The organism is Murinocardiopsis flavida, from assembly GCF_003014485.1.
GTDB classification, from domain to species: domain Bacteria; phylum Actinomycetota; class Actinomycetes; order Streptosporangiales; family Streptosporangiaceae; genus Murinocardiopsis; species Murinocardiopsis flavida.
In genome coordinates this window covers 1-57457 of record NZ_PYGA01000021.1, presented here as the reverse complement: position 1 = coordinate 57457, position 57457 = coordinate 1, and the positions used below count along the sequence as shown (strand labels likewise).

At 71.9% G+C, this 57457-nt stretch carries 51 protein-coding genes and 1 pseudogene (1 of these 52 cut by a window edge); 37 read left to right on the top strand and 15 right to left on the bottom strand.

Annotation, left to right across the window (positions count from 1 at the left end):
* The 4 genes from CLV63_RS25265 to CLV63_RS25250 form a co-directional block, all read right to left on the bottom strand.
* Positions 1-1221, bottom strand: partial view of a replication initiator gene (locus tag CLV63_RS25265; protein WP_106585707.1) — the 5' portion only. The gene continues 429 nt to the left of window position 1, outside the view; 1221 of the gene's 1650 nt are visible here — the first part of the coding sequence; the start codon lies at positions 1219-1221; its stop codon lies beyond the left edge, outside the window.
* Positions 1221-1460 carry a hypothetical protein gene (locus CLV63_RS25260; RefSeq protein ID WP_106585706.1) on the bottom strand — a complete coding sequence of 80 codons (240 nt, stop codon included), beginning with the start codon at positions 1458-1460 and terminating at the stop codon, positions 1221-1223. Before CLV63_RS25260 ends, CLV63_RS25265 begins: the two co-directional genes overlap by 1 nt.
* Positions 1461-1566: 106 nt before the next feature.
* Positions 1567-1968 (bottom strand): plasmid replication, integration and excision activator, encoded by a 402-nt coding sequence (locus CLV63_RS25255; protein WP_106585705.1) that lies wholly within the window; start codon positions 1966-1968, stop codon positions 1567-1569.
* Between the two features lie 107 nt (positions 1969-2075).
* Complete coding sequence (locus CLV63_RS25250; protein WP_106585704.1) at positions 2076-2813, bottom strand: GntR family transcriptional regulator; 738 nt, start codon at positions 2811-2813, stop codon at positions 2076-2078.
* Positions 2814-3011: 198 nt separating this feature from the next.
* On the opposite strand from CLV63_RS25250, the gene CLV63_RS25245 reads away from it, so the two are divergent.
* The 4 genes from CLV63_RS25245 to CLV63_RS25230 all read left to right on the top strand — a co-directional run bounded on the left by CLV63_RS25245 (position 3012) and on the right by CLV63_RS25230 (position 6945).
* On the top strand, positions 3012-3830 hold the full coding sequence (locus CLV63_RS25245) for a helix-turn-helix domain-containing protein (RefSeq protein ID WP_146165657.1): 819 nt from the start codon (positions 3012-3014) through the stop codon (positions 3828-3830).
* Complete coding sequence (locus CLV63_RS25240; protein ID WP_106585702.1) at positions 3820-4002, top strand: DUF397 domain-containing protein; 183 nt, start codon at positions 3820-3822, stop codon at positions 4000-4002. Before CLV63_RS25245 ends, CLV63_RS25240 begins: the two co-directional genes overlap by 11 nt.
* Before the next feature lie 930 nt (positions 4003-4932).
* Positions 4933-5883, top strand: coding sequence for a phosphotransferase (locus CLV63_RS25235; protein ID WP_106585701.1), 951 nt, complete (start codon positions 4933-4935; stop codon positions 5881-5883).
* Between the two features lie 294 nt (positions 5884-6177).
* Positions 6178-6945, top strand: coding sequence for a peptidoglycan recognition protein family protein (locus CLV63_RS25230; RefSeq protein WP_106585700.1), 768 nt, complete (start codon positions 6178-6180; stop codon positions 6943-6945).
* 64 nt (positions 6946-7009) lie between these two features.
* Here CLV63_RS25230 and CLV63_RS25225 read toward each other — a convergent pair whose 3' ends face one another.
* Both CLV63_RS25225 and CLV63_RS25220 read right to left on the bottom strand, forming a co-directional pair.
* A complete protein-coding gene (locus tag CLV63_RS25225; protein WP_106585699.1) occupies positions 7010-7360 on the bottom strand; it encodes a hypothetical protein in 351 nt (116 codons plus the stop codon).
* A 175-nt stretch (positions 7361-7535) separates the two neighbouring features.
* Entirely contained in the window at positions 7536-8972 is a 1437-nt protein-coding gene (locus CLV63_RS25220; RefSeq protein WP_245929046.1) for a 6-phospho-beta-glucosidase, read from the bottom strand.
* Positions 8973-9221: 249 nt separating this feature from the next.
* Between CLV63_RS25220 and CLV63_RS25215 the strand changes: the two genes are divergently transcribed.
* Entirely contained in the window at positions 9222-10424 is a 1203-nt protein-coding gene (locus CLV63_RS25215) for a carbohydrate kinase family protein (RefSeq protein ID WP_106585698.1), read from the top strand.
* A gap of 49 nt (positions 10425-10473) precedes the next feature.
* Here the strand turns inward: CLV63_RS25215 and CLV63_RS33290 are convergent, their stop codons facing one another.
* From CLV63_RS33290 to CLV63_RS25205, 3 genes are all read right to left on the bottom strand, one after another.
* A complete protein-coding gene (locus CLV63_RS33290) occupies positions 10474-10623 on the bottom strand; it encodes a DUF4175 domain-containing protein (protein ID WP_146165656.1) in 150 nt (49 codons plus the stop codon).
* A gap of 185 nt (positions 10624-10808) precedes the next feature.
* Complete coding sequence (locus CLV63_RS25210; RefSeq protein ID WP_106585697.1) at positions 10809-12602, bottom strand: BCCT family transporter; 1794 nt, start codon at positions 12600-12602, stop codon at positions 10809-10811.
* Positions 12603-12856: 254 nt separating this feature from the next.
* Complete coding sequence (locus CLV63_RS25205) at positions 12857-13717, bottom strand: exonuclease domain-containing protein (RefSeq protein WP_106585696.1); 861 nt, start codon at positions 13715-13717, stop codon at positions 12857-12859.
* Positions 13718-13970: 253 nt separating this feature from the next.
* Between CLV63_RS25205 and CLV63_RS25200 the strand changes: the two genes are divergently transcribed.
* On the top strand, positions 13971-14210 hold the full coding sequence (locus CLV63_RS25200; RefSeq protein ID WP_106585695.1) for a hypothetical protein: 240 nt from the start codon (positions 13971-13973) through the stop codon (positions 14208-14210).
* Positions 14211-14314: 104 nt separating this feature from the next.
* A complete protein-coding gene (locus CLV63_RS25195) occupies positions 14315-14716 on the top strand; it encodes a hypothetical protein (RefSeq protein WP_106585694.1) in 402 nt (133 codons plus the stop codon).
* 19 nt (positions 14717-14735) lie between these two features.
* Here the strand turns inward: CLV63_RS25195 and CLV63_RS25190 are convergent, their stop codons facing one another.
* Entirely contained in the window at positions 14736-15338 is a 603-nt protein-coding gene (locus CLV63_RS25190; protein ID WP_245929045.1) for a hypothetical protein, read from the bottom strand.
* Positions 15339-16071: 733 nt separating this feature from the next.
* Between CLV63_RS25190 and CLV63_RS25185 the strand changes: the two genes are divergently transcribed.
* Together CLV63_RS25185 and CLV63_RS25180 are read left to right on the top strand one after the other, a co-directional pair.
* Positions 16072-16731 (top strand): hypothetical protein, encoded by a 660-nt coding sequence (locus tag CLV63_RS25185; RefSeq protein WP_245929044.1) that lies wholly within the window; start codon positions 16072-16074, stop codon positions 16729-16731.
* A 579-nt stretch (positions 16732-17310) separates the two neighbouring features.
* Positions 17311-17901 (top strand): sigma-70 family RNA polymerase sigma factor, encoded by a 591-nt coding sequence (locus tag CLV63_RS25180; protein WP_211301458.1) that lies wholly within the window; start codon positions 17311-17313, stop codon positions 17899-17901.
* Positions 17902-17921: 20 nt separating this feature from the next.
* On the opposite strand, the gene CLV63_RS25175 is transcribed toward CLV63_RS25180, so the two are convergent.
* Positions 17922-18440 carry an inorganic diphosphatase gene (locus CLV63_RS25175; RefSeq protein ID WP_211301466.1) on the bottom strand — a complete coding sequence of 173 codons (519 nt, stop codon included), beginning with the start codon at positions 18438-18440 and terminating at the stop codon, positions 17922-17924.
* Positions 18441-18587: 147 nt separating this feature from the next.
* Here CLV63_RS25175 and dacB point away from each other — a divergent pair, with 147 nt between their 5' ends.
* From dacB to CLV63_RS25065, 22 genes and pseudogenes are all read left to right on the top strand, one after another.
* On the top strand, positions 18588-19892 hold the full coding sequence (gene dacB, locus CLV63_RS25170; protein WP_342751438.1) for a D-alanyl-D-alanine carboxypeptidase/D-alanyl-D-alanine endopeptidase: 1305 nt from the start codon (positions 18588-18590) through the stop codon (positions 19890-19892).
* Positions 19893-19986: 94 nt separating this feature from the next.
* Positions 19987-21054: pseudogene (locus CLV63_RS25165) on the top strand (zinc-dependent metalloprotease); the annotation flags it as partial.
* Between the two features lie 362 nt (positions 21055-21416).
* Positions 21417-22388, top strand: coding sequence for a tRNA lysidine(34) synthetase TilS (tilS, locus tag CLV63_RS25160; protein WP_106585691.1), 972 nt, complete (start codon positions 21417-21419; stop codon positions 22386-22388).
* A 113-nt stretch (positions 22389-22501) separates the two neighbouring features.
* Entirely contained in the window at positions 22502-23056 is a 555-nt protein-coding gene (gene hpt / locus CLV63_RS25155; protein ID WP_106585690.1) for a hypoxanthine phosphoribosyltransferase, read from the top strand.
* Between the two features lie 371 nt (positions 23057-23427).
* Positions 23428-25497, top strand: a complete 2070-nt coding sequence (gene ftsH, locus CLV63_RS25150; protein WP_106585689.1) for an ATP-dependent zinc metalloprotease FtsH — start codon at positions 23428-23430, stop codon at positions 25495-25497.
* Positions 25494-26090, top strand: coding sequence for a GTP cyclohydrolase I FolE (folE, locus tag CLV63_RS25145; RefSeq protein ID WP_106585688.1), 597 nt, complete (start codon positions 25494-25496; stop codon positions 26088-26090). The genes ftsH and folE overlap by 4 nt, the downstream gene beginning before the upstream one ends.
* Before the next feature lie 91 nt (positions 26091-26181).
* On the top strand, positions 26182-27108 hold the full coding sequence (folP, locus tag CLV63_RS25140; RefSeq protein ID WP_449288806.1) for a dihydropteroate synthase: 927 nt from the start codon (positions 26182-26184) through the stop codon (positions 27106-27108).
* A complete protein-coding gene (locus CLV63_RS25135; RefSeq protein WP_106585686.1) occupies positions 27105-27560 on the top strand; it encodes a nuclear transport factor 2 family protein in 456 nt (151 codons plus the stop codon). The genes folP and CLV63_RS25135 overlap by 4 nt, the downstream gene beginning before the upstream one ends.
* The gene (folB, locus tag CLV63_RS25130) at positions 27557-27943 is read left to right on the top strand and encodes a dihydroneopterin aldolase (RefSeq protein ID WP_106585685.1); all 387 of its coding nucleotides are present in this window, start codon (positions 27557-27559) and stop codon (positions 27941-27943) included. Before CLV63_RS25135 ends, folB begins: the two co-directional genes overlap by 4 nt.
* A complete protein-coding gene (folK, locus tag CLV63_RS25125; protein ID WP_106585684.1) occupies positions 27943-28464 on the top strand; it encodes a 2-amino-4-hydroxy-6-hydroxymethyldihydropteridine diphosphokinase in 522 nt (173 codons plus the stop codon). Before folB ends, folK begins: the two co-directional genes overlap by 1 nt.
* A gap of 83 nt (positions 28465-28547) precedes the next feature.
* The gene (locus tag CLV63_RS25120; protein WP_106585683.1) at positions 28548-29036 is read left to right on the top strand and encodes a DUF3180 domain-containing protein; all 489 of its coding nucleotides are present in this window, start codon (positions 28548-28550) and stop codon (positions 29034-29036) included.
* 107 nt (positions 29037-29143) lie between these two features.
* Positions 29144-29794 (top strand): PH domain-containing protein, encoded by a 651-nt coding sequence (locus tag CLV63_RS25115; RefSeq protein ID WP_342751437.1) that lies wholly within the window; start codon positions 29144-29146, stop codon positions 29792-29794.
* Positions 29795-29797: 3 nt separating this feature from the next.
* On the top strand, positions 29798-32695 hold the full coding sequence (locus CLV63_RS25110) for a PH domain-containing protein (RefSeq protein ID WP_245929043.1): 2898 nt from the start codon (positions 29798-29800) through the stop codon (positions 32693-32695).
* 284 nt (positions 32696-32979) lie between these two features.
* Positions 32980-33228 (top strand): chaplin family protein, encoded by a 249-nt coding sequence (locus CLV63_RS25105; RefSeq protein WP_106585682.1) that lies wholly within the window; start codon positions 32980-32982, stop codon positions 33226-33228.
* 177 nt (positions 33229-33405) lie between these two features.
* Positions 33406-33648 carry a chaplin family protein gene (locus CLV63_RS25100; protein ID WP_106585681.1) on the top strand — a complete coding sequence of 81 codons (243 nt, stop codon included), beginning with the start codon at positions 33406-33408 and terminating at the stop codon, positions 33646-33648.
* A 220-nt stretch (positions 33649-33868) separates the two neighbouring features.
* Positions 33869-34762, top strand: a complete 894-nt coding sequence (locus CLV63_RS25095) for a Rossmann-like and DUF2520 domain-containing protein (protein WP_106585680.1) — start codon at positions 33869-33871, stop codon at positions 34760-34762.
* Positions 34763-34791: 29 nt separating this feature from the next.
* A complete protein-coding gene (gene panC / locus CLV63_RS25090) occupies positions 34792-35697 on the top strand; it encodes a pantoate--beta-alanine ligase (RefSeq protein WP_106585679.1) in 906 nt (301 codons plus the stop codon).
* A gap of 43 nt (positions 35698-35740) precedes the next feature.
* Complete coding sequence (locus tag CLV63_RS25085; RefSeq protein WP_106585678.1) at positions 35741-38317, top strand: L-aspartate oxidase; 2577 nt, start codon at positions 35741-35743, stop codon at positions 38315-38317.
* A 74-nt stretch (positions 38318-38391) separates the two neighbouring features.
* Entirely contained in the window at positions 38392-39171 is a 780-nt protein-coding gene (locus CLV63_RS25080; protein ID WP_106585677.1) for a type III pantothenate kinase, read from the top strand.
* A gap of 50 nt (positions 39172-39221) precedes the next feature.
* Positions 39222-40778, top strand: a complete 1557-nt coding sequence (gene lysX / locus CLV63_RS25075; RefSeq protein WP_281260761.1) for a bifunctional lysylphosphatidylglycerol synthetase/lysine--tRNA ligase LysX — start codon at positions 39222-39224, stop codon at positions 40776-40778.
* 710 nt (positions 40779-41488) lie between these two features.
* Entirely contained in the window at positions 41489-41752 is a 264-nt protein-coding gene (locus CLV63_RS25070; protein WP_394339808.1) for a LuxR family transcriptional regulator, read from the top strand.
* Positions 41753-41874: 122 nt separating this feature from the next.
* Positions 41875-42513, top strand: a complete 639-nt coding sequence (locus tag CLV63_RS25065) for an amino-acid N-acetyltransferase (RefSeq protein ID WP_106585675.1) — start codon at positions 41875-41877, stop codon at positions 42511-42513.
* 19 nt (positions 42514-42532) lie between these two features.
* Here the strand turns inward: CLV63_RS25065 and CLV63_RS25060 are convergent, their stop codons facing one another.
* On the bottom strand, positions 42533-45931 hold the full coding sequence (locus CLV63_RS25060) for a UvrD-helicase domain-containing protein (protein ID WP_106585674.1): 3399 nt from the start codon (positions 45929-45931) through the stop codon (positions 42533-42535).
* 668 nt (positions 45932-46599) lie between these two features.
* Here CLV63_RS25060 and CLV63_RS25055 point away from each other — a divergent pair.
* The 3 genes from CLV63_RS25055 (at position 46600) to CLV63_RS25045 (ending at position 50308) form a co-directional block, all read left to right on the top strand.
* Complete coding sequence (locus CLV63_RS25055; protein WP_245929049.1) at positions 46600-46872, top strand: hypothetical protein; 273 nt, start codon at positions 46600-46602, stop codon at positions 46870-46872.
* A gap of 213 nt (positions 46873-47085) precedes the next feature.
* Positions 47086-47421 carry a histone-like nucleoid-structuring protein Lsr2 gene (locus CLV63_RS25050; RefSeq protein ID WP_106585672.1) on the top strand — a complete coding sequence of 112 codons (336 nt, stop codon included), beginning with the start codon at positions 47086-47088 and terminating at the stop codon, positions 47419-47421.
* A gap of 373 nt (positions 47422-47794) precedes the next feature.
* Positions 47795-50308 (top strand): ATP-dependent Clp protease ATP-binding subunit, encoded by a 2514-nt coding sequence (locus CLV63_RS25045; protein WP_106585671.1) that lies wholly within the window; start codon positions 47795-47797, stop codon positions 50306-50308.
* 78 nt (positions 50309-50386) lie between these two features.
* On the opposite strand, the gene CLV63_RS25040 is transcribed toward CLV63_RS25045, so the two are convergent.
* Entirely contained in the window at positions 50387-51262 is an 876-nt protein-coding gene (locus CLV63_RS25040) for an A/G-specific adenine glycosylase (protein WP_106585670.1), read from the bottom strand.
* A 65-nt stretch (positions 51263-51327) separates the two neighbouring features.
* On the opposite strand from CLV63_RS25040, the gene CLV63_RS25035 reads away from it, so the two are divergent.
* Positions 51328-52095 carry a hypothetical protein gene (locus CLV63_RS25035; protein ID WP_106585669.1) on the top strand — a complete coding sequence of 256 codons (768 nt, stop codon included), beginning with the start codon at positions 51328-51330 and terminating at the stop codon, positions 52093-52095.
* Positions 52096-52152: 57 nt separating this feature from the next.
* Here the strand turns inward: CLV63_RS25035 and radA are convergent, their stop codons facing one another.
* Entirely contained in the window at positions 52153-53511 is a 1359-nt protein-coding gene (gene radA, locus CLV63_RS25030) for a DNA repair protein RadA (RefSeq protein ID WP_106585668.1), read from the bottom strand.
* 312 nt (positions 53512-53823) lie between these two features.
* On the opposite strand from radA, the gene CLV63_RS25025 reads away from it, so the two are divergent.
* Entirely contained in the window at positions 53824-54729 is a 906-nt protein-coding gene (locus CLV63_RS25025; RefSeq protein WP_245929041.1) for an SGNH/GDSL hydrolase family protein, read from the top strand.
* A 172-nt stretch (positions 54730-54901) separates the two neighbouring features.
* On the opposite strand, the gene CLV63_RS25020 is transcribed toward CLV63_RS25025, so the two are convergent.
* The gene (locus CLV63_RS25020) at positions 54902-55600 is read right to left on the bottom strand and encodes a class I SAM-dependent methyltransferase (protein ID WP_106585667.1); all 699 of its coding nucleotides are present in this window, start codon (positions 55598-55600) and stop codon (positions 54902-54904) included.
* Between the two features lie 146 nt (positions 55601-55746).
* On the opposite strand from CLV63_RS25020, the gene CLV63_RS25015 reads away from it, so the two are divergent.
* Entirely contained in the window at positions 55747-56838 is a 1092-nt protein-coding gene (locus CLV63_RS25015) for a sugar phosphate isomerase/epimerase family protein (RefSeq protein WP_106585666.1), read from the top strand.
* The last annotated feature ends 619 nt before the right edge of the window (positions 56839-57457 follow it).

The window sequence follows — 57457 nt, the reverse complement described above, 5'->3', positions numbered from 1 at the left end:
CTCCACGAGCCGTTCCACGTGCCGACCCTGCGCGGTGCTCTCGACCGCGTGGCATTCGTGGATCTCCTTGGTCAGGTACTTCGCCAGGTAGCGCACGCACCGGTCCGCGTCGGCCGAACCCGCGACGACGCCCTTGGCGTCCACTTGGGGACCGAAGCGGCACACGTGCATGGGTTCGGCGTCCGTGTCGGCGTCGAGTGCGTCCAGGGCCGCATCCCAGGTCGGCAGGATTTCGCCCGTGGCCGGGTCGAAGTAGGTTCCCGTTCCGTCGTCCCACGCGGGCACGTGCGCGCCCTCGAACCGCACCACGTCCGCCTTGGGCCACCACACCTGGTGGTAGGTCGCCGCCGCGATCTGCCGCAGCTCGGCGCGCGGGACGGTGCCCCGTGTGGCCATGTGCAGATGCGGAGCCAGCCGCCGTTGCGGTTCCACGGTCGCGAAGTACTGGACGTCGAAGCCGACCACGCGGCGCAGGTTCTGAACGAACCGGTCGACCAGCTTGGAGAAGTGCAACGCGTCGCGCGCCGCCCGCCGGTAGTCGTAGGACGCCGGGTCCACCGGGGTCCCATCGGAGCGCACTCGCCCGTAGGTGTCGCAGGTCAGCGTAAGGAACAGCGACGGGCGGAACTCCCTGCCGTCGGTCGGATCGGTGTAGGTCCGGCCGACCGTGCGCCGGACCATCGGGCGCTTGGGCAGATCTGGCGCGTCCTGGCGGCGACGCGTCGAGCGCACGCGGCGTGGTCTTGCTTCGGTTCCAGGAGCAGGGGCGACCCTGCCGCGCAGGCCCGACGCGGTAATGCCCTGGTCGAGGTCTGCCAGCACCGCGTCCAGTTCGGCCAGCTCCCCGTCATCCACCGTGCCCGAGGAGGCAGCGGCGTCGCGCTCAGCAGTCACAACGGCGCGCCACTCGACCCACCACGACTGGAGATCGCTGGGAGAGTCGGGGACAACAGTGGGTTCCTCGGTGAGGTGCCAGCCCTCTTCGCACTGCGAGCGGCGTAGCGACCGCTTGCGCTTCGCACACGGCGGGCAACGGGATTCCAGGGTGGACCCGCAGGGGACGTCCACGATGTCGGAGCGCCCCGTCTCCTGATCCGTACGCCGCAGCGGGACCGGACGGACGCACACCCCGTTGTCGGCCGCGACCTGCTCGGCCACTTCACGAGCCAAGGGGTGCGCCATGCGTTCGGCACGCGTGGTCTTGCCGGTCGGAGTCGGCATCAGGCACCACCGGCCTTGGCGCGAGCGTCGTCGAGCTGGCGGCGCGCGTTCTCGGCCACGGCGCGCGCTTCCTCGTCATCCGGGGTACTGGCCGCGATCCGGGCGAACAACGCCGCTTTGCGTTCGAAGAACGCCACGTCAGTGGTTGGAGAGGCCGCATTGGCGGCCCGGTCGCGAACCTCGGTCAGGAACGCGCTCACGTCGCGGGCACTCACGCGGCCCGTCTCACTGGTCGTCATAGGATGGACGCACCTCTTCTGTCGTTCATCAGTCGCCAAGCTGGGGAAACGGGGAGAGTCAAGGGGCGGCCGGATGCGCCAACATCGGGCCGCCCCGCTTCAGGTGTCAGGCGGAGTCTTTAGCCGCAGCACGCCGACCGGCACCGCCCGGAGCCTTGACCCCGTGCGCGCGCAGCGAGTAGGCGACCCGAGGGCGCCGACCGGAGTCGTCCACGTAGGCGACGACCGCCATGCCGTCGAACTCGACCGGCCGGAAGGGCAGATCGGGCACCTCGTCCGGAAGGGTCGGGCAGTTCTGGGCGGCCACCTTGACGCGGACCGACTTCGCCTTTCCCCTCGCTTCGGGATCGGCGTCGATCACGTCCACAGCCCACAGCGGCAGCCCGGACACCTTGTCCGTCTGTGGACGCTTGGTCTCGAAATCCGTGATCGGTTCCACGGTCAGCGCGTATGCGCCGTGCGGGAAAACCGCACCGAACGCGACCGGCAAGGGACCTCGAATAGCCATCACAAATCGTCCTTTCAGATAGTCACTCAATCGCTTGACCGATCAAGTGGTCCGAATGTACTCGGCCGCACCGATCCGGACAAGTGGCGTCCGACCAGTGCGGCCGTTCAGCTCAGGTCGGTGTACTCGAAAACGGGTTCCGCCAGAGGCGAGACGACGACCTCGGCCACCACAACGCCCCTGTCCGAGGTGTCGTACAGCACCGCAAAGGCGTGGAGTACCGGCGACCCGTCGTCCAGTTTCAGCGCCTGCGCCTGTTCCGCCGTCGCGAACCGCGCAGCAAGGCGCTCCACGACGCGATCCGTCCGAATCGCCCGCTCGGAACTCAGATGTTGGCGGACGCTCACACGCAGCAGCCTTGAATGCGCGAGCTGCGTCTCCTCGGCGACCTCCACGGGGAACCAGAGTGACACGACCGCCTTGGGCGCTCCGTCGTCGTGAACGAACTTGCGCCGCAGGAGGAGCGGCGTCCCCTCAGGGACACCGAGAGCGAGGCAGACGGGTGAGGGTGCCTCGCGTGTCTCTGCCGATACGAACTCGGCCCCGGCGGTGTCCTCTGGTTGGACGAACTCCGTTTCACCGATTCCCCGCCGCGTCTCAGGGTTCCGAGGGACGGCCTTGACGAAGGACCCGCGTCCGTGCTCTCGGTCGATCCACCCCTCGGCGCGAAGGATCTGTAAGGCCCGCACCACGGTCGTGCGCCCCGCCCCGTACTCACGCACCAAGGCGCTCTCCGAGGGCAGTTGCTCACCGCGCCCGAACTCGCCGTGCCTTATCCGATCTTTCACCCCGGCTGCCACAGCCAGATACTTCGGCGGCTCGAACTCCACCGACACCACGATCACCTGTCCGCTCTATCACTTGACCACTCGACCACTCTAGTGCGCGGGTCCAGCGGAAGGAAGCGAGGAATCAGCGTCGTTCCATTCCCTGGCTCACCGTAATGAGTTACAAATTAGAGGAAGTAAGTTAACCCATTTGAACTGTGGTTTTAAGTAATGGGCAGTGTAAGTCTGTAAATATTCTGTAGTGAGGTGTTGGACTTGGGAAACGGTCAGCGTCCACAGTGGGTGCCCTACGGCGTGGAGGTCAGGCGTTTGCGCGTCAACATGGGCCTCTCACAAGCGAATATGGCCAAACAGCTACACATCTCCAGCCCAGCGGTAAGCAGCTTCGAGAACGCTACGCGCGTCCCCAGGCGCCAGACGGCCGAGGCGCTGGACTCCGTACTCAGTGCCGATGGATCACTCATGCGCCTATGGGTGGAGACCAGCAACGTCGAGGCGTATCCAAGCTGGATGGCCGACCTTGTTGAAGCCGAACCCGTGGCTACATTCATCCGCGAACATCAGTTGGCGCTGATCCCTGGCCTGATCCAAACCGAGGACTACGCCCGTGCGATCTATGAGGCGGGTAACCCCCTGAGCTCTACCGAGGAGATCGAACGCCTGGTAGAGATGCGAATGAAGCGGCAAGCAGTCCTCACACAGTCCGCCCCACCCACGCTGTGGTACGTGCTCGACTACGCGGCCGTGGCCCGCCCGGTCGGCGGACCGACCGTCATGGCCGAACAGCTCGCACGCCTCATCGAACTGGCCGAGCAGCGCCGCGCACACTTCCAGGTCATACCGTTGGACTATCCGAGGCACCCGGACCTGACGAGTTCGTTCAAGATCCTAAGCTTCAAGGACAAACCCGACGTGATGTACACCGAGTCCCGCTCGCAGGGAACGATGTCGCACGACTCCAAGGAGGTCTCGGAGATGAGCGTCATCTTCGGAAGCCTCCAGAGCGCGGCGCTCACCGAGCCTGCCACTCTCGACCTACTTCACCAGATCAGGAGGGACTTCAATGGAACTTGACTGGCACAAGTCCAGCTACAGCGGAAGCAACGGCGGCGACTGCCTGGAAGTCGCCGAGGCCCCGAGCGCCGTCTACGTGCGTGACACGCAGAACCGGGAACTCGGGCACCTGGCGTTCGACCCCGAAGCGTTCGCCGCGTTCGTCCAGGAAGTGAAGGCCGGTCGCCTGTAGTCGAGGTTCGGCAGGCGAGACCCGCTATGCCACGGCTTCGAGTATCCGCCGGCTCCACCTCCGCGCGATCGCCCCGACGTACGATGACACGCTGATAGGCGTTGGCTGCCGAATTGCGCCATATGAGATCAAGACGCCCGGCCGCGCTGCGCGCGTCCGGGCGTAGGTCGTGGGTGACGGCGGGACGGTCGCGCTTGCGGACACACCCGCTGCGCGCCCGACTCCGTCGGGTGCTCGCGTGCGGCCCGCAGCGCTCCCGCCCCGCCTCACGCCCGCTCGCACCGTCCCAGGCGAGCAGTGCCGTCAGCTCTCTCCCCATGGCTCAACACGGCCCCGCACATCAGCACACCGTGCGCTGTGCGAAGCCCTTGGGGAACCGGCGTGCTCGGGTCCCGTGGCACTCGATCGCGCGATACCGACTGTCTGTGGCTCAGGCCCCAGCGCGATCGAGCACCACGGCCCGAGAACCGTGCGCACCCGCCGCTGTGGTTTCTGAGTGTGCCGCTTGAGGTAGCGGGAAACCTGACGTTCTCGGCACCAGACCGCCAGCCCGACCGTCGCGTGACAGGAGTGGGCGGGAAGCTGCGAAAGCGCGCCGAATTCTGCTAACACCGTTGCTAACAACGACCACGGACACGCTTGGACGAGGTGAGGCGGCGACCCCAACCGGCCCCAGTCCAAGAGACTGCGGCGGATGACCATAGACAGTGGTGATCTGCCTCGTAATGCGTAGGTCATCGGTTCGATTCCGATAGGCGGCTCCAGCAAAGCCCCAGGTCACCCCGCAACAGCGGAGCGACCTGGGGCTTTCTCCGTGTCCGGCGTGGGCCACCGCGTGGAATCCGTGCCGCCCGGGTCGCTTGTCGAGAATGGGGCCGCGGCGCGGTCGCGGGGGCGCCGGACCGTGGGGCGGCGTGGAACGATCGGGTGATGATCGGCTTCATGGCGCCGCAGGACATCGCCGACCGCACGACCGCCGCGGTCGACGCCGCTGTCGGGGCGGGGCGCGACCTTGGTCTCGACGTGACCGACGCCGCGGTGCTCCACGACGTGTTCTCCGTCGTCGTGCACCTCGCGCCCGCGCCGGTCGTGGCCCGGATCCCCACCGTGCTGCCCCACTATGCGGACCCGGACTCCGTGGCGCGCCGGCAGCGGGCGGAACTGGACGTGACACGGTGGCTCGCCGACCAGGGCACACCCGTGATCCCGCCCAGCGCCCTCGTGCCGCGGGAACCCGTTCGACGCGGCGGGTTCTCGATGACGTTCTGGGAGTTCGTCGCCGACGACCGCGGCAGGGAGCCCGACTATGAGGCGAACTCCGAATCGGTCGCCGACCTGCACGCCGCGATGCGCGCGTACCCGGGCCGCCTGTCGTTCCTGGACGCCGCCGAACCGCGGTTCGTCACCGAGGGTCTCGCCCTGCTCGACAAGCGCCCCGACCTCCTGGACCCGGACGATCTGGACCGCGCGCGGCGCGAATGGCAGGTCCTGGAGCCGTACGTGCAGACGCGCGCGGCATTCGAAGCGGCGTTCCCGGGGATCGACCTCCAGCCCATCCACGGCGACTCCCCGCCAGCGAACATCTTCGCCGGGGTCGACGGGGACCGCTACTCCGACTTCGAGCTGGTCACGCTGGGCCCCGTCGAGTGGGACCTGGCCGCTCTCGGGCCCGACCTCGAAGCCGCCTACAACCGCGGCGCGCGCCGCAACGGCCAACGTCAGCTGGACGAGAGGGTCCTGGCGTTCGTGAACGGCGTCGGGATGCTCCGCGCCATCGCGTCCCTCGCGCTCGCGCCGCAACTGCCCGCGTTGGTGGACTACATCGGGCCGGCCGTGGACGGCTGGCGGACCATGCCGTTCGCCGGCGGCATGGCCGACTGAAACCGGCGGCAGCGCGCCCGACCCCGGACGATGGCCCCGCGCGCATCCGCCCCCGGAACGGCGTTGCCGCCGCGCGGCCACCGCGCGGCCGCCCCTAGGACGTCGACCCGCCGCGCGTCCGCCGCACGCGCGTGACGACGCGCGGGGGACCCTCCCGCCGCCGCTGCTGCCCACGGGGTGCGGGCGGCGGGTGGGGGCTGTGGGAGCGGGCCGGGTTCGGACAAATGCGGACGATCGGCGAAACACGCTTCTCGTGGGGCCGTGCCGGGTTATCTTCCACTAAAAGGAGGCGCCGTGCCGAAACCACCACGCTACGTTTCACGGTCCGACCTCGGGTGGGGCAAGTCCCCCGCCGCCGGAGCCAACCCCCGGTCCGGCCTCGTCATCCACTACGACAGCATCGACCAGGGCCTCGCGGGCAAGGCCCATTCCGCGTGCATCACCTACTGGAAGGCCACCCGGGAGTTCCACACCGGCCCCTCACGCGGCTGGGCCGACATCGGCTACTCGTTCCTGTGTTGTAGTCACGGCCACGTCATCGAGGGGCGGGGGTTGCGGAAGGTGCAGGCGGCGCAGCCGGGTGGGAACTCCACCTACTACTCGGCGACCCTGGCGACCGGGCCGCGCGACGAGATCACCGAGGCGCAGATCGACGCCGTGCGCGCGCTCCGCCAATGGCTAATGGAGCCCGACACCTCCATCGCCGGGACGGTGAAGGGCCACCGCGACTTCATCTCGACGAGCTGCCCGGGCGACAAGGCGTACGCCCTGGTCAGGAACGGCACATTCAAGCAGCCCCCCGGATCAGGGGGAGGGAGTGAGGACGACATGGTCGGACTGCGCAAGGGCGACAGCGGCGAGCGTGTCAAGTACCTCCAGGTCGTCCTGGCCGACGCGGGCTTCTCCCCGGGCGAGGTCGACGGCGACTACGGCGCCTCGACCGCCGCGGCGGTCCTCGCCGCGCGCAAGTCGCGCGGCAGTAAGGAGACCTCCGGCGACAAGATCACCGGGTGGGCCGCCGCCCAGATCATGGCGGCCCACGCCGTCAAGCTCGGCGGCTGACCTCCCGTCGTATAGCGGGTAGCGGGGCCCTGGTCTGCGGGACAGCGGGGCCCCGCTCGGGTGTTCAGGTGCGGTGCAGGCTCAGGCGGACCCATGCCGCGCTCGCCGGGACCGAGATCAGGCCGCACAGCACCGCGTAGCGCATCTGCACGAGGGCGTCGCCGCTGCACGTCGCCCCGCCGTACTCGGGCCAGCTCGGCGTGCTCAGTGCCTCGTACATGCCGTCCGAACAGGTGCGGCCCGGGTCGCGGGGGTCTTCATCGCCGCCACCCCAGGCGAAGACCGGGCCGAGCAGCAGCACCGCCGCCGCGAGCAGCGCGGCGGCGGCGACCAGGCCGCTGAGGTACGTCAGCCCTTCGCGCAGGTTGCCCTGCCGGCCGGGGCCCTGAGCGTCCCCGCGCGGTTCCTCACTCATGCCGGTGCCCGTTCCACTCCGCGTCCATCGCACCGCGTATCCAATCAGCCACCGGCCCCGCCCCGAAACCGACTCCTCGCGAGCGCGGCGGCCGCCCGATGTCTCCGGCCGCCCACCGGCTCCCCGCAACAGCGGCGGCCGCCCGGTGGCTCCGGCCGCCGGCGGCGCGCGGGGATCAGGGGTGGGGGAGGGTGGTGCGGAGGTCGGGGAATGCGGCGAGGTAGCCGTCCAGGAGGGTGCGGGCCGTCGTCACGGAGTCGACCAGGGGGTGGTTGGCGAACGCCCGCAGCGCCAGCGTGCGCGAACCCGAGTGCACCGCCTTGATGACGTCGCGCTCCACCGACTTGACCGCGTGGACCAGCGACAGCTGGTGCCCCGCCAGCGGGGCGACCGCCAGCGGGCGGGCGCCGTCCGCGTCGACCAGGCAGGGGACCTCGACCACGGCGTCGTCGTCCAGGCCGGGCAGCGCGCCCCGGTTGCGCACGTTGACGATGAGCCGCCCGGGCTCGTCGCGGGTGATCGCGCGCATCACCGCCAGCGCCACCTCCTCGTAGCCGCCGCCGTCGAGGTCGGCGGCCTCGCGCTCGATCCCGCCCGCCGCGCGGCGGTTGTCGGCCATGTAGGACGATTCGCGCTCCAGCCGGGTGCGGTCCCACAGGGTGAACGCGTCGCCGGGGGTGGCGGCGGCCTCGTCGTAGAAGGTGTCCTGCTGGGCGACGATCTGCTCGCCCCGGGTCGCCCCGCCGCCGCCGACGGTCGCGGCGATCGCCGCGTGCGCCTCCCGCGCCATGTAGTAGTAGTGCAGGTACTCGTTCGGCAGCGCGCCGATCGCCCGGAGCCACTCGGCGCCGAACAACTGGCCCTCCTCGAAGGAGCCGAGCGCCGCCTCGTCGGCGAGCAGGTCGGGCAGCACGTCGCGGCTGCCGACGCGGAGCCCGCGCAGCCAGCCGAGGTGGTTCAGCCCCGCGTAGTCGAAGCGCGTCCGCGCGGGGTCGAGGCCCAGGGCGCGCGCCGCGCGCCGGCCCAGCCCCACAGGGGAGTCGCAGATCCCGACGACGCGGTCGCCCAGCACCGCCGACATCGCCTCGGTCACCAGCCCGGCGGGGTTGGTGAAGTTCACGACCCACGCCTCGGGGGCGTGCTCGGCGATGGCGCGCGCGATCGTCCTCGCGACGGGCAGTGTGCGCAGGCCGTAGCTGATCCCGCCGGCGCCCACGGTCTCCTGCCCCAGCACGCCGGCGTCGAGGGCGACGCGCTCGTCGAGCACACGCCCCGCGGCGCCGCCCACCCGGATGGCGGAGAAAACCAGGTCGCAGCCGCGCACCGCGGCTTCGAGGTCGGTTTCGGCGCGCACGGTGAGCTTCGGTTCGCCGTGCGCTTCGCGGTGGGCGTCGCGCTGCCGGTCGAGTACGGCGCCGATGGCGCGCAGCCGCCGCGGGTCGGTGTCGAACAGGACGACCTCGTCCACCACCGCGTCCGCGCGCGCCGAGTCGGCGAGGAGCGCGCGGTGTACCAGCGGCACCCGGAATCCGCCCCCGCCGAGGATCGCCAACCGCATCTCCGCCGCCCCCTTGTCCGCGCCTGCGTCCGTGCCCGCGTTGGTGCCCGCCATCGGCGGCGGGCCCAGCCGCCGGTGCCGCGCGCGGCACCGCCGCGCGCGTCCTCACCGTAGCGGTCGGCACCGCACCGGGGCGGACCCCGGGGTGCCCGTACCGCGCCGCGGCCGGGCGGCGCCCGGAGCGGGCCGGACACACGGTGTGACTACGGGGAACACGATGGAGCAAGCGGAGAGACGGGCACCGCTCGCGCGGCTAGGCTGCATTTCTAATCACCTGATCCGCGACGACTGCTGGGAGGCGCTATGGCGACGAAGGGACGACCGGGCGGCAATGAGGCCGCGAGGCGATCCGCCGCCGCCCGTGACAAAGACGGGGCGAGCGGCCCCGAAAGCGAGTACGACAAACTCGAATCGACCCCCCTGGTCGGCGAACCCCAGGACGTGCTCGCGGGCGCGCGCGAACCCGACAGCCCGGCCGTCGACCTCGCGCTCAGCGGCACGGTCTTCTTCGACATCGTGCTGACCGGGCTGGCGGCGCCCCCGTCGAGCGGCACCGAGGTCGACGCCGACGGCATGGGCTCCTGCCCCGGCGGCATCGCGAACCTCGCGGTCGCCGCGTCGCGGCTGGGGCTGCGCACGGCGGTGGCCGCGGCGTTCGGCGAGGACGTCTACGGCGACTTCTCCTGGGAGACGCTGGGCGACCAGGAGATGGTCGACCTGTCGGCGTCGCGCCGCATCCCCGACTGGCACTCGCCGTTCACGATGTCGCTCGCCTACCGCGGCGACCGCAGCATGGTCACCCACGAGCACCCGTCCCCGGTCCCGCTGAGCGAGCTGGCGCGCGAGCTGCCGCAGGCGCGGGCGGCGTTCGTGAGCCTGAGCCCCGACGAGGAGCTGCCGGCGTGGGCGCTGGACCAGGTCAAGGGTGGCGCGAAGATCTTCGCCGACGTCGGCTGGGACGTCTCCCAGGAGTGGTCCACAGCGGTGTTGGAGCAGTTGCGGCACTGCCACGCGTTCGTCCCCAACGCCATCGAGGCGATGTCGTACACGCGCACGGGCAGCCCCGCTTCGGCGCTCTCGGCGCTCTCGGAGCACGTCCCGGTGGCGGTGGTCACCGACGGCCCGCGCGGCGCCTTGGCGGTCGACCAGACCACGGGTGAGACCGCCCAGGTCGAAGGGCTCGTCCTGGACGCGGTCGACACCACGGGGGCCGGCGACGTGTTCGGCGCGTCGTTCATCGTCGCGACGCTCGCCGGGTGGAGCCTGGAGCGGCGGCTGCGGTTCGCGAACCTGTGCGCCTCGCTGTCGGTGCAGCACACCGGGGGGTCGCTGTCGGCCCCGGGGTGGGCCGACATCGCGGTCTGGTGGGTGCAGGTCCACGGCGACACCAGCGACCACGGGCGGCAGCTCGCGTCCGACTACGCGTTCCTCTCCGAGCTGCTGCCGATCTCCTGGCTGCCCACCGATCAGCGGCGCGCGAGCGCCACCATCGGGCTCCGGCACTGAGCGGCGCCGCCCCCGCCGCTGCGGCGGGGACGGCCGGTGGGGGCGGGGGTCAGCGCTGCCGCTGGAACCAGCCCCACACCGCGGTCGCGGCGAACAGGATGAGTCCGACGATCGCCAGCCAGAACAGGCCCTTGATCACGAATCCGAGGATCGTGAGCACGAGCCAGACGGCGAGCAGGATCAGGATGAGCTGAAGCATGCGGTCCCCTCGTCATAGGCGGAGGCGTCGGCGCCGACCCGCCGCCCGCCTCCGCGGAGCCGACTACCCCGGTCGCGGTCTGCTAAGCGGATCCGGTCCGCGACACACGGAAGGGGGTCCTCCGCCGAGGCGGGGGACCCCCTTCGTCGTGTACCGCCACCGGCCGGACCGGTGGGACGGTGTTCCTAGGGTTTCGGCGGCGTGTCGGACGCCCCGGGTGAGCCGTTGCCGTTGTCCTCTTCGGAGGGGCCGGTGACGATCTGGAAGTCGCCGTCGTACTCCTGCGCACCGCTCACCACGGCCGCCGTGACGACCTCGTTGGCCTTGTAGCCGCGGATGATCAGCGGGTCGCGGCGGAGGTCCTTGATGAGCGCCGCACACAGGACCAGCATGACGAGTGTCCACGGCGCGGCGACCAGGATGGTCAATCGTTGCAGCCCGTCGAGCGCGTCCTGCTGGCCGGCGACCATCATGATGGCGGCGACCGCAGCCATGACGACGCCCCAGAAGATGGTGATGAACTTGTTGGGCTCGTTGGCGCCCCGCTGCGACAGGGTGCCCATGACGATCGACGCGGAGTCGGCGCCGGTGACGAAGAAGATCGCCACGAGCACCGCCACGACGGCGCTGACGAAGCCCGCCATGGGGAAGTTCGCCAGCAGTCCGTAGAGCATGCCCTCCTGGCTGCTGCCGTCGCCGTAGATGTCGACGCCCTTGGTCTGGAGGTCGATGGCCGTGCCGCCGAGGATGGCGAACCAGACCAGGCTGACCACCGAGGGCACCAGGATGACCCCGGCGACGAACTGGCGGATGGTGCGGCCGCGGCTGATCTTGCCGATGAACATGCCCACGAAGGGCGTCCAGGAGATCCACCACGCCCAGTAGAAGACGGTCCAGGAGGTGAGGAAGCCGCTGATGCCCTCGCCGCCGCTGGCCTCGGTGCGGGCCGCCATGGAGAAGAAGTCCTGGAAGTAGTTGCCCAGGGCGGTGGGGATCATGTCGAGGATGTAGACGGTGGGCCCGACGATCAGCAGGAAGAGCAGCAGCAGCGCCGCCATGCCCATGTTGATGTTGGACAGCCACTGGATGCCCTTGTCGATACCCGACACCGCGGACGCCACGAACGCGACCATCAGTGCGGCGATGATGCCGACCAGCAGGCTGATCCCCAGCGTGCTGACCCAGCCGAGCTGCTGGAAGCCGCCGGCGATCTGCAACGCGCCGAGGCCCAGCGAACAGGCCGAACCGAACAGGGTGGCGAAGATGGCGAGGATGTCGATCAGCTTGCCGAGCGGGCCGTTGGCCGCCTTCTCGCCGATGATCGGGATGAACGCCGCGCTGATGAGCTGGCGGCGGCCGCGCCGGTAGGTGCCGTAGGCGATGGCGAGGCCGACGACCGCGTAGATGGCCCACGGGTGGAGGGTCCAGTGGAACAGGGTGGTCGCCATCGCGGTGGCGGCTTCGGCACCGCCGGTGCCGGGGGGCGGGGTCGTGAAGTGGCCGAGGGGCTCGGCGACACCGAAGAACATCATGCCGATGCCCATGCCGGTGGCGAAGAGCATCGAGATCCAGGAGATGGTGTTGTACTCGGGCCCTTCGTCGTCGCGGCCCAGGGTGATGTTGCCGTACTTGCTGAAGGCGAGCCACAGCGAGATGACGACGAACGCAGAGGCGGAAAGGACGAAGCCCCAGCCGCCGAACTTCATCAGCCCGTTGAGCATGCTCTGCGAGGTCGCGGCGAGGGTGTCGGGCGAGAAGGCGCCCCACGCCACGAAGCCGAGGGCGAGCACCCCGGCGATGATGAAGACCACCCAGTCGGTGACCGGGCGGCTGTCAGCCTGCGACGTCGCCGGCGGCTCCCAAAGGAGCTCTTCGGTCGTGTAATTCTCACCGGTGGTCGACGTGACCGTCGACCCGGTGCCGTTGTTCGTGCCCGCGCCCTCGTTCTCGGACCGGGCACGCTGATCGTCTACCGCCACAGTGATTCGGCGCGCATGGCGCCGCCTCCTCTCAGGCCAGAATTTTTCTCACGTTCGCATACGCCGAACTCTCGGGGGATGGAGAGGGGTGCCCGTGCGGACGTCGGGTCGGGGCTGGATGAACACCGACTACGCAGGTCACTCCGTACCCGGAGCGCGGGTATGACGAACCTTCCTCCGCTGGAATCGTGTCCAACTCGGTACGTTCAGTTATGCATGTACCGGCTGATAGCGGACGAAACGGTCACTCTACGTTAAACAGAGTGTGAAGGTGACACCGCTATCGGCCAGCCTCCTTCGACCTTGGCGGCCTGGCCGGGGTTTCGCCTGGTGAGCCACTCCTGACGGCTCCGGACGTAGTCGTCGGCCCAGGCGATCTGGCGCTCGTGGAGATCGGCCAGGGTCAGGGCGGCGATCTCGGGACGCCGGGCGCCGATCTCGCGCGCCACCGCCAGCGCCGCCGCGGCGTCGGCCGTGGCGGTGTGGGCGTCGCGCAGCTCGACACCGTAGAACGCGCACATGGCCCCCAGGTTGCGCGGCCCCCGCCGGAACGGGTCGACCCCGCGGTCGATGACCAGGGGGTCGACGATGGGCCCCGGCGGCGCGCCCATGCGCTCGGCGAGCGACTTCATGCCGCGCCGCGCCAACTCGGCGTCGAGGACGCCGAGGTCGTAGGGCGCGTTGAAGATGGTCAGGCCCGTGCCCGCGGTGAGCAGCGCGGCGAGGGTGTCGGCGATCTCGGTCAGCGCGTCGCCCGCGGGCATGCCCTCGGCGCGGGCGCGCTCGGTGGTGATGCCGTGCACGGCGATCGCCTCGGCCGGGATCTCCTGCTCGCCGGGGTCGACCAGCCACGTGCGGGCGGCGCCGGCGGAGTCGACCAGCGCCGCGGACACCAGGAACGCTTCGCGCGGGTTGTTCGACGAGGTCTCGCAGTCGTACCCGGCGAGGTCGAGCGTGTGCCACCCCAAGTGGTCGCCGCGCGGCGGCGGGGTGGGCCGCGGCTCGTGCTCGGCGCAGTAGGTACGCCAGCGCGCGTCCTCCTTGACGACGACGCCGGCTTCGGCCGCGACGTTGGCGCCGCAGGTTCGGCAGGGTCCGGGATAGCGGTTTCGCATGGGTCCCCGTCCTCTCGATCACCGCAATCGTAGGGGCGGGTACCGACGGTTCAGCGGTGATACCACGCAGGCGGAGTGGACGTGAACGCATCGTTACCGGACTGGTGGGAGATCGTGCGGTGGTGCATAGTTCGCCCCCATGGGGTAGATGCGGAACGGGTAGAAGGAAGGAGCGTGCGGGACCACCGCGCTTCGAGTGTCCGGCGGCGGCCCGCGGATCCGCGCGCCGACCGGCCGGAGGAAAGGAACCACTGTGAACCCGGATACTCACGGGAACCAGGAGGTCCAGGGGAGCCTGGACGAAGCGGGCCGCCAGTTGGAACTGGCGATCCACGACTCCCGCGTCGCGTTCGACTGCATCGCCCTCGAAGACCTGGAACGGGCGCACACCAGCGCGATCACCGCGCGCGCGGCCGTCGACGCGGCCGAGTACGCACTCCGCGTCGAACTGGAGCGCCGCACGGCCGACGAGGAGGACGCCGGGTCGGGCTGACCGGCCGCGCAGTCGGCCGCGCGCGGGCCCCGTCCCGTTCGCGGCCGCAGGCAGCCGGACCACCCGCATCGAACGGGTGTTCTATTCCGGGGTATACTGGCGGCATGGCGGAACAGCAGCAGCCCGCGGCCCGCTCCGGCTACCCGCCGGGCCACTGGCCCGCGGGCGTCCACCCGCCCGGGGCCGAGACCTTCGAGCAGACCGCGGCCGTCTGGCTGTTCGACCAGGTGCCGCCCGACTACCGGCTGCACGGCGTGCTGCGCCGCTACCCCGTGGTCCTCGCCCGGCTCGCCTGCGAGCACATCACCGCGTGCCTCGAAAGCGCCCGCGCCGGCTACCGCGCCGCGCGCGTCGACCTCGGCGCGCACCTGCCCGCGCCGGCGCTCGACCAGGTCATGGAGGTGTATCTCACCGAGGGCCGGCGCCTCGCCGCGACCCTGAAAGAGGCCGAGGCGCTCGACCGCGCCCTGCGCGGCGCGGGTACCGACGGCGCACCGGCGGCATGAGCGGGCGCCCGCCGCACGGTCAGGCGCCCACCCGCACGGCCACCAGGGTCGCCGTCCCGGTGTTGATGAGCTGGTGGCCGCCCGAGGCGCCGAGCACCCGGGCCTTGCCTCGGGCGAGCTCCTGGACCGCCAGCAGCGCGCCGTCGGGCCCGGTCACCACCAGGTGCGCCTGCCCGCTGACCAGCGCGAGCACCTCGGACCTCGCCTCGGTGCGGCCGGCGCGCGGGCGGTCGGCGGCCAGTTCGACGAACGCGTTGGGCCGCAGCGCCACGACACTCACCCGCATCCGCCCCGAGACCCCGCGCCGGGCGGTCCGGGGCGCGGGCTGCCACCGGTCCGCGCGCCGCGGCCACAGGGTGGGCCGTGCGAGCGCGTCGGCGGCGGCGCGCGCCGCCGCCGCGAGGCGCCCGATAGTCACGGTGTCCCGGGCGGCGAGGTGGGCGTAGCCGCTCGCGGCCCCCGCCAGCACGATGTCGCCGATCCCGGCGAGATCGTCCACGGCGGGGCCGGCGGTCCCGGCCGCCTGCGGGCGCGCCCGGGCGGCGTCCTCGTGCTCCGGACGATGGGCGGTGCGTGCGCGCGGCGGTGCTGCGACGGTCGACGCCGGGGTGCTGTCAGGCAACGGAGATTCCTTCATGCGGGTCACCCGCCGCGCGCAGAGCGCGGCGCCGGGGTGACGAAGCTGCGGAGAGACAAAGCTGCTGAGAGGGCCCGGAGCCGCGGACGGGCCCCGGTGTGCGGTCGCCCTCGCACGGCCGCACAGGGCGGGCCGGACGCGGGGCGGGAGACCGGGCGGTCGGCGGATGCCGACCGCGGAAGCCGAACACTGGCGCGCGAGGCGCCGGCGGGTCCTTCGCTCAGCGAAGGCCGGGCACGGGGTTCAGCGACAACATGAAGGCAGCGGACACAGGGCCTCGGCCACGGGGCGGCAGGCCATGGTGGCCGTGCGAGCCGTGATCGGCCGGGCGTGCTGTGCGCGCGGATGCATGCACAGAAGCACACCAATGTGCGGGGGCGATGTCAAGCCGAACGGCGTGTCCCGGGGTGTCGGACCGGGCACACCGTCTCAGGCGCCTCGCTGCGGCAGAGCGCCGGGGCGCGCCCGGACGAGGTTACGGATACCGGCCCGGGGGCGTCCGGCCACGACCGTTTTCGGCAAACGCATTGCGGTTCCGCCGTATCCGGTGGTCACATTGGAAGCTGCCGGGGCGCGCACACCGAGGCCGCGTGCGCGTCGAGCCCCTGCGACAGTGCGGCGGGGGCGGCCCGGCAGCCACAACACGACGGCGGCACGGTCCGGAACCACGCGCCCGGAATCCACCGCCCGCCGACCGGGACGCTCCGGAGGTGACCACTTGGGGGACGCCGGTCCCGAACGCCCCGACGACCACCACGAGCGCGGCCCCGGACCAGGGGCGGGCGCACTCGCGGCGCAGCTGTTCGTGCGCGGCGTCGTCGTCCTCGCCGCCGGGGTCATGGCCGCGGGCTTCGTCGACTGGCGCGCCGGGGTGCTCGTCGGCGTGCTGGTCGCCCTCAGCTACGTCCTGCTCGCCACCCTGTCGGCGCGCATCCCCGCGCCCTATGGCCGCGGCCGGCTGCTGCGCGTCCTCCAGTCCGCCGGGTACCACGTGCTCTCCGACGGCGGTTCGCGCCACCTCGCCATCGGCCCGGCCGGGGTCTTCCTCCTGGAGACCAGGGTGTGGCGGCACGCGGTGTCGCGCGGCCCCGACGACTGGTACATCGGGCAGATCCCCGCCAAGCGGGTCGTGGAGCGGATGGTGGGCCACGCGCTGCGCATCGAGCGCCGCCTGCACCTGCCCGACATCTGGCCGGGGACGACCATCATCCCGGTGATCATGGTCGCGGGGCGGCTGCCCGAGCCGGTCATGCGGGCCGACCGCGCGATCATCGCCCGCCCGCGCGGCGCCGTCGGCTACATCAGGGAGCGCCCCACGGCGCTCGACACCGCCGAGATCGAGGCCATCGCAGCCGAGGCCCGTGCACTGTCGGCGTGAACCCGGCCCTGTGCAGGGATCCGGCGAAAGCGATGATCTTGGCCCTCGAAACGTCTAGGGTCCCTCTGGGGAGACACCGGGCTCCGGCATCCCGGCGAACACGCCGACCACACCAGGGTCTTCGACCTTCGCCGGAGGGGGTTTTGAACCTTCGCTCCAGGGGGTGTTTCCGGGAGTCGCGGTGGAGGGGCGCGCCGGTGTCTGGACTGAGGAGCGGGGTGCGACCGAGGTACGAGGGAGCGCCACGCGACGAGGGAAGACATCGGCCTGAAGCGCCCCGGAGCCGCGACGACCAAGCAAGCACAGGAGTCGCGATGGGGGCGCGCCGGTGTCTGGACTGAGGAGCGGGGTGCGACCGAGGTACGAGGGAGCGCCACGCGAGGAGGGAAGGCATCGGCCTGAAGCGCCCCGGAGCCGCGACGACCAAGCAAGCAAGAGGGGCGCGCCGGTGTCTGGACTGAGGAGCGAGGTACGAGGGAGCGCCACGCGACGAGGGAAGGCATCGGCCTGAAGCGCCCCGGAGTCGCGACGACCAAGCAAGCGGGGGACCTACTGGATTTTCAAACGGACGACGAACTGGTGGCGGTGCTGCGTTCCGGGCGGGTGCCGGGGGAGCGTGCCTGTGCGCTGCTCATCGACGCGCACGGCGACGCGCTGTACGAGCGGTGCGCCGCCCTCGTAGGCCGCTCGGACCTGCTGACCGCGGTGCTGCGCGACACGCTGGTGGTCGCGCGCGCCCACATCGGCCGGTTGGCCGACCCGTCGCGGCTGCGTGAATGGCTGCTCGCTCTCGCCGAGGCGGAGTGCGCCCGCCACCCGGTCGGCGGGGACGCGGATGCCGGCCCGCCGGAGTCCGGGCCGGGGCCGTCGCGTGCGCCCGGGGGCGAGTGGCCGGTGGAGCTGCGGCTGCGGGTGCTCAGCGGCGTGGCCGCACCCGCGCTCGCGGGGTACCGGGCCCACATAGCGGCGCGCGCCAAGTGTTTCGACGGGGACGGGTTCCCCGTCCCCGCGCGGCCCGCGCGGCCGACCCGCCCGTCGTCGTACCTGCTTCCCGGGCTTTTCGTCGGCCTGTGCGCACTGCTCCTGCTGCTGTTCGTGCTGGCGGAGATCGCCGGTATCGGGCCGGGGCTGCTCACCGGCGGGTCGGCGCGTTCGGCCCCGCTGAACTGATCCGGCGGGGCCCGCTCCAACTAGTCGATCTTGATGTGGGTGGTGTCGCCGTGGACACCGGCCTCTTCGGCGCGCTTGATCGACGCCACGATCTCCTTCTCGGCGTCGTGGCGCCCGACCCAGCTGGCCCCTTCGACGGACTTGCCGGGTTCGAGGTCCTTGTAGACGGTGAAGAAGTGCTCGATCTCCAGCCGCTCGAACTCGTTGACGTGGTGGATGTCGCGCAGGTGCTCCATCCGCTGGTCGGTGGCAGGGACGCAGAGCACCTTGTCGTCGCCGCCCGCTTCGTCGCGCATCCGGAACATGCCGATGGCGCGCGCCTTGATCAGGCATCCGGGGAAGGTGGAGTGCTTGAGCAGCACGAGGGCGTCGAGCGGGTCGCCGTCGTCGCCCAGAGTGCCCTCGATGAACCCGTAGTCGGCGGGGTAGCTGGTCGATGTGAACAGCATCCGGTCCAGTCGGATCCGGCCCGTCTCGTGATCCATCTCATACTTGTTGCGCTCGCCCTTGGGGATCTCGATCGTGACGTCGAATTCCATACTGTTCTCGACTCCCATTACGACTAGTGTCGCTACAACGGTTCAAACGGCCTCATGCAAGGCCCAGGGAAGGCAGGTCCGAAGAGGATGCGTCAGGTCCGGGCCCGTGCGCTTCTCACCTTGGCCTTGCTAAACATATTCGTGCTGGTGGCCGCCGTGGTCGCCGGGGACATCATCGGGTCGCGCCCGCCGGAGACGACGCCGTTCCCCGTCGCCGCTGCCGAGGAGGCTCCGGCGCCGGCGGCGACCGACGCCCCGGAGGCAGAGCCCGACCGGCTCGCGGACCGGCTCAATGGTCCCATGTCCCGGTCGGGCATCAGCGATGGGCTCTCCGGTTACGTCGCCGACGCCGCCACCGGCGACCGGCTGTACGACCTCGACGCCGGCAAGGGCCTGGTCCCCGCGTCGACCACGAAGATCGTCAGCGCCGTGTCGGTCCTGCACTCCGCGGGTCCCGATGAGCGTGTCGAGACCAGGGTCTACCAGGGGGGTTCGGCCGGCGAGATCATCCTGAAGGGTTTCGGCGACCCCACCCTCACCGAGACCGTGCGCCCCGACGAGTACCCGCGGGTCGCCACGCTCCAGGAGCTCGCCCAGTCGACCGCGCGGGAGCTGCGCGCAGCGGGCGTCGAGTCGGTCCGGTTGGGCTACGACGACACCTTCTACCCCGGGCCCGACATGGCGCCCGGGTGGAAGCAGGGCTATATCGACGAGGGCAGCGCCGCAACGGTGCACGCGCTGATGCTCGACGGCGGCCGGACCGACCGCCTCGACCACTACAGCGAGCGGGTCGGCGACCCCCCGAAGCAGGCCGCCGACGCGTTCGCCCGCCAGTTGGACGAGGCCGGTGTCGCGGTCGAGGGCGGGCCGTCGGCGGCGGAGGTGCCCAAGAGCGAGAAGCCCATCGCCTCGGTCTCCTCGGCCCCGATCTCGGCCCTGGTCGAGAAGATGCTGGTGGAGAGCGACAACAACGTCGCCGAGGCGCTCGTCCGCCAGGTCGCCATCGCCGAGGGGAAGCCGCCGTCGTTCAAGGGCGGCTCCGAAGCGGTGGAATCCGTCATGGCGCAGCTGAAGATCCCCGACGTCAAGGTCAGCGACGGCAGCGGGCTGTCGGTGCGCAACGACATCACACCCAAGGCGCTGGTCGACCTGCTGCTGCTGTCGGCCGACCCCAAGCGCCCCGACCTGCACTACACGCTCACCGGCCTGCCCATCGCGAACTTCACCGGCACCCTGACCGACCGCTACAGCGAGGAGAGCGGCTCCGGTGCGGGCGCCGGCCTGGTCCGCGCCAAGACCGGGACCCTGAACGGTGTGAGCACCCTCGCAGGGGTCGCCTACGACGCCGAGGGGCGGCTGCTGGTCTTCGCGTTCATGGCGAACGACCCCGCTGCGGCGGGCTCGGCGCTCGACACGTTCGCCGCCGCCATCGCGCAGTGCGGCTGCTCCTGACCGGGCGGTCTCCGGGGCACCCCTGAGGAAACCCCGAAATCGCGGTCGAAACCCGTGTGGACGGGTCCCAGTGGGTACGGTGAGAAGTGTGACTCTGATCGACTGGGACGTAGCCGTCAACACTGGTACCCGCCTCGTGCGCCCCGGCCCCCAGGTGGACCTCCCTGAGGCCCGCCAGGCGGTCGAGCAGCTCCGCGAGCTGTCCGTTACAGCGCAGCACCACGTGCGCGAGTTCACCGGCCTGGTTCCCCTCGAACCGGGCGGGGCCGCGGTGGTGGTCGACCGGCCCGGGTGGATCCGGTCCAATGTCGCCGGATTCCGGGTCGTGCTCGAACCCATCATCGAGCAGCTCGCCGAGCGGCGCGGCGGCCCCGCTGCGGCCGGCTCCGTGGGTTCGGTCACCACCATGGTCGGGTCCAAGGTCACCGGCGTGCAGCTCGGCGCCATCCTGTCCTACCTCGCCGGCCGGGTGCTGGGCCAGTACGAGCTGTTCCTGCCGCCCGACCCCGACGGCAAGGCGCCCACGGGCCGCCTCACCCTGGTCGCGCCCAACATCGTGCACACCGAGCGCGAGCTCGCGGTCGACCCCCGCGACTTCCGCCTCTGGGTCTGCCTGCACGAGGAGACCCACCGGGTGCAGTTCACCGCGTCGCCCTGGCTGCGCGACTACGTCCAGGAGCAGATGCGCGAGTACCTGCTGTCGACCGACATCGACGCCGCCCAGTTCCTCGACCGGCTGCGCGCCGCGGGCGAGGCGGTCGCCGATGTGGTGCGCGGCAATGAGGGCAACGTCCTCGGCGCCTTCCAGAGCCCGGCGCAGAGCGAGATCCTCGACCGCATCACCGCGGTCATGACCCTCGCCGAAGGGCACGGCGACTTCGTGATGGACGCGGTCGGCCCCGAGGTGGTGCCGTCCGTCGAGGAGATCCGCGCGCGGTTCCAGCAGCGGCGCGAGGGCGGCAACCGCATCGACAAGATCATCCGGCAGCTCATCGGCCTCGACCTCAAGATGAAGCAGTACGCCGAGGGCGCCGCGTTCGTCCGCGAGGTGGTCGGCGAGGTCGGCATGGCCGAGTTCAACCGGGTGTGGGAGTCCCGCGAGACCCTGCCCACGCTGAAGGAGATCCGCGACCCCGGCCTGTGGATCAACCGCGTGGTGCGCACCCAGGAGCTCGCCGCGGCGCCGGTGCCCGCCGCCGCCACGGCGGGCGCCGACACCGGCACCGCGCCCGGCGGAACCGGGGCCGACACCGCGACCGGTGCGGACGCCGACACCCCCGGGGGTTCGTCGCCGTCCGACGCAGCGGCGTCCGACACGCCCGAAGCGGCCGAGGTCGACGCACCCGGCTCCGACGCACCCGGCTCCGAGGCGTCCGCCGCCGAGGCGTCCGACACCCCGTCCGCGCGCGACGACGACCCCGGGCCGGTCCCCGGCGACGTCTCGCCGCCGCCAGAGAAGTAGTCCGAGAAGTAGCCCGATCCGTGCGGCGGCCCTGGCAGGGCCGCTGCACTAGTGTCGGGCCCATGACCGGCCCGCACCCCGACATCGCCGCAGTGCGCGTCGCCGTGCGGCGGGCCCTCAAGCCGACCGGCCGCGACGGCCTCGTCCTGGTCGCGTGCAGCGGCGGCCCCGACTCCCTCGCCCTTGCGGGCGCGGCGGCGTTCGCGGCGCCGCGGCTCGGCCTGCGCGTCGGCGGCGTCACCGTCGACCACGGGCTCCAGGACGGTTCGGCCGAGCGCGCGGCGCGGGTCGCCGCGGCACTGCGCGGCCTGGGACTCCACCCCGTCGAGACCGCCGCCGTGACCGTCGACGGCCCCGGCGGACCCGAGGGCGCCGCGCGCACCGCCCGCTACGCGGCGCTCGACCGCGCGGCAGAGGCGCACCAGGCCGCGGCGGTCCTGCTCGGGCACACGCGGGACGACCAGGCCGAGACCGTGCTGCTGCGGCTGGCGCGCGGCTCCGGCGCCCGGTCCCTCGCCGGGATGGCCGCCCGCAACGGCCGCTACCTCCGACCCTTCCTCGACCTCGACCGCGGCACCGTGCACCGGGCCGCCGCGCTCATGGGGCTCGACCACTGGGACGACCCGCACAACGCCGACCCCGCGTACGCGCGCTCCCGTGTGCGCGGCGAGGCGCTGCCGGTCCTCGAACGCGTCCTCGGCCCCGGCATCGCCGAGGCGCTGGCCCGCAGCGCGGCCCTGCTGCGCGACGACGCCGACGCGCTCGACGCCATGGCGGCGGCGGCGCTGGAACGCGCGCGCACCGCCGACGGCGTCGACGGCGCCGAGCTGGCGGCGCTGCCGCGCGCCGTGCGGACCCGGGTGCTGCGCCGCTTCGCCATCGACGCCGGGTGCCCGCCCGGTGCGCTCGGCGTGCGCCATGTCACCGAGTTGGAGCGGCTCGTCACCGACTGGCGCGGCCAGGCCCACGTGGACCTCCCCGGAGGGCTCCGCGGGCGCAGGGCCGGCGACGGGCGCATCGGCATCGCCCGGTGAGAACGACCCCCCGCGCACCGCCCGAACCAGGACATACGACATGGTGGGCGGGTCGGTCCCCTCTATCCTGTGGGGGACCCGCAGTAGTGAGCGAGCAGCGAGGACACCTGAGCGTGGACGCGAAAGACATGGGCGACGACCTCGAGAAGGTCCTGGTCACCGAAGAGCAGATCAAGGACCGGCTCCGCGAGCTCGCGGCCGAGATCGACGCCGACTACGCCGGGAGGGAACTGCTGCTGGTCGGCGTCCTCAAGGGCGCGGTCATGGTCATGGCGGACCTCGCGCGTGAGCTGCATCACCCCTGCGCGATGGACTGGATGGCGGTCAGCTCCTACGGCGCCGGCACCACCTCCTCGGGCGTGGTGCGCATCCTCAAGGACCTCGACATCGACATCAAGGACCGCAACGTCCTCGTGGTCGAGGACGTCATCGACTCGGGGCTCACACTGTCGTGGCTGGTCGGCAACTTGAAGTCGCGCGGCCCGGCGTCGGTGGAGATCTGCACCATGGTCCGCAAGCCGCTCGCGTTCGAGGTCGACCTCGGGGTCAGGTACGTCGGCTTCGACCTGCCGAACGAGTTCATCATCGGGTACGGTCTGGATTACGCCGAGAAGTACCGCAACCTGCCGTTCATCGGCACCCTCGCCCCGCACGTGTACCAGGGCTGAACGACCCGCAGCGGCCGTCCGCCCGGGGGCGCCGGGCCGAGGGGCCGCGAACCGCCGGTGCGCCGATCGGGAACAACCGCACCACCCGCATTCGTTGCCGTCGTGACGGACACCCCACCAGGTGGCCCGTGGCCCTGAGTGCCACCGGCCATGCGCGGGGTGTACCGTCAGTTATCCCGGCATCATTGTAGGGAGCACATGTCCGATAGGTCCCGCTTCCGGCGGCCATAGGGGCCCACCGGGGGGCAGTGGAGTCACGACAGCGCGCGCGGCGCGCTCACTCCGCCTTCGCTCTCCTCTGGTCTGCGCCCTGCGGTTTTCGGGGCAGGCCGCCTGGTCAGGAGGGACGGGCCCCACGGGGTTCCGCATAGATGAATCTGAAGCGTTTGTACCGTGGGCCGTGGCCCTGGCTGGTGGTCATCGCCCTGATGATTATCGCCGTCATCCAATTCGGCGGTTTCGGCAGCGGTGAGGAGCACAAGAAGGCCGACACCTCGACGGTCTTCGACCTCATCGCGAAGGATCGGGTCAAAGACGCCAAGGTCATCGACAAAGAGCAGCGCATCGAGCTGACCACCGTCGACGACAAGATGTACGAGACCTACTGGGTCGACGGCCAAGGCTACGAGTTCGCCCAGCAGCTCCAGCAGAACAAGGACGAAGGCGGCGGCAACCTCAAGGGGTACGACGTCGAGGTCCCGCAGGAGAGCATGTTCGTCTCCCTGCTGTTCAGCTTCCTGCCCCTGATCATCATCATCGCCATCTTCCTGTTCATCATGAACCAGATGCAGGGCGGCGGCGGCCGGGTCATGAACTTCGGCAAGTCCAAGGCGAAGCTCGTCGCCAAGGACACCCCGAAGACGACGTTCACCGACGTCGCCGGGGCCGACGAAGCCATCGAGGAACTCCAGGAGATCAAGGACTTCCTCCAGAACCCCGCGAAGTTCCAGCAGATGGGCGCGAAGATCCCCAAGGGCGTGCTGCTGTACGGCCCGCCCGGAACGGGCAAGACCCTGCTGGCCCGCGCGGTCGCCGGCGAGGCCGGGGTGCCGTTCTACTCGATCTCCGGTTCCGACTTCGTCGAGATGTTCGTCGGCGTCGGCGCCTCACGGGTGCGCGACCTCTTCGAGCAGGCCAAGGCCAACGCCCCCGCCATCATCTTCATCGACGAGATCGACGCCGTCGGCCGCCACCGCGGCGCCGGCATGGGCGGCGGGCACGACGAGCGCGAGCAGACCCTCAACCAGATGCTGGTCGAGATGGACGGCTTCGACGTCAAGGGCGGGGTCATCCTCATCGCGGCCACGAACCGGCCCGACATCCTCGACCCCGCGCTGCTGCGACCCGGCCGCTTCGACCGCCAGGTCGTCGTCGACCGGCCCGACATGGAGGGCCGCAAGGGCATCCTGCGGGTGCACTCCCAGGGCAAGCCCATCGCGCCCGACGTCGACCTCGACGTCATCGCGCGGCGCACCTCCGGGTTCACCGGCGCCGACCTCGCCAACGTCGTCAACGAGGGCGCGCTGCTGTCGGCGCGCGCCGGGCGCACCCAGATCGACCTCGCCACCCTGGAGGAGGCGATCGACCGCGTCATGGCGGGGCCCGAGCGCAAGACCCGCGCCATCTCCGACACCGAGAAGAAGGTCATCGCCTACCACGAGGGCGGCCACGCCCTGGTGGGCCACGCGCTGCCCAACGCCGACCCCGTGCACAAGATCACCATCCTGCCGCGCGGCCGGGCGCTGGGGTACACCATGTCCGTCCCCATGGAGGACAAGTTCCTCACCTCCCGCTCGGAGATGATGGACCAGCTCGCGATGATGCTGGGCGGGCGCGCCGCCGAGGAGCTCGTGTTCCACGAGCCCACCACCGGCGCCGCGAACGACATCGACAAGGCCACCAGCGTCGCCCGCAACATGGTCACGGAGTACGGGATGAGCGAGCGCCTCGGCGCCCGCAAGTTCGGCAGCGGCAACACCGAGCCGTTCCTCGGCAGGGAGATGTCGCACAGCAGGGAGTACTCCGAGGAGATCGCGTCCGTCATCGACGAAGAGGTGCGCAGGCTCATCGAGTCCGCGCACGACGAGGCGTGGGACGTCCTGGTCGAGTACCGCGAGGTCCTCGACGACCTGGTGCTGAACCTCATGGAGAAGGAGACCCTCTCCAAGGAGCAGGTGCTGGAGATCTTCGCGCCCATCGAGAAGCGGCCGGCCCGCGGCTCCTACCGGGGCTACGGCAAGCGGCAGCCGTCCACGCAGCCGCCCGTCCTCACGCCCAAGGAGCTCTCGATCATGGGGCCCAAGGACGTCGAGGGCCTCACGAGCGGCACGGCGAGCGGCAACGGCCAGTCGAGCTGGACCGGTGAGCGCGACTCCCACGGCGAGCCCACGGACTCCGCCGGCGGCTCGCCGCCGAGCGGGGAGCACGGAGACCAGGGGTGAGCGGGTCCCGCGCCGAACCGGGGGCGGGCGTCGATCTGGCGCGCGTGGAGAAGGCCGTCCGGGAGATCCTCTCCGCCATCGGCGAGGACCCCGACCGCGACGGCCTGCGCGAGACCCCGGCCCGGGTGGCGCGCGCCTACTCCGAGCAGTTCGCCGGGCTGGGCCAGGACCCCCGTGACGTGCTCACCACCGTGTTCGAGGCCGGCCATGAGGAAATGGTGCTGGTCAAGGACATCGAGCTGTACTCGACCTGCGAGCACCACCTCGTGCCGTTCTACGGGGTGGCGCACGTCGGCTACATCCCCAACGCCAAGGGACAGATCACCGGCCTGTCGAAGTTCGCCCGGCTGGTCGACCTCTACGCGCGCCGGCCGCAGGTGCAGGAGCGCCTGACCACCCAGATCGCCGACGCCGTCATGGACCACCTCGAACCCCGGGGCGTCATCGTCGTCATCGAGGCCGAGCACCTGTGCATGACGATGCGCGGGGTGCGCAAGCCCGGGGCGAAGACCGTCACCTCGGCGGTGCGCGGCGACTTCCGCGACCGCGACCGCACCCGGGCCGAGGCCATGAGCCTCATCCTGGGGCACTAAGGTCTCCAGCGCGCCCGGCGTCCCCTGCGGGGTACGCCGGGTGCGCGCGTGTGATGGTGGGCTGAGCCTCTGAAACCGTAGGGTGATCGGTATGACGTCGATGAAGCTTCCCGGATTGCCCGACCCAGGGCGCTGCCTGGTGATGGGGGTCGTGAACGTCACCCCCGACTCGTTCTCCGATGGCGGCGCCTGGTTCGACCCCAAGCGCGCCATCGAGCACGGGCTGCGCCTCGCCGAGGAGGGCGCCGACCTCGTCGACGTCGGCGGCGAGTCCACCCGTCCCGGCGCGCAGCGGGTGTCGCTGGAGGAGGAGCTGCGGCGCGTCGCCCCGGTGGTGCGCGAGCTCGCCCGGCAGGGCGTCCCCGTCAGCGTCGACACGATGCGCGCCGAGGTCGCCGACTTCGCGGTCGAGGCCGGTGCGCGGTTGGTGAACGACGTCAGCGGCGGGCTCGCCGATCCCGCCATGGCGGAGCTGGTCGCCAAGACCGGTGTCGCCTACGTGCTGATGCACTGGCGCGGGCACAGCCATGCCATGCAGAACCGCGCCGTCTACTCCGACGTCGGCGCCGAGGTGCGCGAGGAGCTGGTCCACCGCATGGACGCAATGGTCGACGAGGGGGTCGACCCCGGGCAGATCGTGCTCGACCCGGGGCTCGGCTTCTCCAAGCGCCCCGAGCAGGGCCACAACTGGGCGCTGCTGGCGGAGCTGGAGTCGTTCACCGCGCTGGGCCGCCCCGTGCTCATCGCCGGTTCGCGCAAGACGTTCCTGTCGCGGCTCCTCAGCGACACCGCCGACACGCCGCGGCCCGCCGCCGAGTGCGACGCCGCGACGGTCGCCCTGACCACCCTGTCGGCCGCGCACGGCGCGTGGTGCGTCCGCGTCCACGACGTCCGGCCCAACGCCGACGCGGTGCGGGTGGCGGCCGCGTGGAGCGACGGCGGTGCGCGCCTCGACCGCGGCCGCACCGCGGCCCCGGCGTTCACCCGCCGCGACGGCGGCGTTCGGGGTGGCCGGTGAAATCCCGTCAGGAGATCATGGAGCGGGTCGCCGAGGCGAACCAGCAGTTCTACTCCTCCATCGAGACCGGCGACATCGACCTGATGCGGCGCATCTGGGCCGAAGAGGACCAGGCGCCCGACCTCATCTGCGTCAATCCCGGCTGGCCGCTGCTGCGCGGCCGCGCCGAGATCCTGCGCGCCTGGTCGCTGGTCATGGCGAACGTGCCCTACATCCAGTACGTGCTGACCGACACCCACATCGGGGTCCACGGCGACGTCGCCATGGTCACCTGCGAGGAGAACGTGCTCACCGCCGAGGACGACAGCCCCGGCTTCGTCGCGGGCGGGCAGGTCGTCACCATGAACCTGTTCACCCGGACCGAGCAGGGCTGGCGCCTGTGGTCGCACCACGCCTCCCCGGTGCTCCTCGACGATGACGACGACGAGGACGAGACCGGTGGGGAGGAGTGAGCGCCGAACCCGAAGGGATACCGAGACTCGACCGAATCGCGCTCCGCGGGCTGCGTGGATTCGGCCATCACGGGGTATTCGACCATGAGCGCCGCGAAGGGCAGGAGTTCGCGGTCGACGTCGTCCTGGGGGTGGATACCCGCGCCGCGGCCCGCTCCGATAGCGTCACCGACACCGTTCACTACGGCGTCCTCAGCGATCACCTGGTGCAGGTGGTCGAGGGTGATCCGGTGAACCTCATCGAGACGCTGGCCGACCGGCTGGCGGAGGTCTGCCTGGCGCACCCCCTTGTGTCGGAGGTCGAGGTGACGGTACACAAACCGAACGCGCCGATCGCCCACCCCTTCGACGACGTGACCGTCACGATCCTCCGGAGACGCTGATGCCCGCCTGGGACGACTCCCACCGAACCGTTCTCTCCGTCGGCAGCAACATGGGCGAGCGGATGGACAACCTGCAAGGCGCCGTCGACAGCCTGTTCGACGCGCGCGGCCTGCGGTTCGTCGCACTGTCCCCGGTGTACGAGACCGCCCCGGTGGGCGGGCCCGACCAGGACGACTACCTGAACCTGATCGTGATCGCCGACACCCTGCTGGCACCCATCACGCTGCTGGAACGGGTGAAGAGCGTCGAAGAGGCGTTCCACCGGGTCCGCAAGGTGCGCTGGGGCCCGCGCACCATGGACATCGACGTCGTCGCCTACGGCGACCAGACCAGCGACGACCCGTCGCTGATGCTGCCGCACCCGCGGGCGCACGAGCGGGCGTTCGTCCTCCAGCCGTGGTTCGACATCGACCCCGATGCCGTCCTGCCGGTACGGGGCCCCATCCGAGACCTGCTCGCCAAGGTGCACGACCAGGACCTGCGCCGCCGCGACGACCTGCCGATCCAGATCCCCGACTAGGCTGTGGGACCCGGGTCCCGTCCGGTCGGCTCGGCCCCCGGACCGGCCCGGCGCACGCACCGGGGGCCAGGCTGATGGGGACGATGAGGAACGACGACCACGAGGGCAGTGTGCGGCCGACCGGGTGGCGGCTGCCGCTCGGTGTCATCATCGGCGCCGGGCTGGTCTCCGCGCTGCTCACCAACGCGTTCTACGGCTCACTGCCGATCCTGCCGTGGACGATGATCCCGACCCTCGCCCTGCTCGCGCTGGGCGAGGGCATCGCCGCGTATCACACGCGCCGCCGCATCCGCCGGGTGCCGGGAACCGAGCCCATCGAGGCGCTCGCCGCGGCTCGGCTGGTGGCGCTGGCGAAGGCGAGTGTGCTGCTGGCGTCGCTCGCCATCGGGATCTTCGGCGGGTTCGCCCTCACCCTGCTCGACCGCTTGCACGCCCCCGCGGCGAGCGGCGACGCGCTGACCGCCGCCGGGACCCTTGCTGCGGGCGCCTTCCTGCTGGCCGCGGCGCTGTTCCTGGAGTACGCCTGCCGTGTACCCGACGACGAGGACTCCGACCCGTCGCGGCCGGTATGAGCCAGACGATCCGTTGACCGGCGCTTTCCCGGCATTTCACGGGGAGCGGGCCGCGATTCGCGCATTGTCGTGGAGCATAACCGGCTTGGGGATGATTGACTGGAATCGTGGAGTTTGCCGCGCCGAAAGACGCCCCTCGGTTCGTCGACGCCGCCGATGCGCCCGGCGAGGTCGACGGCGCAGCCGTGCCCGAGCCCCAGCCCGGCCCGCCGCCCGACACCCCCGCTCCGGACCGCAAGGCGCAGCGCGCCGCCGCGGCGACCGCTGTCGCCGAGGCGTTCGCCGCGCCGACCGGTGCCGCCTGGAGCCGGGTGTCGACCGTGCTGGTCTGGTATCGCCGGCTCATCCTGCTGGGTGCCGCGCTGCCGCTGATCGCGGGGGTCGGCGTCCTCGCGTGGCTCATCGGCGGCTGGCCGCTGCTCGTGGTGTGGGCCGTGCCCGCGCTCGCGGCGCTGGTCGCCGGGTGGATCGGCGCGGTCGCCGTCCAACGGTCCTGGGGCTACGCCGAAGGCGCCACCGACTTCTATCTGACCTGCGGGATCGTGATGCGGCAGCTCATCGTGGTGCCTTACGGGCGCATGCAGCTCGTCGACGTCACCGCGAACCTGCTGGAGCAGGCCCTCGGCATCGCGACGGTCCGCGTCCGCACCGCCGCCACCACCGCCGACACCAGGATCCCCGGCCTGCGCCTTGCCGATGCCGTGGTGCTGCGCGACCGGCTCGCGGCGCGCAGCGAGACCTTCTCCACAGGACTGTGACGCGTGGCAGAACCTGACATGGGACCAGCCGACGACCGGCCTGCCGACAACGAGGCGGCCGGGCAGGAGCCTGCCAAGGGCGCCTGGGGCGCCGGGCGCCGGTTCGCCGAGGACACCAGCCCGGGCCAGCGCCTCGCGCCGGACCGCGGCGGCTGGTTCGGCGACCCCGCCGAGGACCCCGACGCCGCCGGGCGCCCCGGCGGCCCGCAGGAGGACCCGGCCGACCTGCCCGACCTGCCCGAGGTCACCCCGCCCGACACCGGCGGCGACTCCGGCCAGAACGCCTCGCGGCCGCTGGCGGGGTGGTCGTTCGCCGACCTGCGCGACGCCGCCGAGGGCGCACCCGCCGACCCTGACGGCGCGGCCGACCGTGCCGCGCCGGACCGGCCGGCCCCCCGCGCGTCCGAGGGACCCGCGCAGCGGCCCGACGACGAGGGCGCGCACCCCGACCCCGCCGCCGATGCCCCCTCCGACGCCGTCCGCGACGTCCCGCCGGAACCCGAACTGTGGCGCGGCGACGAAACCGTGGCGCCTCCCGGCCCCATCGAGCCGCCGGACGCGCCCGGGGCATCCGGCCCCGCCGGTCCCGACCCGGCTGCGGGCAGCGAGTCGGCCCCGCCCGTCGGATCCCGCTTCTGGGCGCAGGGCGGCACCGGTGCGGCCCCTGAGGGGCCGCCACCGACTGCGGCCGCGCCGCCGCAGCCCGCGCCACCGCCCCCGCCGGTCGCAGGGCCGCCGCAGCCCACGGCACCGCCCCCGCCGCCCGCGCCCGCCCCGATGACCGACGCCGGGCCGCAGGAGGCCCGGCACGCCGCCGGGCAGTACCCCGCGGGTCCCGGCGAGCGTCCCGAACCCACGCGCGGACCGGCGCCGGGCACGCCGGCGGGACCGGCCGAGGGGCGGCGCTGGTACCGCGGCGACCCCGGGTCCGACACCCCGTGGCCGGTGACACCGCTGTGGCCGAGCGGCCCCGAAACGGGCCGTCCGGCGCCGTCGGCGCGGCAGCAGCGCCGCCGTTCCGGCCCGCCGCGCTTCGAGGCGGCCGCGCCCGCTGCGGGGTACCGCCCCTACCCCCGTCCTGCGCACCTGCCGCCGCGGCCCGACACCGGCCCGGCGTTCGCGAGCCACCCGGGCAACGGCCATCCCGGCCATGGCGGGCCGGCGAACGGCGGGCCCGCCGGTCCGCCCCACGCGGCGCCGCAGCAGTACCCGGCGCAGCAGCCCTACGCGGGACAGCAGTACCCGGCGCAGCAGCCCTACGCGGGACAGCAGCCCTACGCCGCGCAGCCGTACCCGGGGCCGCAGCAGTACCCGGCGCAGCCGCGGCACGGGCACCCGCCCGGGCCCGCGGCGCCCCCGCCGCCCGGCCCGATGCCGCATGGGCAGCCGATGCCGGGGCCGCAGTACCCCGGTGGGCACCCGGCGCCGCAGCAGCCGCGCAACGGCGCGTATCCCGCCGTGGTCCACGGGCCCGGTCCCGCGGCGCCGCCCGGGCAGCACCCGGGCGGCAACGTCCGCTTCCTGCCGCCCGCGGCGCCGGGCGCGCCGTACGGCCCGTACGGGCCGCAGCCGCCGGTGCCGCCGTCGCCGCCCCGCAAACAGCCCAAGCCCGAGCGCGACATCACCCGCGGCGCGCACCGGGTGCACTGGGCCACCATCCCGTTGCAGGCCCTCGTGGTGGGGCTGGTGTTCCTCGCCGTGCCCGGTGTGCTGCTCCTGGAGATCGGGGTCATGTGGGCGCTGCTGGCGTGGGCGGCGGTGATGTCCGGCTCGGCCGTGTACGCCGCCACGGCGTGGTGGCAGTCCTCCTACGGGCTGCGCGACGACCACCTCGTCGTCCACTCCGGCCTGGTCCGCAAGGTGTCCAGGGAGGTGCCGCTGAGCCGCCTCCAGGCGGTGGACGTCGTGCGCCCGCTGGTGATGCAGGCGTTCGGCCTGGCCGAGTTGCGTGTCGAGGTGGCGGGCGGCGACGCGGGGGAGATCCGGCTGCGCTATCTCACCCGCGGCACCGCGATCCGGTTGCGGGCGAGCCTGCTGGCGCACGCCGCGGGCCTGTCCGGGCGCGCGCCCGAGGCGCCCGAGTGGCCGTTCTACAAGCTGCCGTTCGGGCTGCTCCTCGGTGCCATGGCGTTCCGGCTGCCGGTGCTCGGCGCGTTCGTGCTGTTCCTCGTCCTCATCGTGGCCGGTATCGCGTTCATGGAGCCGGGTGTGCTGGGCGGCGCGATCCCGCTGCTCCTCGGGCTCATCCGCGGCTTCTTCGGGCCGCTGCTGCGCTACACCGACTTCTTCGCCGCGCTGTCGCCCGACGGCCTGCGCCTGCGCTACGGGATCTTCCAGGCCCGCATGCAGACGGTCCCGCCGGGCCGGGTGCAGGCGATCCGTGTCGTCGAACCGCTGCTGTGGCGTTCGCTGGGCGTGGTGCGGGTCGAGGCGAACGTCGCCGGATACGCCGGTGAGCGCCAGATGGACTCCTCGACCCTGCTTCCCGTCGTGCCGCGGCCGATGGCGTTCGCGCTGATCGACGAGCTGCTCCCCGGCACCGACGTCTCGCGCGAGCAGCTGCACGGCGCCCGCAAGAGCTGGAGCGGGACCGACGCCCTCGGTGTGGACGACGGCGCGTTCGTCACCCGCCGGGGCATCTTCTGCCAGGTCATCGAGATCGTGCCGCACGCGCGGGTGCAGACCGTGCGGATCAGCATGGGGCCGTGGGCCGCCCGCCAGGGCCTGGCGACCGTCGAGGCCGACACGCCGCCCGGCCCGGTCCGCGCCCGTGCCGCGGGCCGCGATGCCGCCGAGGCCCGCCGGGTGGTCGAAGGGGTCGCCGAGCGCGCCCACAAGGCCCGGTCCAGCGGCGGCGGCCCCGAGCGGTGGGCGACGCGCAGCGAGGCGCGGGAGTCCTGAGCGCGGTCCGCCGCGACCGGCCCGGCGGTCCCGCAACCCCGCGCGCCCTGTGAGGTGAGTCACCCGCGGTGCGGCGTCGCGCCGTGTTTTCGCTCGGCATATTCCGACATAGCCCGCGAACTCCGGCGCGGGAACGCCGCTTTTCGGCGAATCACTATTGGCGAAATCCTGCCCGGTCGCCGGGATCTGTGGCTAGATGGGGGGCGAGCACTAAACGTGTTCGCATGAATACACATCGTCAATCGTGGGCCGGACGGGTCGGCCTCCGTAAGGGGATTCGCAGTATGAAGAAGCTCTTCGCCGCTGGTGCTTTCACCGCCACTGTCGCTGCCGGTGTGCTGTTCGCGGGCGCTCCTGCGTTCGCCGACGACAACGAGACCAATGGCGACGGCGCCGTGCTGTCGGGAAACCAGGTCGACGTCGACATCAACACTGCTGTGAACGTATGCGGCAACGCCGTCGCGGTCGTGGGCGTCGCCAACGGGAACTGCGGCAACGCCGGCGCCACCGTCGTGAACCACTACGACGACTGACCGACGGCTGCGGAGGTCACCGGGACCCGGGGCACGCCGCCCCGGGTCGCCGGTTCCGATCAGATGGTGTTCGAGTAGCAGTCGCCTACGCAGTGACTGTGAGCAATTGATGTAACTCAAAGCGTAAGTAAAGTGCGGGCCGATCCGCGGACGGCCCGCACCGCGAAAGGACCTTAAATGCTGAAGAAGATCTTCGCGACCTCCGCCGTCGCCGTTGCCACCGCGGGCGTCGTCCTCATGGCCGCGCCCGCCCAGGCCGACGACGAGAACGAGACCTCGGGCGACGGTTCGGTGCTCGGCGGCAACCAGGTCGACCTGGACGCCAACATCCCCGTGAACGTGTGCGGCAACGCGATCGCCGTCCTGGGCCTCAGCAACGCCAACTGCAACGACTCCGGCGCGGCTGTCGTCGAGGACTGAGCACCTCCCGGCACGAACCCCATGACACCCGGGTGACAACCCGGTGACGTGCTCGACCGGCGCGGCCCGCGATTCCAGCGGACCGCGCCGGTTCGCGTTGTGCCGCCTCCCGCCGGTACAGCGCGGTACTCCTTTCGCGTGCCCGCTGGTCAACGCCGCGAGTAGGCTTTCGGCCAGGCATCCGGTGCCGTGCCGGAACGGACCGGGAATAACGGAGATCATGCACCTGGCGGAAGACACACGACAGCGACCGGCCCGCCTCGACGTCGGGATCATCGGCCCAGGACGCGTCGGCTCGGCGATGGGAATGGCGCTGGAGCGCGCCGGGCACCGCGTCGTCGCCGCGTCCGCCGTCTCCGAACCGTCGCGCGACCGCCTCGCGGCGCGCCTGCCGGACGCCCGCCTGCTCGAACCGGTCGAGGTGGTCGGCGCCGCCGACCTCGTGCTGCTGACCGTCCCCGACGACGCCCTCGGCCCACTGGTCCGCGGCCTGGTCGACACCGGTGCCGCCGTCGGCGGCACCCTCATCGCGCACACCAGCGGCAGCCACGGCTACGGCATCCTCTCCGCCGCCACCGCCGCGGGCGCCCTGCCGCTCGCCCTGCACCCGGTCATGACCTTCACCGGCCGCGACGAGGACATCAGCCGCCTCACGACGTGCAGCTTCGGCGTCACCGCCCCCGAGCGGCTCCGGCCCATCGCCGAGGCGCTGGTGGTGGAGATGGGCGGCGAACCGGTGTGGATCGCCGAAGAGCACCGCACCCTCTACCACGCCGCCCTCGCCGGCGGCGCCAACCACCTGGTCACCCTGGTCGCCGAGAGCGCGGGGCTGCTGTCCGCCGCGGGGGTCGACGACCCCGGCCGGATGCTGGGGCCCCTGCTCGGCGCGGCGCTCGACAACGCGCTGCGCCTCGGGGTCGACGGGCTGAGCGGCCCGGTGCTGCGCGGCGACGCCGAGACCGTCGCCTGCCACATCTCCGAACTGCGCGAGGTCTCCCCGGAGTCCGTCCCCAGCTACGTCGCCCTGGCCCGCCTGACCGCCGACCGCGCTCTCGCCGCCGGGCTGCTCAAACCCGACGACGCCGCACGCCTGCTGGACGTGCTCCAAGCGTGACCCCCCAACAAGCAGCGGAGGCCCCCCGAATGACCGAACCCACCGCACATCCCGCCGGCACCGCGCCCGGGACGGCCGGTCCCGCTGCGGCACCCCCCGTCGTGGTCAGCACCCCCGAAGAGCTCTCCGCGCTGCGCCCCTCCCTCGGCCGGATCGCACTGGTGCCCACGATGGGCGCCCTGCACTCCGGCCACCGCCGCCTCATCGCCGCCGCGCGCGCCGACGCCGACTCCGTGATCGTGAGCATCTTCGTCAACCCGTTGCAGTTCGGGCCGGGGGAGGACTACCAGCGCTACCCGCGCGACCTCGACGCCGACGTCGCGGCGTGCGCCGCCGAAGGGGTCGACGTGGTGTTCGCCCCGACCGTGGAGGTCATGTACCCCGGCGAGCAGCTGGTGTCGGTCGACCCCGGGCCCATGGGCCAGGTCCTGGAGGGGGAGTTCCGCCCCGGCTTCTTCGCCGGCGTCCTCACGGTCGTCGCGAAGCTGTTCCACCTCGTCCGGCCCGACACCGCGCTGTTCGGGCAGAAGGACGCCCAGCAGCTGGCCGTCATCCGCCGCATGGTGCGCGACCTCGCGTTCGGCATCACCGTGCTGTCGATACCCACGGTGCGCGACCCCGACGGCCTGGCGACCTCCAGCCGCAACGCCTACCTCAGCGCCGAGGAGCGCACCAGCGCCCTGGCGCTGTCGCGCGCGCTGCTCGCGGGGGCCGACGCCTCCGTCACCGGGCCCATCGGCATCCTCACCGCTGCGCGCGCCGTCCTGGCCGAGGCGGAGGCGGCGACGCCGCCCGTGGCGGTCGACTACCTCGCCCTCGTCGACCCCGGGACGTTCGGCGAGGTCACGGGCGAGTACCGCGGCGAGGCCGTGCTCGCGGTGGCCGCGCGTGTAGGCGCCACAAGGCTGATTGATAATGTTCCACTGACTTTGTGATCGAGAGTCACAAACCTGGAACACGCCCTTCGGAGATGATCCGATGACCACTCGGCCCGCCGAACTCCCACGCCGCCTCGCGGCCCCGGACCCCGGATGGACGCTGGAGACCGACGTCATGGTCGTCGGCTCCGGCATCGCCGGACTGTCGACCGCGCTGCGCTACCTCGAACTCGCCCCCGCGGGCCGGGTCGTCCTGGTCACCAAGGACGAGTTCGCCAACGGGTCGACCCGGTGGGCCCAAGGGGGCATCGCCGCGGTCGTCGATCCCCTCGACGCCCCTCTGGCGCACATGGTCGACACCATGGCCGCCGGGCGCGACCTCTGCTCTGTCGAGGCCGTCCGCACCCTGGTCACCGAGGGTCCCGAGGCGCTGCGGTGGCTGATGGACAGGGGCGCCGCCTTCGACCGCACCGCCGACGGCGGCCTCGCGCTCACCCGCGAAGGCGGCCACCGCACCGACCGCATCGCCCACGCCGGCGGCGACGCCACCGGCGCGGAGATCCAGCGGGCCCTGACCGCCGCGGTGCGCGCCGACCCGCGCGTGACGGTCATTGAGCACGGGTTCGTCCCCGACCTGCTGGTCGCCGACACCACCGAGCCCGACTCGCGCGGCGCACACGGCACCGGTGTCGCGCTCGGCGCCACCGTCCACGTCATGGGCCAAGGCGAGCGCGACGGCGTCGGCGAGGTCCGCGCCCGCGCCGTGGTCCTCGCCACCGGCGGCATCGGCCAGGCGTTCGCCGCGACGACCAACCCCGAGGTCTCCACCGGCGACGGCGTGGCGCTCGGCCTGCGCGCCGGCTGCACGGCGCAGGACCTGGAGTTCGTCCAGTTCCACCCCACGGTGCTGTGGCTCGGGCCGCAGGCGCGCGGCCGCCAGCCGCTGATCTCCGAGGCGGTCCGCGGCGAAGGCGCGTTCCTGGCCGACACCGAGGGGCGCCGGGTCATGGCCGGCCGCCACGACCAGGCCGACCTCGCGCCGCGCGACATCGTCTCCGAGGGCATCGCCGCCGCCATGGCGCGGACCGGCACCGACCACGTCCTCCTCGACGCCCGGCACCTGGGCGCCGCGACATGGGAACGGCGCTTCCCCACGATCCTCGCCTCGTGCCGCGCGCACGGCATCGACCCCGTGACCGAGCCGATCCCGGTCGCGCCGGCCGCGCACTACGCCTCGGGCGGGCTGTGCACCGACCTCAACGGCATGAGCGACCGCGTCGACCGGCTCTACGCCGTCGGCGAGACCGCGTGCACCGGTGTCCACGGGGCCAACCGGCTGGCGTCGAACTCCCTGCTCGAAAGCGTGGTGTTCGCGCACCGCGCGGCGGCGCACCTGGCGGACGGGTCGCTGCCGGACCCCGAGGCCATGACGGCCAGGCCGGAGCGGCGCGGCGGCCTGGTCGCCCCCGCGCTCGTCCCGCGCATCAGGGCGGTCATGTCCCGGCACCTCGGCGTCGTCCGCGACCCCGACGGGCTCCGGACCGCACTCGCCGAGCTGACCGCATTGGCGGCCGATCCCGCGAACGACGCGGCGCACCCCGGCACCGACGCCTGGGAGGCCGCCAACCTGCTCACCGTCGCCACCACCCTCGCCCGCGCGGCGCTGCACCGGGCGGAGCACCTCCCCGGCCGCGGGGCACCCGGGTTCGGGGCCCGGCGGCGCGCCGAGAACGTGCGGGTCGGACTGTCCGGCCACCGCTCGATCCGAACCCGCCCGTGGACCCCGCCGCACCCGGCGCTCGCGGCCGAACTCGACGCCATCGGCCCGGGGCCGGGCACGGCCGTCGTCCACACCGTGCACACCGCGCTGCGCGAGGACCTCGGCGGGGCCGCGCCGTACGAGGACGTCACCTCGGCGGCGACCGTCCCGGCGGGGCAGATCCGCACGGCCGACGTCGTCGCCCGCTCCGACGGCAGGGTGTGCGGCCTGCCGGTGGCCGAGTTCGTGTTCTGGAGCTGCGCCGAAGGCGTGGTCGCCATCGACCGGCGCGCCGCCGACGGCGACCCCGTCCGGGCCGGCGACGTCCTGATGACCGTCACCGCCCGCACCCGCGACCTCCTCACGGCCGAGCGCACCGCGCTGAACTTCCTCACCCACCTGTCCGGCATCGCCACCGCCACCGGCGCGTGGGTCGAGGCGGTCGCCGGAACGGGCGCGGCGGTGCGCGACAGCCGCAAGACCCACCCGGGCCTGCGAGGGCTGGAGAAGTACGCGGTCCGCTGCGGAGGCGGGGTCAACCACCGCTTCGGGCTGTCCGACGCCGCGCTGATCAAGGACAACCACGTCGTGGCCGCGGGAGGGGTCGCCGAGGCCGTGCACGCCGTGCGGGAGCGGTACCCCGGCATCCCCCTCGAAGTCGAGGTCGACCGGATCGACCAGATCGAACCGGCGATCAAGGCGGGGGCGGAGGAGCTGCTCCTCGACAACTTCGACGTCCCCGACCTGGCGGAGGCGGTCGCCCTCGTCGCGGGGCGGGCCCGGCTGGAGTCCAGCGGCGGCCTCACGCTGGCGGTCGCCGCTGCCGTCGCCGGCACCGGTGTGGACTATCTTTCGGTGGGCGCGCTGACCCATTCCAGCCCCGCTCTGGATATCGCTTTGGACCTGCGGGACGACTGACCCGGCAGGTCGGGGCGGCGCAGACCCGGCCGGTGCCACCGGCCCACGGACGACTTCAAGGAGGCGGGGCGAGAATGCTGCTCGCGATCGACGTCGGCAACTCTGACACGGTCTTCGGCCTCTTCGACGGCGAGGACCTGCGCGAGCACTGGCGGGTCGGCACCAGCACCCACCGGTCGGCCGACGAGTGGGCGGTCATGCTGCGCGGCCTCATCGACAGCAGCTCGCTCTCACCGGACGACGACGTCGACGGCATCGCCATGTGCTGCACGGTGCCCACCGTGCAGCACGAGATGCGGGAGATGTTCCGCCGCCACTACGGCGACATCACCGCCGTCATCGTCGAACCCGGCGTGAAGACCGGCGTGCCCATCCGCATGGACAACCCGCGCGAGGTCGGCAGCGACCGGATCGTCAACGCGCTGGCCGCCGTCAAGCTCTACGGCGGGCCGTGCGTCGTGGTCGACTTCGGCACCGCCACCACCTTCGACGCCGTGAGCGCCAAGGGGGAGTACGTCGGCGGCGCCATCGCCCCGGGGATCGACATCTCGGTGGAGGCGCTGTCGCGCCGGGGGGCGCAGCTCCACATGGTCGAGATCGTCAAGCCGCGCAGCGTCATCGCCAAGAGCACCACCGAGGCGCTGCGATCGGGCATCGTGTACGGCTTCGCCGGGCAGGTCGACGGCCTGGTCGACCGCATGGCGCAGGAGCTGACCGACGACGCCGACACCGTGACGGTCGTCGCCACCGGCGGACTCGCGCGGATGGTCGTCGACGAATGCGAGACCGTCGACACCCACCACCCCTGGCTCACCCTCATCGGCCTCCGCCTCGTCTACGACCGCAACGCCTGATCAGCTCCTAGCGGCGCTCCCGGCGCCGCGCGCGCCGACTCGCCCGCCGAGTGCGGCGGCGGCCCGGACGGGTCCGGGCCGCCGCGAGCGCCGATAGGATCGGGCGTGTGAGTGACGTTCCTGACGAGACCCGTGATGACCTGCCTGAACAGATGCGGGTCCGGCGTGAGAAGCTGGACCGGCTGCGTGCCGAAGGAGTCGACCCCTTCCCGGTCGGCTTTCCGCGCACGACCGGCATCGGCGACGTCAGGGAGAAACACGCCGGACTGGAGCCCGACACCGCCACCGGCGCGCGCGTCGGCGTCGCGGGCCGGGTGCTGCTCTACCGCACCGGCGGCAAGCTGTGCTTCGCCACCATCCGCGACGCCTCGGGCGAGATCCAGGTCATGCTGTCGCTCGACCGTCTCGGCGCCGACTCCCTCGCGTCCTGGAAGAGCGACATCGACCTGGGCGACCACGTCGGGGTCGAGGGCGAGGTCATCACCTCGCGGCGCGGCGAGCTGTCGATCATGGTCGACAGTTGGGCGCTGACCGCGAAGTGCCTGCGCCCGCTCCCGGACAAGCACAAGGGGCTCACCGACCCCGAGGCGCGGGTCCGGCAGCGCTACGTCGACCTCATCGTCAACGACGACGCCAGGGAGATGGTCCGCGTCCGCTCCGCCGCGGTGCGTGCGCTCCGCGACGGCCTGCACGAACGCGGCTACACCGAGGTCGAGACCCCGATGCTGCAACAGGTGCACGGCGGCGCCACGGCGCGCCCGTTCACCACGCACATCAACGCCTACGATCTCGACCTCTACCTGCGCATCGCGCCGGAGCTGTTCCTCAAGCGGCTCGCCGTCGGCGGCATCGAGAAGGTCTTCGAGATCAACCGGAACTTCCGGAACGAGGGCGCGGACTCCACGCACAACCCCGAGTTCACGATGCTGGAGTTCTACCAGGCCTACGCCGACTACAACGACATGGCCGACCTGGTGCGCGACCTCGTCCAGAACGCCGTGCGCGCGGTGTTCGGCTCGACCGTGGTGCCGCGCGCCGACGGCCGGTCCATCGACATCGGCGGCGAATGGCCCAAGGCGGGCCTGTACCCGCTGGTGTCGGAGGCGCTGGGCGCCGAGGTCACCCCGCGCACGCCGGTGGCCGAACTGCGGGCGCTCGGCGAGGCGCGCGGGGTCGATTCCAACCCCGAGTGGGGCGCCGGCAAGCTGGTCGAGCACCTCTTCGAGGAGCTGGTGGAGCACACACTGGAGCAGCCGACCTTCGTGTGCGACTTCCCCACCGAGACCAGCCCGCTGACCCGGCAGCACCGCGACGACCCGCTGCTCACCGAGAAGTGGGACCTCATCGGCTTCGGCATGGAGCTGGGCACCGGCTACTCCGAGCTGGTCGACCCGGTGGAGCAGCGGCGGCGCCTCACGGAGCAGTCGCTCCTGGCGGCCGGCGGCGACGCCGAGGCCATGCAGCTCGACGAGGATTTCCTGCGCGCGCTGGAATTCGCCATGCCGCCGTCGGGCGGTGTCGGCCTGGGAATCGACCGCCTGCTCATGGCATTCACCGGCAAGAACATCCGGGAAACGATCCTGTTCCCGTTGGTGAAGCCGGCCTGAACCGTATCGCCCGCCGGACACCGCGCCCGCCCTCTTTCTCACATTGTGAGAAAGAGGGCGAACTTCTTTGTGACTGTGTCTCAGGCCACGTCGAGGGGGTGGCCGACGCCGGTCAGGCCCGTGTGCGCAGGCCATACCGGCTCCCACGCGGGCCGGATATGAAATATTCTTTAGAATTCAATCGATTAGCGGCGTTCATGGAACATGAAGGTTCTTTCCCCAGGTCAACAAGTGATTCGTCATTTCCTTCAGTCGATCTTGACTACTCAAAGAAATCAGAAGACTACTTTAAGTAATTTGTCGGGTCTTGACGGTGAGTACGGCTCCGCCTAGCGTTTTGAGTGCAGGTCGAGGATGCTGAGTCCTTTGCCCGCGTGTTGCAGCGGATTTTTGCAGCGGTGATGGGAATTGCGGCGTACTGCTTCGGCGGATCCCGCCGCATCCCAGCGAGTGTGCGCCACAGCGGTCAGACCGTCCCTGATCGCCCGGATTCAGCACCTGAGACCGTTTCGGATCCGGTTCGTCTCTATGCCAGGAGAGCGGAACCGCCCGACCCCGGTCCGGGTCCCCGGTGCGGCGCGCCCTGCGGAGGCCCACCTCCGGCCGTGCCCTTATCCGCGCAGCGACGTGTTGATGTTCCGCACTCACCACGGATGAGGGAGGACGGAGTGGAACAGGCCACACTTGTACGCCCGGCTGTCAAGGAGCCCATGGTTCCGTCGCTACGCGACAACCTTGTGCCCGCACCCGCGCTCACGCGCGACAGCCTGCACAGCCCCACGGTGCACCTGAGCGAGCCCGAAGTCCGGCTGCTCGCCGAGATCGCCACGGGGGTCACCACCGATGTCGCCGCCCGGCGGCTCGAACTGAGCGCGCGCACCCTGCGCCGCAGGCTCCGCACGATCTGCGACGAACTCGGAGTCAACACCCCGATCGAGGCGGTCGTATGGGCCGCCCGCAAGCAGCTCATCTGAGCCCCGGCGGCCGATCGCTCGGCCGCTGACCCCGGGCGGCCCGCACGCCGCCCACCGGACACGCGCGGCCGTGGCCGGCCCGCTCGGCCCTGCGCATCCGCGCCGGGTAGGCTGGGTCGGCCATGGCCGTTTCATCGTCGCCGCAGCCCGCTGAGCGGTCGCGGCCGCCCGCGCCGCACACCGGCACACCCGCCGATACCCCCACTGCTGATACCCCTGTTGCCGATACCCCCGTCGCCGACACGCCCATCACCGTGCGCCGCGCCCGCACGCGCGACGTCGTGCACATCCGCCGGCTCATGGACGCCTTCAGCACCGAGCGCCGCGTGCTCTCCAAGAGCACCGTCAACCTCTACGAGGACATCCAGGAGTTCTGGGTCGCCGAGTCCGGCGGCCCCGGCGACCCCGGCACCGTCGTCGGCTGCGGGGCCCTGCACGTGCTGTGGGAGGACCTCGCCGAGGTGCGCACCGTCGCCGTCGACCCCGCTGTCCAGGGTCGCGGGGTCGGCCACCGCATCGTCGGCGCCCTCCTCGACGCAGCACGCGAGCTCGGCGCCCGCCGCGTCTTCTGCCTGACCTTCGAGACCGCCTTCTTCGGCCGCCACGGGTTCCGCGAGATCCAGGGCACACCGGTGTCCACCCGCGTCTACGAGGAGCTGCTGCGCTCCTACGACGAAGGCGTCGCCGAGTTCCTCGGCCTCGAACGGGTCAAGCCCAACACCCTCGGCAACACCCGGATGCTCGTGCACATCGACGGCTGAACCCGCGCGGGCCCCGCCGTCACAGCAGGCGCATCTGGCGGTCCTTCGGGCGGGTGCGGGTCGCCGACTCCGCGTCGACCGGCATGGTCAGGCCGGGGCCGATGGCGTCGAGGAACACCGAGGCCGCCGGCTCGTCCCTGCGCCCGTGCCGCGCCCTCGAACGGGCGCGCGACAGATACAGCCGGCGCCGGGCGCGGGTCATGCCGACGAAGAACAGCCGCCGCTCCTCCGCCTCGGCGGCGGGGTCGCGCGGCTCGCCGGGCCGGCGGAACGGCAGCAGGCCGTCCTCGCAGCCCACCAGGAACACCACGGGGAACTCCAGGCCCTTCGCCGCGTGCAGGGTGAGCAGCGACACCCGGTCGGCGCGCGGGTCGAGCGCGTCGACCTCCGCGCCGAGGTCCAGCGCGGCGTGGAACGCGTCGAGGTCGTCGCCGCAGCGCGCCGCCAGCGGCGCCAGCAGCTCACCGGCCGAGCGCAGGTCGGCCGCCGGGTCGGCGGCGTCGCCCCGGTCGGCGGCCCCGCCCCGCTCGTGGCGCGCGCACAGCAGCTCCACAGCGGCGGACAGGCGCTCCCGTACCGGTCCCTGCCCTTGGTGCCGCAGCTCCGCTGCGACCTGGGCCACGGCGGGACGCGCGAGCAGCCGGTCGTGCGAGCGCCGCTGGAACGGCACCCCGGCCGAGTTGAACGCCGAGATCACGGCGTCGGCCTGCGCCGAGGTCCGGTAGAGCACCGCGATGTCGCCGAAGCCGAGGTCGCCCGGGCCGTCGGCGGTGACCCGGCCGCTGTCGAGGGAATGCAGAGATGTGCCGCCGAGCAGCCGGTCGACGGCGCGGGCCACGAACGCGGCCTCGGCGCGCTCGTCGGCCGCGACATGCACTCCGATGCGCGGCGGGTCGGTGAAGTCGCCGACGGCGCGCAGCTCGCGCCCCGGCACCAGCGACGCCGGGGCGATGGCCTGGGCGGCGGCGTCGACGATGGTGGCGTGCGAGCGGTAGTTGCGGCCCAGCTCGACCGTTGCCGCGGCGGGGTGGTCGGCCGTGAAGCGGAGGAAGAACCCCACATCGGCGCCGCGGAACCCGTAGATCGCCTGGTCGGGGTCGCCGATGACGGCGATGTTCGCGCGGTCGCCCGCCTCACCGCCCGCCGTGCCGTCCGGCTCGCTGCCCGCCCCGTCGGGCGCCGCGGCCGTGAGCAGCCGGAGCAGGGCGTACTGGGTGTCGTCGACGTCCTGGTACTCGTCGACGCTCAGCCACCGCCACCGCCGCCTGTACGCCGCGGCGAGCCCCGGATCGGCCGCCAGCAGGCGGGTGGGCAGCACCAGCAGGTCGCGGAAGTCGACCAGGTCGGCGGCGCGCAGCAGCCGGACGTAGGCGGCCGCGTCGGGGTCGTCCGCTGCGTCCCACGCAACGGTGTCGCGGGCGGCGAGCAGCCGCCGCGCCTGCTCGGCCGACCCCGCCGCCTCGGTGGCGAGGGCGAGGCGGGTCGCGGCGTCGGCCACCCGGAACCCGGCGCCGAGTCCGGCCTGCTCGTGCCGCTCGCGCAGGATCCGGACGCCGAGCCCGTGGAAGGTGCTGACCGTGACCTCGCGCGCCGCATCGCCCAGCAGCGCGTCGAGCCGTTCGTGCAGCTCCTCGGCCGCGCGCCGGGTGAAGGTGATCGCGAGGCACTCGGCAGCGGCGACACCGCGTTCGGCGATGAGGTGGGCGATCCGGTGGGTGATGGTCCGGGTCTTCCCGGTCCCGGGCCCGGCGATGATCATCAATGGGCCGTCGGCGTGCTCGGCCGCCCGGCGCTGATCGGGGTCGAGCCCGTCGAGCAGGCCGTGCGGGCGCCGCGGGCCCTCCGGGGAGGGGGCGAACAGCGCCGGGTCGCCCGCCGCCTCACCCGCTGTGTCGCCCGCCGCGCTGTCCGCCGAATCACGTGCCGCCCCGTCCGCCGCCCTGACCGCCGTGTCGTCCGCTCCGCCGTCCCCGCCGCTGGTCCCGCCGAAGGCGGGCTCGCCGTCGAAGAGCCCGTGCGGCACGGCCGGCGGCCGGTCGGCCCGCTGCACCACGCGGTCGGCCGGCGGCGCCGCGGGCCGCGCCCTCCCGCCCCCGCCCTTGGCCCGCTTGGCGGCCTTGGGGACGATCTCGTGGTCGGCGAACAGGGTCATGGCGTTCGCCGCCCGCTCGACCTCGCCCGGCGCGAACATCCGCACGGTGCCGTACTCGCCGTCGTACCCGGGGTCCCGCACGACCTCGCCCCGGCGGAGCCTGCCGATGGCCTCGCCGAGCAGCTCCCCGCCCAGTGCGCCGACCTCCTCGACCGGCACGCGGCCCAGGATGCCCAGCTCCGGCCCGAGCCCCGCGACCAGCCGGGCCACCTCGCCCTGCACCCGCTTGCTCTTCGGGCCGACCCCCACGATCTCGCCGACGATCTCCGGGAGCGGCACAAGGCTCGTGAACCCGGCGGCGCCGGGGACGCGGTGGCCGTCGGGCCGGTCGGCCAGTTCGTGCACCCGGTGGAACACCCCGACGGTCAGCGGCCCGCCGCACACCGGGCAGCGCCCGCCGTGCGCCCTGGTCGCCTCCGGGTCGAGGCGGACCTCGCATTTGCGGTGGCCGTCGAGGTGGTACTTGCCCTCCTCGGGGAAGAACTCCACGGTCCCGCGGAAGCCCTCGCCGGTCTCCAGCGCGCGCCGGACGGCGAAGTAGTCGAGATCGGTGTCGAAGCGGGTCGCCTCGCGCGCGAGCATGGGCGGCGAGTGCGCGTCGGAGTTGCTGACCATGGTGTAGCGGTCCAGCGAGGACACGGTCCAGTTCATGGCGGGGTCGCTCGACAGCCCGGTCTCGGCGGCGAAGATGTGGTCGGCGAGGTCGGCGTAGCAGTCGGCGATGGCGTCGAAGCCGGACTTCGAGCCGAGTACGGCGAACCACGGCGTCCAGATGTGGGCGGGCACCAGGTAGGAGCCCGGATCGCTGGCGAGGGTGATCTCCAGCAGGTCGCGGGAGTCGAGGCCGAGGATCGGCCGGCCGTCGGAGGCGAGGTTGCCGATCGCGCCGAGGTCGGCCGTTATCGCGTCGGCGGCGGCGAGGTTCGGGGCGTAGAGCAGGTGGTGCACCTTGCGGGTGCGGTCGCCGCGCTTGTAGATGGTCGAGATCTCGACGGAGAGCATGAAGCGCGTCGGCGTCCGGCAGCTCGGCGGGAGTGTGCGCAGGACCCGCTCCTCGATCTCGGGGGCGAGCCGGAACAGGCCCGGTTCCGCCGGGACCAGTTTCGTGTGCAGCTCCGCCCGCCACGCCGGGTGGGTGAAGTCGCCGGTGCCGACGACGTCGATGCCTTTGCGGGCGGCCCACCAGGCGAGGTGTTCAAGATCGCAATCCTTGCTGCACGCCCGCGAGTACTTGGAGTGGATATGCAGATCGGCGTGGAACTCCATGGGCCGGGGATCTCTCCAATGTCTGCGGTTGCGGCACGAGCGGGGGAGGCGGACGCCATGCCGCTCCGGTCCGGGGCCGAGTGGCGCCGCCCCAGAGGGGATGCCCGCGCGGCGGCACCCGCGCCGGGGCGGTGCGCCGGCAGCGGCGCCCGACCGCACGACATCCCCACAACATCCCTTGCAACGATCCCACAACTGCCACCGGGCGACCACTTTTAGACCGCGGGTGCGCGGCCCGTATAGGGACAGGTAATCTTGTGCATTGTGGTCGCAGAACTCCACGGGGTTCTCCGGTCGCAACCGGTGGGCCCGCCCCTGACCCGAACCGATAATTCGGCTTCGCGGTTCGCCTCTCCGAACCCGCATCCCCCTGCGTCTCGCCCGGCGACCGATATCGGTGTGCCGCCGGTGCCGCGCCGCCGCGGATTTCGGCATGGCCGCTGTGGCAGGGCTTCCGGTGAGTTCGTTTCGGCGGGCCCGGCGGCAATGGCGCCGATCCGGGCGCGGCGAATGGCGGGCATGCCGGGTGGCGTCGGATCGATCGGCGTCTATGCTGGGAGCCGAGTGTTCGAGTTGCCGCCGATGTCGAGCGCAGGCCGCCGGGCCGCGCCGATCACAACAGTGGTAATTACCGGATAAAGTCACCATATGGAAGGGGTATGCGCGCGATGTGGGATGTTTTGTCGGCGCTGATCCCCCCGGTCGTTGTCGCGACCGTCTTCTGCACGTTCATCTACAAGCTGCTTCGTTCGGAGATGGCGCCCAGAACGGCTGACGGCCGACCGGTGAAGGACGCGTCGTCCGAGGGGAACGGGACTCCCGTCCCCGAAACGGATCAGCTTGCCGCCGCCGAGGGCGATACCGCCGAAGGCGGTCCAAAGAGCACGGAGAGTTCCGCCACGGATCTCCCCAGTGGCGATACCGGCTCCGCGGGCCGCTAACGGCAACGCCGGGGAATGGGTGCGCCATCGGCGCGTCCATTCCCACGCGCCTCGCCGGTGCGTGGGGTCACGGTTCTGTTGCGGGATTTATGAGAGAACCGTCATGGGACGCCCAGGGTAATTTTGCCGGTTCGGGAATTGTGTTTCCCCTCTCCGGCGGTATAGCTTTATTTTCAGGTGCGTGAGCACCCGTCTGCTGAAAGGTCTGTATCCATGGCTCAAAAGGTTCAGGTGCTGCTCGTCGACGATCTCGACGGCGGTGAAGCGGAGGAGACCGTGTCCTTCGCGGTCGACGGTTCCGGTTACGAAATCGACCTCAGCGCCAAGAACGCCTCCAAGCTGCGCGACGCGGTCCTGCCGTATGTCGAGGCCGCCCGCAAGGCTCCCGGCAAGTCCGGCCGCGGAAAGGCCAAGCAGCAGCGCAACGCGCCGAGCCGCGAGCGCAGCGCCGAGATCCGCAAGTGGGCGAAGGACCACGGCAAGCAGGTCAACGAGCGGGGCCGCATCCCGCAGACCATCGTCGACGAATACCTCGCGGCGCAGCGCTGACCCGTCAGCGGGCGGTATCCGCCTTGTTCGCTATCGGCTCATTGCGCGACGAACTTCCAGCACGGCCCGTGTGCCCTCGAAGTCCAGGGGGACGCGGGCCGTTCGCTTGCGGCGTACATGGAACACCAGAGGGCCGATACGTAGTTGGATGAGGGTGAACGCCCTATCGTCGGGGAAAGTCTCAAGCACGGCCGGTCGTCGCCGGCCGGCCGTGCGGGATTTGTTCCGCGGGTCCCGGTGAGCCCCGAGGACCCGGTGGAGCAGGGTGCGGCAGCGCCCATCGGGGAGACTTTCTCCCCGGGGGCCGAATTGCGGGAAAGTGAGGGTCGGAACTTCCGTCCTTGCCTGACCGCTCTGTGAGGAGCGACGAGACATGTTCGAGAGGTTTACCGACCGCGCACGGCGCGTGGTGGTCCTGGCCCAGGAAGAGGCCAGGATGCTGAACCACAACTACATCGGTACCGAGCACATCCTGCTCGGCCTCATCCACGAGGGTGAGGGCGTCGCCGCGAAGGCTCTGGAGAGCCTGGGAATCAGCCTCGAAGCGGTTCGCCAGCAGGTTGAGGAGATCATCGGTCAGGGCCAGCAGGCCCCCTCCGGGCACATCCCCTTCACCCCGCGCGCCAAGAAGGTTCTTGAGCTGTCCCTGCGCGAGGCGCTGCAACTGGGCCACAACTACATCGGCACCGAGCACATCCTGCTCGGCCTCATCCGCGAGGGCGAGGGTGTCGCCGCCCAGGTGCTGGTGAAGCTCGGCGCCGACCTCAACCGGGTCCGCCAGCAGGTCATCCAGCTCCTGCACGGGTACCAGGGCAAGGAGCCCCAGGCAACGGGCGCCTCCTCCGAGTCGACCCCGTCGACCTCCCTGGTGCTCGACCAGTTCGGCCGCAACCTCACCCAGGCGGCGCGCGAATCCAAGCTCGACCCGGTCATCGGGCGCGACAAGGAGATCGAGCGCGTCATGCAGGTGCTGTCGCGCCGGACCAAGAACAACCCGGTCCTCATCGGCGAGCCCGGCGTCGGCAAGACCGCCGTGGTCGAAGGGCTCGCCCAGAAGATCGTCAAGGGTGAGATCCCCGAGACCCTGAAGGACAAGCAGCTCTACACGCTGGACCTCGGGGCGCTCGTGGCGGGCAGCCGCTACCGCGGCGACTTCGAGGAGCGCCTCAAGAAGGTGCTCAAGGAGATCCGCACCCGGGGCGACATCATCCTGTTCATCGACGAGCTGCACACGCTCGTCGGGGCCGGTGCCGCCGAGGGCGCCATCGACGCCGCGTCCATCCTCAAGCCGATGCTGGCGCGCGGCGAGCTCCAGACCATCGGTGCGACCACCCTCGACGAGTACCGCAAGCACCTGGAGAAGGACGCCGCGCTGGAGCGGCGCTTCCAGCCCATCCAGGTCGACGAGCCCACGATCTCGCACACCATCGAGATCCTGAAGGGCCTGCGCGACCGCTACGAGGCGCACCACCGGGTCTCCATCACCGACTCGGCTCTGGTGGCGTCGGCGCAGCTCGCCGACCGCTACATCAGCGACCGGTTCCTGCCCGACAAGGCCATCGACCTCATCGACGAGGCCGGGTCGCGCATGCGCATCCGCCGCATGACCGCACCGCCGGACCTCCGCGAGTTCGACGAGAAGATCGCCCAGGTCCGCCGCGACAAGGAGTCCGCGATCGACGCGCAGGACTTCGAGAAGGCGGCGTCGCTGCGCGACGACGAGAAGCAGCTCCTCACGAAGAAGAGCCAGCGGGAGAAGGAGTGGAAGGCCGGCGACATGGACGTCGTCGCCGAGGTGAACGAGGAGCTCATCGCCGAGGTCCTCGCCACGGCCACCGGCATCCCCGTGTTCAAGCTCACGGAGGAGGAGTCCTCGCGGCTGCTGCGCATGGAGGACGAGCTGCACAAGCGGGTCATCGGCCAGGAGGACGCCATCAAGGCGCTCTCGCAGGCGATCCGGCGCACCCGCGCCGGGCTGAAGGACCCCAAGCGCCCGGGTGGTTCGTTCATCTTCGCCGGTCCGTCCGGTGTGGGTAAGACCGAGCTGTCCAAGACGCTGGCGGAGTTCCTGTTCGGCGACGAGGACGCGCTGATCCAGCTCGACATGTCGGAGTTCATGGAGAAGCACACCGTCTCGCGGCTGTTCGGTTCGCCTCCCGGCTACGTCGGCTACGAAGAGGGCGGCCAGCTCACCGAGAAGGTGCGGCGCAAGCCGTTCTCCGTGGTGCTCTTCGACGAGATCGAGAAGGCGCACAACGACATCTTCAACTCGCTGCTCCAGGTCCTGGAGGAGGGGCGGCTCACCGACGCCCAGGGTCGCAACGTCGACTTCAAGAACACCGTCATCATCATGACGACGAACCTCGGCACCCGCGACATCTCCAGGGGCGCGGCCATGGGCTTCGCGCAGGAGAACAACGCCCAGACCAACTACGACCGGATGAAGGCGAAGGTCAACGAGGAGCTGAAGAACCACTTCCGCCCCGAGTTCCTGAACCGTGTCGATGACACCATCGTGTTCCACCAGCTCACCGAGAAGGAGATCGTCACGATCGTCGACCTGATGGTCGCCAAGCTCGATGAGCGGCTCAAGGACCGCGACATGGGTCTGGAGCTGCGCCCGGCCGCCAAGACGGTGCTGGCGGAGCGCGGCTACGACCCGGTGCTGGGCGCACGTCCGCTGCGCCGCACCATTCAGCGCGAGATCGAGGACCAGCTCTCGGAGCAGATCCTCTACGGCGAGCTGAAGGCCGGCCAGATCATCATCGTCGACGCCGAGGGCGAGGGCACCGACGCGAAGTTCACCTTCCGCGGCGTCCCCAAGCCCGAGTCCGTCCCCGACACCCCTCAGGTGGAGGAGGCGGCGGCCAGCGGCAACACCGAGTAGCGTCCGCACGCCGCACCCGGCGCGCACGAAGGGCGGTCCCGTTCGGGGCCGCCCTTCGGCGTGTCCGGGGTGCGCGGTTCAGCCGGGCAGCGCGTACTGGCCGTCGTCCAGCGGGTCCACCAGGCCGTCGGCGACCAGCGCGTCGAGGGCCCGTTCGCGCTGCACCGCCTCGTCCCATGCGGCGTCGAGCGCCGGTTTGGCGACGGGGCCGGGCGCCGCGCGCAGGACGGCGAGGAGGCGGCCGCGCACCTGGCGGTCGGTCCCGGCGTAGGTCTGGCCGCGCCGCGGCGGGCCGTCGTAGGCGGGGCGGCCGGCGAGGACCCATGCGCACCGGTCGAGGATGGGGCAGTCGGCGCACTTGGGCGATCGTGCGGTGCACACCAGCGCCCCGAGCTCCATGACGGCGACCCCCCACCGGGCGGCGACGTCGGGGCGTTCGGGCAGCAGCGACTCCGCCAGCCGGGTCTCGGCTTTGGCGGGGGTTTTCGGCGGGTACTCAATCCCGGTCTCGGCGCGGGCCAGCACCCGGCGGACGTTGGTGTCGAGGATGGCGTGGCGCTGCCCGAACGCGAAGCTCGCCACCGCGGCCGCCGTGTAGGTGCCGACCCCCGGCAGGGCGAGGAGGTCGGCGTGCGCGGTGGGGACGGCGCCGCCGTGGCGCGCCACGATGGCCTTCGCGCAGGCGTGCAGGTTCAGCGCGCGGCGCGGGTAGCCCAGCCGGTTCCACATCCGGACGGCTTCCCCCGCTGCGTCGGCGGCGAGGGCGTCGGGGGTGGGCCACCGGGCCAGCCAGGCGTGCCACGCGGGCAGGACGCGCACGACCGGGGTCTGCTGGAGCATGATCTCGCTCACAAGGACGGCCCATGGCGAGGCGTCGGGCGCACGCCATGGCAGGTCGCGGGCGTTGTCCTCGTACCAGGCGAGAACTGCGGTGCTGTAGGGGTTTTCGCTCATGCTCAATCGCTCTGGGGACGGCGGGTCGAGTAGGGGGAGTTGCCGAAAGCCGGAATACTACGCCCATGGCGTCGAGCACCGGTCCCGAACCCGTCAGTATGGAGACGTATTGGAAGCGTCGCGTCTTCGTCATGGCCGGACTCTTCGCGGTCTTAGCGTTGGTCGCCTACGCGTGCTCCGGCCCGTCCGACACCGGCAAGCGGGCGGCGGGTGTCGACGGCTCCGGCGATGACAACGTCAGCGCCTCTCCGACCCCCTCCCCGTCCAAGAAGCCCTCGCCCAGCCCCGACCCCAGCGCGAGCCCGAGCAAGAGCCCCAGCGGCAGCCCTGGCCCCGACGGCGGCGAGCCGGGTGGCGGCGAGGGCGCGGAGGCGGGCGACGGTGCCAGCGGGGAGCCGGGCGGCGCCGGTGGGATCGCCGCGCCGAAGAAGCCCGAGGACCCGTGCCGCCCCGCCGACGTCGTGGTCACCATGAAGGTCGACAAGACCGACTACGCGTGGGACCAGAAGCCGAAGGTGGCCCTCACCGTCACCAACACCGCGAAGCAGACCTGCACGGTCGACGTGGGCCCCAAGGGCATGGAGGTCCGCATCGCCTCAGGCGACGACGGCGTGTTCTCGACCGCCCACTGCGCGAAGGGCGCCAAGGCGGCCGAGCGCAAGCAGCTCCGCCGCGGCGAGCCGGTGTTCAAGACCGTCGAGTGGAACCGCAAGCGGAGCTGGTCGGACTGCCGCGACAAGGACGTCAACGCCAACCGCCCAGGCACCTACGTCGCCACCCTGCACGGCGACTACAGCGGCGGGACCGGCACGAAGGTGTTCCGGCTGAACTGACGCCCCGGCGCGCCCCCGCCCGGTGCCTGTGGCCGCGCGGTGCCGCCCGGGCCGGGGTCAGCCCTGCTTGGAGGGGAACGCGGCGCGCAGGGCCTGCCCCAGGTCCTCGACGCCGATGGTCTCGATACCGGGCACCGGCTCCTCGCTGTGCTTGGGGACGATGGCGCGGGTGAAGCCGAGCCGCTGCGCCTCGGCGAGGCGCCGCTCCACGCCGTTGACCGCGCGGACGTCGCCGGCGAGGCCGACCTCGCCCAGGGCGATCAGGCCGCGCGGCAGGGCGAGGTCGCGTTTGGACCCGGCGAGCGCCAGCGCGAGCGCGAGGTCGACCGACGGCTCGCTGAGGCGGACGCCGCCGACGGTCGAGGCGTAGATGTCGGCGTTGCCCATCTGCATGCCCGCGCGGCGCTCCAGCACCGCCATGATCATGGCGGTGCGCGCGGAGTCGAGCCCGGAGGTGGTGCGGCGCGGCTGCGGGGCGTTGGTGGGTGCGACCAGCGCCTGCACCTCGGCGATGAGCGGGCGGCGGCCCTCGACCGTGACGGTGACGCACGTGCCGGGCACCGGCTCGTTGCGGCGGGTGAGGAAGAGGCCGCTGGGGTCGGGCAGGCCGATGATGCCGGAATCGGTGAGCTCGAAGCAGCCGATCTCGTCGCTGGGGCCGTAGCGGTTCTTGACCGCGCGCAGCAGCCGCAGGGGGGAGTGGCGGTCGCCGTCGAAGGACAGGACGACGTCGACCAGGTGCTCCAGGACACGGGGCCCGGCGATTGAGCCGTCCTTGGTGACGTGGCCGACCAGCACGGTGGCGATGTTGCGGGCCTTGGACAGCCGGATCAGGGCCGCCGCGACCTCGCGGACCTGGGTGACGCCGCCGGGCACGCCGGTGGCGTCGGGGGCGTACATGGTCTGCACGGAGTCGACGATGAGCAGGCTGGGCGCGATGGACTCGACGTGGCCGGCCAGCGCCGCGACGGAGTTCTCGGCGGCGAGGTAGAGCTTGGGGTCGAGGGCGCCGAGGCGCTCGGCCCGCAGGCGGACCTGGGAGGCGGACTCCTCGCCGGTGACGTAGAGGACGGGCCCGCGCGCCGCGCACATGGCGGCGGTCTCCAGCAGCAGGGTGGACTTGCCGACACCGGGCTCGCCCGCGAGCAGCAGGACCGCGCCGGGCACGATGCCGCCGCCGAGGACGCGGTCGAGTTCGTCGATGCCCGAGCGCTCCGCGTGCGCGGACTCGATGTCGACCTCGGTGATGGGCAGGGCCGGCGAGGAGACCCTTGCGGGCGCCACACCGCCGGAGACGGCGGCCCCGGACTCCTCGACGGTGCCCCACGCCTGGCACTCGCCGCAGCGGCCGACCCATTTCAGGGTGGTCCATCCGCATTCGGCGCAACGGAACGTGGACTTCGCTGCTTTGGCCATGCCCAGCACGCTAGCGGCCGGTGCCGACACTCGCGCCGGCGGCACCGGTTGTCCACAGGCTGTGGGCGGCGGCGGGGGCGGTTGGGGGCGGCGAAAGCGCGGGCGAGGGGCGGCCACGCGCGTGGGCGCGCGGCGGATTACGGGAATCACGGGTGTAGCGACACCCCTCGAGTTACCCTCAGTGATATTACCGCCGCGTCAAGTTGTTGGCCGCTTGCGGTCGGGCAGGTTGACCGCACCTTGCGCACAGGTCACGTTCTAGTCACCCGCACACCTCGCCCACACGGGCGAGCTCATCCCCTGAGGAGAAGCGTGTCTCGCACCACGACCGCACGCCTGGCCGCCGCCGCGGCCCTCGGACTCACCGGCGCCCTCACCCTGACCGCCGCCCCCGCCCAGGCAGAGGAGCCGACGGCCCTCGCCGACCGCTACGTCGCGCTCGGCGACTCGTTCACCGCAGGCCCCCTCATCCCCGGCGCCTACGGCAAGCCGGCGCTGTGCCTGCGCTCCAGCAACAACTACCCCAACGTCGTCGCCGACGCCATCGGCGCCACGGAGTTCCTCGACGTCAGCTGCTCCGCGGCGATCACCGACCACATGACCCAGCCGCAGGCGCTGCTCGGCCCCGACAACCCGCCCCAGTTCGACACGCTCACCCCCGACACCAGCCTGGTGACCGTCGGCATCGGCGGCAACGACTTCGGCTTCGCCGACGTCCTCATCAAGTGCGCGTCGCTCAGCGCCACCAACCCCGGCGGCGACCCCTGCAAGAAGCACTACACCCGCACCGGCGAGGACGAACTGGAGCTGCGCGTCAGCGAGACCGCGGTGAAGGTCGCCGAGGTCCTCGGCGGCATCAAGGAGCGCAGCCCCGACGCCACCGTCGCCATCGTCGGCTACCTCCAGATCCTCCCCGAGAACGAAGGGTGCTGGCCGAAGGTCCCCGTCGCCGACGACGACGTCCCCTACCTCGACCAGGCCCAGACCAACCTGAACGCCGCCATCGCCAAGGAGGCCGACAACGCGGGCGTGACCTACGTCGACGTCTTCGAGCGCGGGCACGACGTCTGCGGCCCCAGAGCCGACAAGTGGGTCGAGGGGATCTTCCCCACCAAGCCCGCGGCACCGGTCCACCCCAACGTCGACGGCATGGCCGTTGTCGGCGGGAAGGTCGTCGAATCGCTCGGCGGCGGCGGGGGCGGCGCTCCGCTCGCCTGACCCGCTGACAGCACGGCCCCTGGCCGCACCGCTCCTGTCCGCACCGTTCCTGACAGTGCGGCCCTGACAGCGCGGCCCTGAGCCGCCCCGGCACCGGCCGGAGCGGCTCAGGGCGTGCCGGGCGGACGCCTCGGCGTGCCGCGCCCTGGTACCGGCGGATGACGACCCCCGGCTAGTACTCCCGCCACCACAGGTTGACCGCGTAGTCCACCTCGACCCCGCTGTGCGCGGCGATGATCTCCTCGGCGAGCCCCGCCGTGAACTCGATGCGCACGACGGCCTCGAAGTCCGCGCGCCGCTCGAACAGCCACCGCATGTCCAGCGGCACCCGCGTGAATCCGCGCGCCGACCAGAACCGCTCGACACCGGCCGGGTCGTACCGCGGCAGGAAGCGCCGGAACCAGCCGCCGAACGTGCCGCGCGTCGCATCGTTGTCGATGACGAACGCGACCCCGCCGCGCCGCATGACCCGGTCCAGCTCGGCCAGGCCCGGCTCGCAGCCCGGCCCGAAGAAGTAGGCCCAGCGGGCGTGCGCGACGTCCACCGAGGCGGCGGGCAACGGGAGGTCCTGGGCGGTGCCGGTGCGCACCCGCACGTTCGCCAGGTCGCGGGTGCGGGCGCGGGCCGCCCCCGCCAGCGCCTCGTGCGGTTCGACGCCGACGACCCGGCGGGCCTCCGCGGCGAACCACGGCAGGTGGAATCCCGTCCCGCAGCCGATGTCGAGGACGTCGGCGCCGCCCCAACCGCGGACGCCCCGCATGGCGGTCTCGATGACCCGGTCGGGGTCGACCGCGTTGTTCTCCAGCTCGTAGACCCGCGGGTTCGACCAGATGTTGGGGCTCGGGATCGTCCCGGGGATCCTGCTGCGCATGGGGCGAACGCTAACGGGCCCCGACCCGCCCGACAACGCGGCGTGCGCCCCTCGGGCAGTCGCTCAGGACACGCCTAGGTCTCAAGGCGGTGATGTATACCGCGGCCGTGGGCCATTTCCCGCCGCGACGACGTAGGCTTGCTGGAGTGAGCGCTATCCAGGTCCCAGACGCGCCTGTCGTGCTGTCCACGGCGTCCGTCTACCCTGAGAAGACCCCGGTGGCCTTCGAACTCGCCGCGAAGCTCGGCTACGACGGCGTCGAGGTGCTGGTCTCCAGCGACCCCGTCAGCCAGGACGTCGACATGCTCAGGCGGCTTTCGGACTACCACCAGATCCCCATCACGGCGGTCCATTCGCCGTGCCTGGTCATCACCCAGCGCGTGTGGGGCCGCGACCCGTGGGGCAAGCTCGTCAAGTCCAAGGAGATGGCCGAGGCGGTCGGGGCCAAGGCCATCGTCGTCCACCCGGCGTTCCGCTGGCAGCGCGAGTACGCCAAGGACTTCGAGAACGGCATCGCGCGCATGCAGGACGAGACCGATGTCGTCTTCGCCGTCGAGAACATGTACCCGGTGCACGTGGGCGAGAAGGAGGTCGTGCCCTACGCCCCGAGCTGGAACCCGCTCGACCGCGACTACCCCGACGTCACCCTCGACCTCTCCCACACGGCCATGTCCCGCTCCGATGCCATGGCGATGGCCAAGCAGCTCGGCGACCGCCTGTCGCACGTCCACATGGCCGACGGCCTCGGCGGGCAGAACCTCGACGAGCACATGATCCCCGGCCGCGGCTCGCAGCCCTGCGCCGAACTGCTGGAGCACCTCGCGGCCTCCGGCTACGAAGGCCAGCTCGTGCTGGAGGTCAACACCCGCAAGGCCGCCGACCGCGCCACCCGCCTCACCGACCTCGCCGAGGCGCTGGCGTTCACCCGCCTGCACTTCGCGGCGGGTGTGCGGGGGTCGTCCCCCGGCGAGCACAGCGCCGCGGGGGCGCGGGGTTCGTCCCAGCACAGCGCTGCGGGGGCGCACGGCGCGTCCCCAGGCGGGTACGGCGCCGCAGGGGCGTCCGCGTCGGCCGACGGACGCGGCGCGGCCAACGGGTCGGCGCCGCGCGACCGCCGCGAGCGCATCGCCACCCGCTCCCGCCCCGACGACGCCCCGCGCCGGGTGTTCGCCGTCGACTCCGGCGGCACGGTCGCCGCCCCCGTGGGCGGCCCGGCCGCCGACCCCGCGACCTCCTGAACGTCCGCCCGTCGCCGCACAAGACGCGCGGCCCGCGGGCCCCCGCAGCGCGATACTCCACGTAGCGGGCGCAGTAGGGGAGTGCGAAGCATCCGGCGGCGCGAAGCACCACGGCCCGCCCCGATGGAGCGCTCGTGAGCCCGGGTGGAGACGGAGGTTGCCGTCGCGATTGCGGAGCATCCGGCGGCGCGAAACACCACGGCCCGCCTTGATCGCCAGACCCCGGGCCCAGACCCGCCGCCCTGCGGTGGATCAGGACTTGCGGGAAAACTCCAGCGTGGTGCTTCGCACCGCCGGGTGCTTCGCATCCGCGACGGTAGCCAACCCCCTTCGCCCCGGGGTACCAGGGACGCGCAGCACACCCCCTTTCTCCCGAGGTCACCAGGGGCGTGCGGCACACTCCCATCTCCCGAGGTCACCAGGGGCGTGAACACACCCCTCCACCCCAGGGCACCGGGGCCGGGCCGATCGGACTGCGCTTCGACGGGCCTGTCCAGGGTCACCGCAGCAGCCAGATGATCATCGAATTCGTATGATCACACATAGTAATTGTAGGTGGGTATAGGTAAAGTGAACACATGGACGAAAACAGCAGCACCACCGGGCCGGGCGACACCGC

Excerpts from the sequence above, each read along its gene's own strand:
- CLV63_RS25260 (WP_106585706.1), bottom strand. The coding sequence starts at position 1,460 with ATGACGACCAGTGAGACGGGCCGCGTGAGTGCCCGCGACGTGAGCGCG.
- CLV63_RS25255 (WP_106585705.1), bottom strand. The coding sequence starts at position 1,968 with ATGGCTATTCGAGGTCCCTTGCCGGTCGCGTTCGGTGCGGTTTTCCCG.
- CLV63_RS25240 (WP_106585702.1), top strand. The coding sequence starts at position 3,820 with ATGGAACTTGACTGGCACAAGTCCAGCTACAGCGGAAGCAACGGCGGC.
- CLV63_RS25235 (WP_106585701.1), top strand. The coding sequence starts at position 4,933 with ATGATCGGCTTCATGGCGCCGCAGGACATCGCCGACCGCACGACCGCC.
- CLV63_RS25225 (WP_106585699.1), bottom strand. The coding sequence starts at position 7,360 with ATGAGTGAGGAACCGCGCGGGGACGCTCAGGGCCCCGGCCGGCAGGGC.
- CLV63_RS25220 (WP_245929046.1), bottom strand. The coding sequence starts at position 8,972 with ATGGCGGGCACCAACGCGGGCACGGACGCAGGCGCGGACAAGGGGGCG.
- CLV63_RS25215 (WP_106585698.1), top strand. The coding sequence starts at position 9,222 with ATGGCGACGAAGGGACGACCGGGCGGCAATGAGGCCGCGAGGCGATCC.
- CLV63_RS33290 (WP_146165656.1), bottom strand. The coding sequence starts at position 10,623 with ATGCTTCAGCTCATCCTGATCCTGCTCGCCGTCTGGCTCGTGCTCACG.
- CLV63_RS25205 (WP_106585696.1), bottom strand. The coding sequence starts at position 13,717 with ATGCGAAACCGCTATCCCGGACCCTGCCGAACCTGCGGCGCCAACGTC.
- CLV63_RS25195 (WP_106585694.1), top strand. The coding sequence starts at position 14,315 with ATGGCGGAACAGCAGCAGCCCGCGGCCCGCTCCGGCTACCCGCCGGGC.
- CLV63_RS25175 (WP_211301466.1), bottom strand. The coding sequence starts at position 18,440 with ATGGAATTCGACGTCACGATCGAGATCCCCAAGGGCGAGCGCAACAAG.
- tilS (WP_106585691.1), top strand. The coding sequence starts at position 21,417 with ATGACCGGCCCGCACCCCGACATCGCCGCAGTGCGCGTCGCCGTGCGG.
- ftsH (WP_106585689.1), top strand. The coding sequence starts at position 23,428 with ATGAATCTGAAGCGTTTGTACCGTGGGCCGTGGCCCTGGCTGGTGGTC.
- folP (WP_449288806.1), top strand. The coding sequence starts at position 26,182 with ATGACGTCGATGAAGCTTCCCGGATTGCCCGACCCAGGGCGCTGCCTG.
- folK (WP_106585684.1), top strand. The coding sequence starts at position 27,943 with ATGCCCGCCTGGGACGACTCCCACCGAACCGTTCTCTCCGTCGGCAGC.
- CLV63_RS25120 (WP_106585683.1), top strand. The coding sequence starts at position 28,548 with ATGAGGAACGACGACCACGAGGGCAGTGTGCGGCCGACCGGGTGGCGG.
- CLV63_RS25105 (WP_106585682.1), top strand. The coding sequence starts at position 32,980 with ATGAAGAAGCTCTTCGCCGCTGGTGCTTTCACCGCCACTGTCGCTGCC.
- CLV63_RS25100 (WP_106585681.1), top strand. The coding sequence starts at position 33,406 with ATGCTGAAGAAGATCTTCGCGACCTCCGCCGTCGCCGTTGCCACCGCG.
- CLV63_RS25095 (WP_106585680.1), top strand. The coding sequence starts at position 33,869 with ATGCACCTGGCGGAAGACACACGACAGCGACCGGCCCGCCTCGACGTC.
- panC (WP_106585679.1), top strand. The coding sequence starts at position 34,792 with ATGACCGAACCCACCGCACATCCCGCCGGCACCGCGCCCGGGACGGCC.
- CLV63_RS25085 (WP_106585678.1), top strand. The coding sequence starts at position 35,741 with ATGACCACTCGGCCCGCCGAACTCCCACGCCGCCTCGCGGCCCCGGAC.
- CLV63_RS25080 (WP_106585677.1), top strand. The coding sequence starts at position 38,392 with ATGCTGCTCGCGATCGACGTCGGCAACTCTGACACGGTCTTCGGCCTC.
- CLV63_RS25070 (WP_394339808.1), top strand. The coding sequence starts at position 41,489 with ATGGTTCCGTCGCTACGCGACAACCTTGTGCCCGCACCCGCGCTCACG.
- CLV63_RS25065 (WP_106585675.1), top strand. The coding sequence starts at position 41,875 with ATGGCCGTTTCATCGTCGCCGCAGCCCGCTGAGCGGTCGCGGCCGCCC.
- CLV63_RS25060 (WP_106585674.1), bottom strand. The coding sequence starts at position 45,931 with ATGGAGTTCCACGCCGATCTGCATATCCACTCCAAGTACTCGCGGGCG.
- CLV63_RS25055 (WP_245929049.1), top strand. The coding sequence starts at position 46,600 with ATGTGGGATGTTTTGTCGGCGCTGATCCCCCCGGTCGTTGTCGCGACC.
- CLV63_RS25050 (WP_106585672.1), top strand. The coding sequence starts at position 47,086 with ATGGCTCAAAAGGTTCAGGTGCTGCTCGTCGACGATCTCGACGGCGGT.
- CLV63_RS25045 (WP_106585671.1), top strand. The coding sequence starts at position 47,795 with ATGTTCGAGAGGTTTACCGACCGCGCACGGCGCGTGGTGGTCCTGGCC.
- CLV63_RS25040 (WP_106585670.1), bottom strand. The coding sequence starts at position 51,262 with ATGAGCGAAAACCCCTACAGCACCGCAGTTCTCGCCTGGTACGAGGAC.
- CLV63_RS25035 (WP_106585669.1), top strand. The coding sequence starts at position 51,328 with ATGGCGTCGAGCACCGGTCCCGAACCCGTCAGTATGGAGACGTATTGG.
- radA (WP_106585668.1), bottom strand. The coding sequence starts at position 53,511 with ATGGCCAAAGCAGCGAAGTCCACGTTCCGTTGCGCCGAATGCGGATGG.
- CLV63_RS25020 (WP_106585667.1), bottom strand. The coding sequence starts at position 55,600 with ATGCGCAGCAGGATCCCCGGGACGATCCCGAGCCCCAACATCTGGTCG.